We start from the raw sequence: 56,802 nt of genomic DNA on the forward strand, positions 1-56,802 counted from the left end.
ACGGGACCCGGCCGGCCGCTCAGGGCCGTGAAGATGGCATCGTCCACCACGCGGGCGGCGGAAGCGGCGTCGTCAAGCGTCACGACCTTCTTGGCGGTGCTGCGGAACCAGGCGTTGATGTCGAATTCCTGGAACGACTCCCGGCCGCGGTCCGCGACCGGGATGAGGCCCACGAACAGGATCAGCGGGGTGGCGTCCTGGTGTGCGGTGTGGATGGCGATGAAGGCGTTGGCGGCACCGGGACCACGGGTCACCATGGCCACGCCCGGCAGCTCTGTCAGCCGGCCTTCGGCGAGGGCCATGAAGCCGGCGCCGCCTTCGTGGCGGGTCACCACGGTTTCAATGGCGGATCCGTGCAGGCCGTCCAGCACGTCCAGGAAGCTCTCGCCGGGGACGCCGTAGACGCGTTGGATGCCGGCACGTTCGAGCTGGGCAACAATCAGGTGCCCGGCGGTGGTTGAGGTGCTCAATGCTTCATACCTTTTTCTTCGATGCTGAGGGCCGGCAGGGCAATCCCCGAGAGTGCGGTCAGAACCGACACGACCAGCAGGATGATGGCCCCGGGCCAGAATGAATTGCCGCTGGCAGCCACGAGGGCTGTGGCGATAAGTGGGATAAAGCCGGAAATAACGCCGGCGCTGTTGGAGGTGATGGCTACGCCGGTGTAGCGGACACGGGTGGCGAACAGTGCAGTGAGGGCGGTACCCGAGACGGCGTAGGGAACAGACAGGGTGGCCACGCCGACGATCATGGCCAGGATGACCAGCACGGGGTTGGCGGTGTCGATGGCCAGGAAGACGGGTACGGCCACAACGGCGGAGACCACGCCGCCCCACAGAATGACCCGGCTGGCGCCGAATTTCTCCCCCATGCGGCCAGCCCAGATGAGGACAAAGATCTCGAGCGTCGCCGCGAGCAGTGAGCCCAAGAGCAGGGTTTCGTAGGGCATCTTGAGGATCTTGGTGCCGTAGAAGACCACAAAGCTGGTGATGAGGTAGAAGCCGCCGATGCCCAGCAAAGCGGAGCACATGCCGACCAGGATCTGGCGCCAGCTGTTTCGCAGGACGCCGCGGATGGGCGCGTGCTCGGTCTCACCCGACTCCATAAGGGCCTCGAACTCGGGGGATTCACTGAGCCTGCTGCGGATCCACATCGAGATGGCCAGCAGCGGGATCGCCGCGATAAACGGGATGCGCCAGCCCCACGCGTCAAAGTTCGTCTGGCCCACCAGGTAGAGCATGCCGAAGAACCCGCCGGAGGACAGGATGGTGCCGATCGGCGAACCGATCTGGGGCAGCGCAGCGTAGCGGGCACGCTTGGCCACGGGTGCGTTTTCGACTGCGATGATCACCGCACCGCTCCACTCGCCGCCCACCGCGAGTCCTTGGATGATCCGCAGGGCCACCAGGATAATAGGGGCCGCAATGCCGATCGTCATGTAGTTCGGCAGCAGGCCGATCAGGCCTGTCACGACGCCGATGCCCACGATGGTGACCATCAGGACTTTCTTCCGTCCCACCTTGTCCCCCAGGGAGCCGAAGATGAAGCCGCCGATCGGGCGGGCAACGAAGCCGACAGCCAGGGTGGCGAAGGAGCTCATCGCGGAGACGAAGGGGTCCTGGGACACGAAGTACTGGGCGTTGAACACCAGCGCCGCGGCAGTGGTGAAGAGGAAGAAGTCGTACCACTCCAGCGCCGTGCCCACGAGGGCTGCCAGGGCCACCTTGCGGGTGACACTCTCATCCACCGTCCGTAGGACCGGGCGCTCCGCCCCCGCGACCGCCGTGCTGTCGTTGCTTGCCATGAATTACTCCAAATTGCTAGGGACCGGATACCCCGGACGGGCGGCGGTTTTCGCCGCTTGCCCCGTGATGTGGCTCACCCTTGGGTCTGACTCCATTCTTCCAGTAGGTTCATCCAAAATAACTAGCATTGCGTCACGGGATTCCGGTTCTAGAATGTGTAAATGCACAACGTTCAGGACAACGCCGCACGCTGGGGAGAACTCGTGGAGCGGCTACACGGGCGGCTCGACGAACTCGTGGACCTCTTCATGGCCCGGGTTCAGGAGATCCCCGAGTACGCCGGCAACAGGGTTGGCCTCCCGGAACTTCGGGATACTGCCCGCGAGACGTTCCGCCGCCTCGTGGACGGACTGCGGGACAAGGAGTTGCAGCAGTCGGGCCGCAACGGCGACCGCGATTCACTGACGCAGTTCTCCTCGGAGCTGGGCGCCAAAAGGGCCAGGGCCGGGATCTCTCCCGAGGCCCTGATTTCGGCCGTCCGGCTGGATTTCAGCATCCTGTGGGCTGACCTGCTGCAGATCTCCGATCCCAAGGACGCCATGCTGCTGACGTCCAGGGTGGACAGGGTGTGGCGGGTTGTGGATGAATTTGCCACCCAAACGCACTCGAGCTACTCGGCGGAGCGGGTGCGCATGGCTCAGGAGGAATCAAATATCCGCCGCGAGTTCATCGCACGGCTCTTCAGCAAGTCTGAACTCTCCGCAGACACCATCAGCCAGGCATCCGCAGCCCTCGTTACCGATCCTGACGCCCGATTCTCCATCGTTGCCGCCAGCGGGGAGGCGGCGTCGAAACTGCGCGCCATCGCAGCTCAGGGCCCGCTGTCCTCGCAGAGGCTCTTTGTGCACGAATTCGGCGGCAGCACCTATGTTTTCTGGGCCCTCGGCCGCCGCGCCGCCTCAGGGGCGCCACCGGAGGGATCCGCGTATCTCCCGGCTGGTATCGCCGGGATCCCCTGCGGCTATGTGGAAGGCTTTGCAGGCTTGCGCGCCCTCCCGTCTGCGGCCCGGACTGCGGAGCGGCTGGCTCTGCTCCTCCACCCTTCAGACAAGGGCCCCCTGACTGCCGCCGGCGCCTGGGCCAGGCTCGCGAAGCAGCAACTCCAGGACGCCGGCCTGGACCTGTGGGCGGACCTGGACTCGGCGCTGTCGCCGTGCCGCGGCGGGGAGCGCGAACGCCTGGAGGAAACGGTGCGCCATTTCCTGTCCACAGGCAATATCACCACCACAGCGCAGGCCCTTTTCTGCCACCGGAACACGATACTCAACCGGCTTCACCGCTTCCAGGACCTCACCGGGATCGACCTCGCTGTTCCCTCCCAAGCGGCCAGGCTGGTGGTGGCGTGGGCCTGATCGCGCCTCAGCAAGCCTCAGTAGGCCTCAACAAGCCTTAGTACGCCTCAGTAGGACTCAGCACTGTGTGAACACACAATCTCGCTGGATTTTTGGTGGATTTTTTGCCATTGAACTGTGATGGCTGACACAGGATAGTTGGTGACCACCTGCACCGGACAATCGTCCCCGCACCCCCATCTGGAGAACTGATGGCTCATATGGTAAATGCCACCACCGCCGCCGCTACGGCACGGCTGGACCTCGCAAAAATGCGCAAGATCGCCCTCGCCAGCGTCATCGGTACCACCGTCGAGTGGTACGACCTCTTTGTCTTCGGCACAGCGTCCGCGCTGGTGTTCAACAAGATCTTCTTCCCCAGCTTCGACCCCGTTGTGGGCACCATGCTCGCGTTCGGAACCTTCGCCTCCGCTTACATTGCACGCATGGTGGGCGCCATCATCTTCGGCCACTTCGGGGACCGCATGGGCCGGAAGTCCATGCTCCTGATTTCACTGCTGACCATGGGCGCCGCCACCTTCGCCATCGGCCTGCTGCCGGACTACAACAGCATCGGCATCATGGCGCCGCTGCTGCTGCTCTTCCTGCGCGTCATCCAGGGCCTGGCCCTGGGCGGCGAATGGGGCGGCGCCGTCCTGATGACGGTGGAACACGCTCCCGCGTCCCAGCGCGGGTTCTACGGCTCGCTGGTCCAGGTGGGCGTGCCCGCCGGAACCCTGATCGCCAACGTCGCGTTCCTCATTGTCGCCTCGAGCGTCAGCACGGAAGCCCTCCTCGCCTGGGGCTGGCGTATCCCGTTCATGGCCTCCGCGCTGCTCGTTGCTGTGGGCATCTACATCCGGCTGCACATCGAAGAAACCCCGTCCTTCCAGGCAGTCAAGGATGCCGGCGCCAAGGCCAAGATGCCCTTCGCGGCCCTCATGGCCAAGTACTGGAAGCAGGTCATCCTCGGCGGCGTCGCCACCCTGTCCACCGGCAGCACCTTCACCCTGCTCGTCGCCTCCGGCGTGTCGTACGGCAAGAAGGAACTGGGCCACTCGGAAACCCTGATGCTGTGGGTTGTGCTGGCCTCCTGCGCCCTGTGCTTTGTCCTGATCCCCTTCTTCGGCCGGCTCTCTGACAAGTACGGCCGCAAGCCGATCATCTACGTGGGTGTAGCCGCCGAGGCAGCCCTGGCCTTCCCGATGTTCTGGCTCATGGACACCAAGTCCGTGCCGCTGCTCTTCGTTGCCTACCTGGCCATGATGACGGCCTTCGCCGCGAACTACGGCCCGATCGCCACGTTCCTCGCCGAGCTCTTCGGTTCCAAGGTCCGCTACTCGGGACTGTCCGTGGCCTACATGCTCTCCGGGCTCCTCGGTAGCGCCATGACGCCGTTCATCACCACGTGGCTGCTGGGCATGACCCACCAGAGCTCCTCCATCGCGTGGTACATCATGGCCGCCGCCCTCATCTCGCTCGGTGCCTTGTTTGTCCTGACCGAGACCCGGCACGGCAACATCGACGCCGTCGACTCCGCCCCCACCGACGCGGTCACTGACGCGGCTACCTACGCGAGCACTGACCCGTCCGCCGAGGCGGTGGCCGTCAAGTGACAGTTCCGCAGGCCGTGCTTCCAGCTGTTCATCCCACTGTTCCTCCCGTCAACGGGACTGTCCGCCGGATCGCCCAGATCCCGGGCGGCGCGGCCGCCGTCGGCCCCTTCTCCCAGGCCGTCGTTGCCAACGGGTTTGTGTTCACCGCGGCCCAGATCCCCGCGATCAGCGGGCTGGACCACCAGCCGGACACCTTCGAGGACCAGGTGCGCCAGACCATCATCAACCTCCGGTCAGTGCTTGAGGCGGCCGGGTCCGGCCTGGAGCACGTGGTCAAGGTCAACGCCTACCTCACTGATCCCGACCGGCTCGAGGACTACAACCGGGTCTACTCCGAGTTCTTCGGGGCGGCCCGGCCCGCGCGGACCACCGTCTGCGTGAGCCTGTGGGGCGTCGCGCTGGAAATCGACTGCGTGGCCGTGGTTGCCGGCCCGACGGCGCCGGAAGCCCCGTGAGCGGCGTGACCGCGGTGAGCGCTGGGCCCAGCGAGGGACTCGCCGCCGTCAGCTACCCCACGATCGGGCACTTCCTGGAGGACGGATTCGTGGATCCAGCCATCCGGTCGCTGCTCGACGGCGTCAAGGTGGCCGGCCCCGCGGTCACGGTGCGCATCGCGGACAATGACGCCTACGCCATGAACCGTGCCCTGCTGGAGCTCTACCCCGGCGCGGTGCTGGTGGTGGACATGTCCGGTGACCACCGGCACGCGCCGGTGGGGGCGGTCACCGCGGCAGCGGCCACCGCGCAAGGCGCCGCCGGCGTCGTCGTCGACGGCGTGGCCACCGACATCCTGGAGCTCCGCGCCACCGGCCTGCCGGTCTTCGCCCGCGGGACCTCGTGCCTGACCACCAAACGGGTCCGGAGCGGCGGCTCCGCGGTGAATGTCCCGGTGCGGTGCGGCGGGATCCAGGTCAATCCGGGCGACTGGGTGCTCGGGGACGACAACGGCGTGATCGTCCTGTCCCCGGAGGCGGCAGCCGGCGTCCTGGGCCAGGCACTGGCCTCCGACGCCTCCGAACCGGCGCTGCTGGCACGGATCGCCGCCGGCGAGCCGCTGGAATCGGTCCTGGCGTTCTGAGCGACGGCGCTGGGTTCGGGTCAGGGATGGGGTAGAACTTAACCATGAATGTGCGCACCCCTGACCCGAATCCCGGCTGGCTCTCCGACGACGACCTGTTCGAAGCGCGGGGCAGGCTGCCGATGGTCTATGTCGAGGCCGTTCCGGTCCGGCTGGACCCCCTCGGGTTCGTGAACGAGGTCGGCACCCTGCTGCAGGCTGACGAGGACGGGACCATGGTCCGGTCCCTGGTGTCCGGCCGCGTTCTCTACCGCGAGACCATCCGCGCCGCGCTGCTCCGCCACATGGAGAAGGACCTGGGCCCGCTCGCCTTCCCGCAGCTTCCGGTCAGTCCGGTGCCGTTCACCGTGGCGGAGTACTTCCCGTCTCCGTCCCATACCGGCTTCACGGACGACCGCCAGCACGCCGTTGCCCTGGCTTACGTCATTCCTGTAACCGGCGAATGCTCCCCGCGGCAGGACGCCCTGGAGCTGACCTGGATGACCCCGCAGGAGGTCATGAGCTCGGACGTGCAGCTGGAATTCAGCGGCGGCCGAGGGGCCCTGATCCGGCAGGCACTGGCCTTCGCGGGAGTCGGCAACTAGCCGGCTCCCGTGGGACCGGCTCCGGCAGGGGACTCTCGGGGCGTCCCCGGCGTCCCCGACTTCACGCAGCCAATTTTGTAGACTGTTGGGCGGACCGCAAGAGAACTTTAAGGACTCCCGATGACCCACCCCCCAGCCTCCCGGAACTACAGTGAGCAGCAGGCTGGATCTCTGCGGGCCGGGGACCACCTGATTCTGCCCGATGGAAACCGCTCCGCCGAGATCCATCGCGTGGATGTCGAAACCGACGATTTTGGCACTCCGGCCTTGGTTTTGGCGACCCTCAGCGGGGGCGGCGTGCTGCGGATCGCGGCGGGATCACTGGTGCGGGTCACCGACGACGCCGAGCCCGGCATTCCAGCTTCCGACGGCGGCGCGCCAAGTCCTTCCGGGGCCGTCGCCCCCGATGCCCCAACTCCTTCCGGGGAAGCGTCCGGCGCGCCTGAACTTCCGGCGTCCGGCCCGTCCCCCGAACCGGAAGAAGCTGCGCCCGACGCCACTGGGTCCGAGAATGCAGCTGAGTCCGACGATGCAACCGGGTCCGACGCAACTGAGTCCGACAACACGGCGGCCGCCGTCGTCGTCCCTCCCCAGCCTGTTGCACCGCCCGCGGTGAGCGGACCCAGCGAAGCGGACCTGGCGCTCATCCCGGCCCCCGACGGCACGCCGGAGTCTGTGGTGGAAGCCGCGGCCGAGGCCCATCCGGGCGCCGTCGGGGTGCTCCTGCTCAGCGAACGGCTCGCCAAGGGCATCAACACCAAGTCCGGGAGCTGCCTCAAGGATCTCAGCGACCTCGCGCACGAGCTCTTCGTCACCCTCAAGGACGCCGACAACGCCCTGGCGGTCGCGGACCTGCTCAACGTCCTGCCGTTCGACGGCAACCCCGACCGCTGGGCCTCCGTGGAGTCATCCCTGGCGCTCTCCAGCTACATGTGCCGCCAGCTGGGGCAGGACCAGCGCGCCGGGATCTACGAGAAAATGCTCCGCGCGCCGGAGGCCATGGAAACGGACCCGTTCAAGGCCAGGATCAACGCCAAGGTGCGTCAGCGCTCGCTCAACGAGCCCAACCTGTACGACAAGGAAATCTTCCGCTCCATCGACAACGCGAACCCTGACGCGGAACGCGACTGGCGCCTGCTGCGGCTCGAGGCGCTCCTGTTCCTGCGCGCGCATGGCGGCTCGGAAACGATTGGCACCGCCGAGCTCGAACGCCGGATCGGCAACGAACTCGAATCAGTCCGCGCCTGAGGTCCGGGTGTCCCATCCTGTCGGGCGTTAGCGTTGGGCCCTACCCGTCGCGGGCACGGAGTTGTAGATTCACCCCATGACGAACAATCTGAGCGTTGTGATCAATTCCGACGCGCAGCAAGTTTGGACCATGCTGCGCGAACCCGCCAAGATCGCCCAATGGCACGGCTGGGTGGCCGATGACCAAGAGGCCGAAATCAACGAAATCTACTTCGGCCCCAATGTGGTCGAAGGCGCCGACCACACCTCCCTGGTGGTCGACGGCGGCGACGTCTTCACCTTGAAACCTGTCCCCACGGGCACGGAAGTCAGCGTCACCCGGGCGGCAATCGACCACAATTCCGAGTGGGCGGCCTGGGACGAGGACATCACCCAGGGCTGGCTGACGTTCCTCCACCAGTTGCGCTTCGCCCTGGAACGGCACCCGCACGGCAAGCGCCGGACCTTTTTCTTCTCCGTGCCCGGTACCGGCGGGTCCGCAATAGAGAAACTTGGGCTCAGCGACGTCCCGGCGCCCGGGGACCCGTATTCGCTTACCCTGCCCACAGGAGAGGAGCTCGCCGGCAAGGTATGGTTCCGCAGCAACCATCAGGTTGGCCTGACGGTCCATCACTACGCCGAGCACGGGGAAGGCCTGCTGATCGTGGCGGACCAGCCCGCCATCGCTGATGTCCGGCCCGACGGCGGATCCCTCGCGATCGTCTCCACCTACGACCTCGGGGCCCACCAGCTGGACGCGGTCCGCAATTACTGGGACAAGTGGCGGGCTGAGAACTACCCCACATCGGATCCCGTCCACTGAGTCTTGGGCTGCGTTAGCTGGCACACTTGAACCGTGCCAGCCAATCCTGACTTCGCGTCTTTGCCCCCCGCGCCTGCCCAACAGTCCGAGTTCTCCTTCCGTGTGGGCAAACGCCTGCGCGAGGCGTGCCCGCCGTCGGCCGCGCAGATTGCCGCCAACGGCGGCGAGTTCCTGGGCCGGACCGGCACCATCGCCACCCCGCACGGGGAGATCCAGACCCCGGCGTTCATCGCCGTCGGCACCAAGGCCACGGTCAAATCCGTGCTGCCGGAATCCATTGCCGGTCTCGGCGCGCAGGCGGTGCTGGCCAACGCCTACCACCTGTATCTGCAGCCTGGTGCGGACATCCTGGACGAGGCCGGGGGCCTTGGTGCGTTCATGAACTGGCGCGGTCCCACGTTCACAGATTCCGGCGGTTTCCAGGTGATGAGCCTGGGCTCGGGGTTCAAGAAGGTCATCGACATGAAGTCGGTCGACAATTCGGGGCCGGACGACGCCGTCGCCCCCGGCAAAGAACGCCTGGCCCACGTGGACGAGGAAGGCGTGTGGTTCAAAAGCCACCTCAACGGCGACCGGCACCGCTTCAGCCCCGAGATCTCCATGAACGTCCAGCACCAGATCGGCGCGGACATCATGTTCGCGTTCGACGAACTCACCACGCTGCAGAACTCCCGCGGCTACCAGGAGGAGTCCCTGGAGCGGACCCGGCGCTGGGCCGAACGGTGCATCACCGAGCACTTCCGGCTCACGGACGAGCGCGCCGGCAAGCCCTACCAGGCCCTGTTCGGGGTGATCCAGGGCGCCCAGTACGAGGACCTGCGCCGCAAGGCCTGCCGCGACTTGGGCGCCATGAACTTCGACGGCTTCGGCATCGGCGGGGCGCTGGAGAAAGAGAACCTCGGCACGATCGTGCGCTGGTGCAACGAGGAGCTGCCGGAGAACAAGCCGCGGCACCTGCTGGGCATCTCCGAGCCGGACGACATCTTCACGGCCATTGAGAACGGCGCGGACACCTTCGACTGCGTCTCCCCCACCCGGGTGGCCCGCAATTCGGCGTTCTACCACCCCACCGGCCGTTACAACCTCTCTGGCGCCAAGTACAAGCGCGACTTCGGCCCGCTGCAGGAAGGCTGCGACTGCTACGCCTGCCTGAACTACTCGCGGGCCTACATCCACCACCTGTTCAAGGCCAAGGAGATGGTCTCGGCCACCCTGATCTCGATCCACAACGAGCGCTTCGTGGTGAAGATGGTCGACGACGCCCGGCTGGCCATCGAGGCCGGCAACTTCTTCGAGTTCAAGGCCGAGACCCTGGCGAACTACTACTCGTAGCGGCGTCCGTCCAGCTCCACAACCCTGTTCTCCAGGGCGCTGCGCCGGGCGGCATCGAGCACCTCCAGGGTCCGCACGCCCTCGGCGGCAGGCACCGGTCCGGGTCCTCCGTCCTGGACGGCGCGGGCAAACTCGGTGTAGAACCCGGCATAGCTGCCCTGCTCCGAGGCGATCTGGGAGCGGCCGCCGGCTACTGCGAGGGTCCCCCAGTTTTCCGGAACATCGATCCCCCATGTGGCAGGCTCCCGGGCCGGGCGGCGGCCCGCGGCCAGCGCGTCGGCCTGAACGTCCGCGCCCGAGGCAATGTAGCTGCCTTCGCTGCCGTAGGCCCGCAGTTCACGCGTGGTGGAATGGTTGAGTTTGCTGGCCGAGACCGTGGAGACGGCTCCGGACGCGTGCGTCAGTGTCACGAAGAAGCCGCAGTCGGTTCTCTCGCCGAAGCGGTCGGTCCAGTCGAGGGTGCCGTAGACACGGGTGGCCGGGCCCAGCAGCCACAGCATCTGGTCCACGAGGTGGCTGCCCAGATCGCGCAGGAGCCCGCCCGTGGCGCCGGTCTCGAGGGTGGCGGCACCGTCCTGATCCATGATCGAGTGGACCCGCCACACGTCCCCGAGTTTTCCCGAGGCGATGACTCCGGCCAGCGTGAGGATATCCGCGTCGCGGCGGCGGTTGTGATAGACGTTCAGCACCACGCCGGCCCGCTCGGCCGCCCCGGCAAGCTCCCGCGCAGAGGCCGCGTCGGGGGCGAATGGTTTGTCCGCCACGACGTGGACGCCGGCCGCGATGGCCTCCAACACCAGTTCGCGGCGCGTGTGCGGAGGCGTCGTGATGGTCACGGCGTCCACCCCGGCGTCGAGCATCTCAGCAAGGCTCCTGTACACGGGAAGCCCCGGGAAATCCGCGGCGACGTCGGCACGTTTCTCCGGCGTGCGCGCCACCACTCCGGCGAGTTCGACGCCGTCGGCCGCCTCTATGAAGGGGGCGTGGAAGTACCTGCCGCCGCCGGCTCCGTAGCCGACAAGTCCGATGCGCATGTGCGGTGGTCCTTTTGTCCGGGTTGTTTTGGGCTGGTCGGGCTGACAAGGGGCGCTCCGCCGTCGAAGTCGCCGGAACCGTGCCATATCGCCGGAAGTTTCCGGCGATCCCGCAGCGTTCCGGCGACTTCGTGGGTTGCCAGGCCGTCGGGGCGTCAGGCAGTCAGCTGGTGAGGTGCAGCGACGCCGAGAGCGCCGCGTCAGCGTCCCGCAGGACCTTGGCCGCCACCTGCAGGCCCTCGATCCGGCCGAGGGAGACGTCCTCGTGCTCGATGTTGACGAGCAAGTCCGGGTCCACCTCGTAGAGCGCCCGCAGGAACTCGGTCCAGTACGCCGTGTCGTGCCCGCGGCCCAAGGCCACGAAGTCCCAGGCGGAGTTCTTGGGCCACTCGTTGGCCCACTCGTCGCCGCCGAGGTTGGTGCGGTTTTCCTCCGGGGAGAGCCTGCGGAAGCTGTTGTCGAGGACACCGTAGAGCGCGGCGTTCGCGGTGTTGACCCGGACGTCCTTCGCGGCCGCCTGGAAGACCAGTGGGCCGAGTTCGCGGACCACAGCGACCGGATCCATCTGCTGCCAGAACAGGTGCGAGGCGTCCAGCTCGACGCCGACGTGGGTCGCGCCGGTGAGCTCGATGAGCTTGTGGACATCGGCGGTGTTGAACACGATGTTCTGCGGGTGCAGCTCGAGGGCAACCTTCACGCCGTGGTCGGCGGCGAGGCGGTCGGTTTCCTTCCAGAAGTCGGCCGCGACGCCCCACTGGTAGTCGAGCACGTCCAGGGCGGCCGAGTTCCAGGCGTTGACCACCCAGTTGACAGTGGTGGCCCCGGGTTCGCCGCCGGGCAGGCCGGACATGGTGACCACGCGGTCCTGTCCCAGCCGCTGCGCCAGCCGGATGGAGCGGCGGATGTCCTCGGCATGCTTCTCGCCGATTTCACGCTTGGGGTGCAGCGGGTTGCCGTTGCAGTTCAGGCCTGCGATCGCGACGCCGGTGCCCTCGAAAATCGCGAGGTAGTCATCGCGGGCCGCGTCGCTTTCCAGGATCTGGTCCATGGTGGGGACGTGGACGGCCGGCAGGAACCCGCCCGTGTTGATTTCGATGCCGGTCAGTCCGAGGCCGGCGATGACCTTGAGCGCCTCGGGAAGGGGCCGGTCGTGCAGGATTGCGTTGTAGACGCCGAGTTTCATAGCGTGATTTTCTTTCCGTTGTTGAGGGCGGATTCGGTGACCGCGCCGAGCAGTTCCATGTTGCGCACGCCCTCGTCGAAGGTGGCGCAGCGGGGCAGGGAGTCCGCCTCGCTGAGGCCGGCGACTTCCTCGAGGAAGGCCCGGGACTGGTACGCGAAGGCGTCGTTCTGGCCGAATCCGACGCTGGGCGCGTCCATGGCCAGGCCACCGGCGATATAGGGGTGCCCGGGGCCGAGGATGACCTGGCGGTAGCCGTTTTCGTTGGCCGGCCCGTCGTTGAGGAACAGTTCGATCTCCGCAGGGCGGCGCTGGTCGAACCGGGCGGCGCCGTTCTCGCAAAAGACCTCGAAGATGAGGCTGTTCGCGTGGCCGGCCGCGACCCGCGAGACCTCGAAGCCGCCGGCGCCGTTCTCGAATTCGGCGGAGAACACCGCGTAGTCGTCGTTGTCGACCGGCTCGAACGTGTCACTGACCGCGGCGTGGTCGTGGCCCATGACCGCGCCGAGCGGCAGCGGGCGCTTGTCGATCACGGTGCTGAGGCGGCCGCCGCTGATGGATTTGATGTCGCCGCAGAGGAACTCGGCGACGTACGTCAGGTGGCTGCCGACGTCGGCCAGTGCGCCGGAACCCGGGCCGCCTTTGTAGCGCCAGCTCATCGGCGCCGACGGGCTGAAACCGTAGTCGGTCCAGTAGCGGCCGCTGAAGTGCAGGACGTTGCCCAGGACCCCGGTGCGGATGAGGTCGCGGATGTAGGCGATGCCCGGCGTGCGGCGGAAGGTGAATCCGATGCGGGCAATCGAGCTGGCGTTGCGGGCCGCCTCGGCCATGGCGCGGGCGTCCTCAAGGGAGTCGCTCAGCGGCTTCTCGCACAGCACGTGCTTGCCGGCGGCCAGCAGGCCTTCCACGACTTCGCGGTGGAGGGAGTTCGCGATCACGACGCTCACGACGTCGATGTCATCGGCCTCGGCGATCGCCTGCCACGACGTGTCATTGCGTTCGTAGCCAAAACGCTTCGCGGCCAAGGAACCGAACTCGGCGTTGACGTCGCCGATCGAGACGAGCCGTATAGGAGGGAGGACCGGGCTGTAAAGCGCAGAGGCCGTCCGGTACGCGGCTGCGTGAGCCTTCCCTGCCATTCCGGCGCCAATTACGGCAACTCCCAAACTGTCAGCCATCGATTTCTCCTTTGAAATTCGGCCAGGCCGACGGCCCGACGCTAGAAAATTGGAGCGCTACAAAAACTGGCGCTGAACAAAAGCGTAGCTATGTGCATATGTCCTGTCAATGGTTGACCGGCTATCCTCGAATGAGACGTGAAAGGCTCTGCAGATGTCGTTGAATACCCCTCGAACCCGCCGCCCGACGATCTACGATGTCGCCAAGAGCGCCGGAGTTTCGCCGTCGCTGGTGTCGCTCGTGCTTCAAAACCCGTCGAAGGTCAGCGAGAAGCGCCGCGAGGCGGTCCGGGCGGCCATGTCGGAGCTGGGGTACCGGCCCAGCCGGGCGGCGACCACGCTCGCCAGCAGCCAGACGAAAAGCATCGGACTGATCATTGACGACTTCCGGAACCCCTGGTTCGTGGACCTCCTGCGGGGCATGGAATCTGCCCTCTCGCCCCACGGCTACCAGGTCACCCTCGCCGATTCCCGCCCGGGCGAGAACCGCATCACGGAGGCCGTGGACGGCCTGCTGTCCATGCATGTGGAGGGCCTGGTCATCGCCGCCGAGCCGAGTGAGTCCATGATGGCCGGGACCTGGGTTCCCGCCGTCGTCGCCGGCTGGCGGAACGGGGTTCCCGCCGGCGCCGGGCTCATCACGAACGACGACGACGGCGGCGGCCGGATGGCGGCGGAGCACCTGCTGGGGCTCGGCCACACGCGGATCGGACACCTCTCGGGCTCCGGCGGCGCCGCAGCCCACCGGAGGGAGGGTTTCCGCAGCGGCATCGTTGAGGCCGGCGCAGAGGTCCGGATCGCCGGTGAATCCCAGGGGACCTCGGAGGAGGATGGCTACGCCGCCGCCTGCTGGCTACTCGACCACCACCCCGACACGACCGCCCTGTTCACCGCCAACGACACCATGGCCCTGGGCGCACTCGCCGCGGCCAAGACCCGCGGCCTGTCCGTCCCGGCAGAGCTCTCCGTGATCGGCTACGACAACTCCCCGCTGGCCAAGTCGCGGTACCTGGACATGACCTCCGTGGACAACCGAAGCGACATTGTCGGGTCCGACGTCGCAAACGCCCTGCTGGCACGGATCCAGGACCCCACCCTCGAGCCTGAGCGCAAGCTGATCGCGCCGGATCTCATCGTCCGCGGCACCACGGCCCGCGTTTCCGGCTGACACAGCCTGGCCTCCCGCCGTCGCCTGCCAGCTGTCCTCCCGCCGTCGAATTCGCGGGAGACGCCCGAGCTCGCCGTAAATTTCCGGCGGCCGACGGCAGACTTCTAGGCCCCGTAGCTCGGTTCGCCCTTCTTGACCCAGCCGATGGCGAGCGCGGTCAGCGGCACGAAGGCGAACTCCACGAGGGTCTTGTAAAGGAAGCCCACGAGGACGTAGTTCACGAACATCGCGGCGTCGGTAATGCCGATCACGGACGCGGCGATACTGCAGAAGATCAGAGTGTCCACGAATTCGCCTGCCACGGAGGAGCCCATGATGCGTGCCCACAGGGACCTTTCCCCGGTCCGCGCCTTCATCTTCACGAGGATCCAGGAGTTGATGGTCTGGCCGGCAAGGAAGGCCAAAAGCGATGCCAGCACAATCTGCGGGACCGGTCCCAGGGCACCCTCCAGAGCTGCCTGCTTGGAGGAACCGTACTCGTCCCCGAACCCTGGAAGGGCGATGATGATCCAGTAGCAAAGGGACGCGAAGATGGACAGCGCAAAGCTGGTGACGATGGCCTTGCGCGCCACCTTGAAACCGTAGACCTCGCTGATGACATCGCCCAGGATGTACGCCAGCGGGAAGAGGAAGAAGCCGCCGTCCGTGATGACCGGGCCGATCGCCACGCCCTTGGACGCCCCGATGTTGGACAGGATCAGCACTACGGCCATGACGGCCAGCATGATGCCGAAATACGGGGAGCCGATCGAGGCGAACCTCGGCGCGGCTGACGCCGGGAAAGTCTTGGCGGAAGTCATGGGCATTCCATTCGTAGTGGTTCGCTCGGCGGCCCATGCCCGCAAGGGGAACACGCTGGGCGGCCGGCTTTATTAGCACTGGACGGCTCCGGTTGCACAAGCCGCCGGAACCGCCTCCATTCTCGCACCCGGCGGCGCGGGCAGTCTGGGCACGGCGGCGCGGGCACGGCCTGTAGCCGCGAGTTCGCCGGAAACGCCCGAGGTCGACCCGGCGCGCTCCCGGCGATTTCGATGCCGCCGGGCCACATGCCGGCGGCCCCCGCACTGCCTCTCCTCACGCGGCTTGCCCTCACCCTGTGAACGCTCCGGGCGTGGTGGCAGGATGGGGCCATGGACGAGACCCATGCCTGACACCGCGCTTTCGACGCGCGCCCTCGTCAAGCGCTACCGCGACGTCACCGCCGTCGACTCGCTCAACCTCGACGTCCGCCGCGGCGAAATCTACGGGTTCCTCGGCAGGAACGGGGCGGGTAAAACGACGACAATCCGCATGTTGCTCGGCCTGATCCGACCGACCAGTGGGGAGGTGAGCGTCCTCGGCCGGCGCATCATGCCTGGCGAGACGAGCGTGTTCGCGCGCGTCGGCTTCCTCGTCGAGACCGCGACCGCCTACCCCAACCTCACGGTGCGCGAGAACCTCGATATCCAGTGCCGCCTCACCGGCTCGCCGGCACGATCCGTTGCCGATTCGATCGCGCTGCTGCGCCTGAAGCCGTACGAAGACCGGCGCGCCGGGCAGCTCTCGCTCGGCAACAAGCAGCGCCTCGCCCTCGCCCGCGCTCTGCTGCACTCCCCCGAGCTGCTGGTGCTCGACGAGCCGGCCAACGGCCTCGATCCGGCCGGTATCGTCGAGATCCGTGAGCTGCTCCGCTCGCTCGCCGACGGGCGCGGCGTCACCGTCTTCATGTCCAGTCACATCCTCGCGGAGGTCGCTCACCTGGCCGACCGTATCGGCATCGTCCACGACGGCCGCCTCATCGAGGAGTCGTCGCGCGAAGAACTCGCCGCGAAGGCACGCGCCTTCGCGACCGACGCCTACACTCAGGAAGAGCGCGAGCAGTCGCTGCTCACACTGGATCTGGAGCGCTACTTCCTCGCGCGCACGGGCGACGGCCCAAAGAGTGGGGTTACCTGATGTTCGGACGGGTGCTCTCCACCGAGTTCATGAAGCTTCGCCGCGCCAAAGCGACGTGGGCCACGCTGGCGGTGCTGGCGCTAATGCCGCTCGGCATCGCGCTGTTCATGTGGATCGTGCGCGAACCGGGGCGGGCGGCCCAGCTGGGGCTTCTGGGCACCAAAGCGAGCCTCGCCGGGCTTGAGGCGACGTGGCCTGAATACTTCTACATGCTCACGCTGGTCTTCGGTGTCGGCGGGATGCTGCTGCTGGCATTCATCGTCGCCTACCTGTTTGGGCGGGAATACCGTGATGCCACCGCCAAGAACATGCTCGCGCTACCCGTGGCCCGTCACTGGTTCGCCGCGGCCAAGCTGGCTGTCGCGGCGGTGTGGTGGATGGCGCTCGTCGTCATTGTCCTCGTCGAGGCGATGGGGATCGGACTGGCGATGGGGTTGCCGGGGTTCTCGGCGCGGCTGGCCGGGACCGGAATCGCAAACGTGCTCCTAGCCGCGGCGATCTCGTTCCTGCTCGCGCCGGTGATCGCCTGGATCGCCGTCTGGAGCCGCGGCGAAGTGGCCCCCATCGCCTTCTCGCTCGTGATGTTGGCCCTAGGCAATCTGTTCGGCAAGACCGGCTGGGCGGAGTGGTTCCCCTACTCGATCGTCCCGCTGCTGATCGGCATGGTGGCCGACCCGGTCGGTTCGCTCCCAGCGGGCAGCTACGTGGTGCTCGCGGCGACATTCATAGCAGGCATCGCCGCCACAGTCCTGCAACTGCGGTTTGCAGACAACGCCCAGTAAGGCCTGGGGCCGGGCGGTCGCCGCCCAGAGCCGACACCCGACCGGCGCCAGCATCAACGACGACGGCGGGCCGCCAGCTCCCGGAACCTACGTTCCCTAGCCGCCGACCCGCCGTCGTTCTCCCCCGAAGCACTCTCAGTGTTGTGGCGCCTAGCGGCGCGAGGCGTCGATGAGGTCCTTGTTCTCGTCCGTTCCCGTGCCCTTGCCCTTGTCCGCGCCCGCGTCGACAGCCGCCGGCGCCCAGGCGTGGCCCTGCTCGTCGTCCAGGTGCGTGGACTTCTTGTTCTTCAGGGCGAAGATGTAGACCAGCAGGGAGATACCGATGGCCACGGTGACGTAGGTGAAGAACAGTTCTTCCTGGCCGGCCTTCTGCAATGCCGCCCCGATGAGCGGGACGGTGCCGCCGAAGAGCGAGTTGGCGATCGCGTAGCCCAGACCGACGCCGAGGGCACGGATGGACGCAGGGAACAGTTCGGCCTTCACGAGGGCGTTGATCGACGTGTAGCCGCCCACGATCAGCAGGCCGCCCATCATGAGCAGGAACGCGGTCATCGGATCCTTGGTGCCGGCGAGCGCGGACAAGAGCGGCCAGGTGAACAGGACGCCGGTGATGCCGAACCACAGCAGCAGCGGCTTGCGGCCCACCTTGTCCGAAATGATGCCGTACACCGGCTGGAGCAGCATGAAGATGAAAAGCGCCCAGAAGTTGATGACCGAGGTGTCCGTCTTGGCGATGCCGGACGTATCGTTCATGAACTTCAGGATGAAGTTGGTGTACGTGTAGAACGCCACCGTGCCGCCAAGGGTGATCCCGATGCAGATCATGAGCGGCTTCCAGTAGCTGATGAACAGCAGCTTCATGGTTCCGGGCTGCGCCTGGCCCGCCACTGAAGGGGCCTTTGCTGCCTCGATCTGTTCGGCCGAGACGGTCTCCTCCATGGAGCGCCGCAGCCACAGGACCACCAGGGCGGCCACGCCGCCGATCGCGAACGGGATGCGCCAGCCCCAGTCGGTCAGCTCGGCCTTGGGCATGGCGTTCTGCAGGACCACGAGGACCAGCAGGGCCAGCATCTGTCCGCCGATCAGCGTGACGTACTGGAAGCTGGAGAAGAAGCCGCGGCGCTTGGAGGTGGCAGCCTCGGACATGTACGTGGCGCTGGTGCCGTACTCACCGCCCACGGAGAAGCCCTGGATCACGCGGATCAGGACCAGCAGGATAAGGGCCCACAGGCCGATCACGTCCTGGGTGGGCAGCACGGCGATGGCGAAGGAGCCCGCGGACATCATGGTCACGCTCAGCGTCAGCGCGGCCTTGCGGCCCTTGCGGTCGGCGTACCGGCCGAAGAACCAGGCACCGATCGGGCGCATCAGGAACGAGGTCGAGAAGACGGCCATCGCCTCCAGACCTGCCTGGAGCTCGTCCGTGGAGTTGAAGAAGTGCGCCTGGAAGTAGGCCGCGAAGACGGTGTAGACGTAGAGGTCGTACCACTCGACAAGGTTGCCGGCCGAGCCCTTGAGGATGTTGCCGACGGCTTTCCGGGTCTGGGCCGCTTCGGACAGTGGGGTGCTCATCAATGAACCTTCCTGGATCCGGCGCCGCTAGTAAGCAACACCGTCCGCCACCCTAGTCCGCGTGATTCGGAACACTAAAGTTTTGTTCATACTGTTCATGGAATGCCTGTTCATGAGCACAATGCGGGTGGTTTTGGCGGGATGGCAGGATGGGACCATGACTTCTACCGCATTCGATTCCGCTGCCCTGGCAGTTGCCGATACCGCCGCCGACGCCTTCTCCTCCCCCGCCGTCGCGCTGACCATCGCAGGCTCCGAAGCGACCGGCGGCGCCGGCGCGCAGGCTGACCTGAAGACGTTCCAGGAACTCGGCGTCTTCGGGATCGCCAATCTGACCTGCATCGTGTCCTTCGACCCCAAGGACAACTGGAACCACCGCTTCGTCCCGGTGGACCAGCAGGTCATCGCGGACCAGCTGGAAGCGACGACGGCGGCCTACGGTGCCGCGTCCGGCGCACCGGCCGTGTTGGACACCGTCAAGATCGGCATGCTGGGCAGCCCGGCGACGATTTCGACCGTGGCCGCGGCGCTGGCCGGCGGGCAGTTCGCCAACGTGGTGCTGGATCCGGTGCTGATCTGCAAGGGCCAGGAACCGGGGCACGCCCTGGATACCGACCAGGCGCTCAAGTCCCACATCCTACCGCTGGCCACCTTCGTCACGCCGAACCACTTCGAGGCCGAGTCGCTCTCCGGGCTGGAAATCACCGACGTCGAGTCCCTCAAGGCCGCCGCGGTCCGCATCCATGAGCTCAGCGGCGCCGCGGTGCTCGCCAAGGGCGGCGTGCGGCTGGAAGGCCCCGACGCCGTCGACGTCTACTACGACGGCGAAACACTGGAAGTCCTGTCCGCCCCGAAGGTGGGCGAGGTGGCCGTGTCGGGCGCCGGGTGCTCGCTGGCCGCTGCCGTGACGGCCGAGCTCGCCAAGGGTGCGACGCCGCTGGCCGCCGCCCGCACGGCGAAGTTGTTTGTGACCGCCGGAATCCGGAACCGGGTGGCCTCGGGTGCCCCGTTCGATGCCTTGTGGCAGGGCGGGCCGCGCTAACTCGTTGCAGGGGATCGTCGGAGGGAACGGCAATGGCACAGCATTTTGAGTCCGTGGAGGAGTACATCGCCTCGTTTCCTGCCGAAGTGCAGGACGTGCTGCAGGAGATCCGGCGGCGCTGCCATGCCGCGGTACCAGGATCAGGAGAGATGATCAGTTACGGCATCCCGACGATCACGCTCGACGACAAATACGTGGTGTATTTCGCGGGCTGGGCGCACCACATCTCCGTCTACCCCGCGCCCGACGGCGACCACTCGTTGAGCGCGGAAATCGCGCCGTACCGCGCCGCGAAGGGCACGCTCAAGTTCCCGCTGCGCAAGCCTGTCCCGTACGAGCTGATCGGAAAAGTCGCCGCGGCCCTGGCCCGGGAACGCAGGGGTTCCTGACCTCAAGGTCGCCGGAGCGACACGCCAAGCCGCCGAGTTCGCCGGTGCCCCTCCAGTTCGCCGGAAGTTTACAGCGGACTGGAGAGCTTCCGGCGATTTGGATCCCGGTGGCTACCCGTCAGCGCGGGTCCGAAACCGTCCCCATGAAGAGCGGGAGCCCGGTCTCGGTGTGCACGATCTGGTAGTGGAACGGCCGGTCGAAGTCGATGGTCTGGTCCGGGAGGGGCTGCACACCGGTCACGGCACCGTTAATCTGCGTCACCGCCGCGGCCACCGTTCCCTTCTCCGCAACGGTGATGTTGGCGGCCTGCGCGGCCTGCGTGATGGTGAGCCTGCTCTGGATGGCGTCGAAGTCTTCGGTGGTGACCAAGGTCTTGGCCAGCCCCAGCGATTCGAATACCTTCCGAAGCTCGAAGCTGCTCTTGTGGTCCCACTTGGGCAGGGAGATCTGCACGGAGACTTCCGGGGCCGTGTCCAGGGCCGCCGCAATCTCCGCCAGCTTGGCGACTGTGAGGGTCTCCGGTCCTAAGCCGGGACCGGGCAGCACCAGCCGCATGGCAAAACCTTCTGCATACGGCAGCTCCACCGCCCGCCAGCCAGCACCCTCCGCATAGGCCAGCTCCAGCTCGTTGTGCATCGTTGGCACGCTGATTTCCTCGCCACCTGACTTGGTGAAGGGTCCGTCCGAGGTGTCGTTGGGGTCGAAAGGCGACTGCCATGCCGCGGCGAAGTACAGGGCGTTGAGCAGGCTGAAAGTGTTGTCGCGATCGTACTCCGCGGGTGCCTTCTTGATTCGGCCGCCCGTGTTCTTGTCTACCCAGGCATCCAGTGCAGGCTTGGTGGCGCCCTCATCCCGGAAGGCCACGGGGTACACCCCGGTGCCATAGTGCCTGGCGAGGGTTTCCAGGTAGTTCTTTCCGGTCGGTACATCCTTGTCCACAAAGAAGCCATTGGCCGCATGCATGACCGGCTTCCGGGGCGGGTCCTTTTCGTCCACCGTGCCGGGATCGCCGTCGTACGCCGCCAGCGACCCGAGCAGGGCGTTCATGGCCTCATCCCGGTTGGCGTCCGGGAGCCCAAGCACCTTGTCCATTTCGACGGCGGTGTCCCCGGAGGCCCCTGCCCTCAGCATTGCGAGGGCTATGAGCAGGCTGCCCGGGGACGACACCACGTTGCCTTCGGACCCTTCACCGCCGTCGGCCAGGAGGGCGGCTCCCAACGTCAGGGCGGATGCCCGGAATGCCTGAAGTTCGGCAGCGTACGCGGCGCGGTCCACCGCAACCCGCTCAACGCCGTCGGCCTTCAACAGCGCCGGCGGCGGGGGCGAACACGCTGTGAGCGCCACGATGGTCCCCGCCGCCACAATTCTTGCCATGCGGTGACTCTTCATGACCACTCCCCTCGCCTCATTGGTGCTCAGTTCGCCGGAATGTCTCCAGCTACTTGGATATTGGTTCAGCGCCGCGGGATGTTCCGCAGGTTACTCCGTGCCATGCTGACGGCCTCGCCGGCGCCCCGGTTGAGGACCACCTTGGACATGGCCGTGGCGAAGCCCAGGATCTGCGCGCCCTTGATCTTCGGCGGGAGGGACAGCGCCTTGGGATCCGTGATGAGCTCCACGAGCGACGGGCCGGGGTGGGCGAAAGCTTCCCGGTACGCGGCCTCGACGCGGGACGGGTCCGTGACCCGGACGGCGTGGAAACCCAGGGCCCGGGCCACGTCCGCATAGTTGGCGTCCGGGACGTCGACGCCGAAGTCGGGCAGCCCGTCCACCAGCATTTCGAGTTTCACCATGCCCAGGGTGGAGTTGTTGAAGACCACCACATTGACCGGCAGCCGGTGCGCGGCGACCGTGATGAGCTCGCCCAGGAGCATGGACAGGCCGCCGTCGCCCGAGACCGAGACCACCTGCCGGCCGGGGTAGGCCAGTTGGGCGCCAATCGCGTGCGGCAGCGCGTTGGCCATGGACCCGTGCAGGTAGGAGCCGATCAGCCGGCGGGTGCCCAGCGGGTTGATGTACCGGGCGGTCCAGACATTGCACATGCCGGTGTCAGCCGTGAAGATCGCGTCCGCCGCCGCCACCTGGTCCAGCAGCGAGGCCGCGTATTCCGGGTGGATCGGCTGTTTTGTCCCTACGTTCCGGGTGTACGCGCCCACGGCCTTGTTCATCAGCCGGTCGTGCTTCTTCAGCATGGAGTCGAGGAAACGCCGGCTCTTCTTGGCCTTGAGCAACGGCATGAGGGCAGCGAGCGTGGGGAGCACGTCGCCGTGCACGGCGACGTCGACGTCGGTCCGCCTCCCCAGTTTGTGCGCGGCCCGGTCCACCTGCGCTGTCCGGGTGCCGGGGAGGAACTGGTCGTAGGGGAAGTCGGTACCCAGCAGGATCAGCAGGTCCGCATCCTCGATGCCCTCGGCCGCGGCACCGTAGCCCAGAAGTCCCGTCATGCCGATGTCATACGCGTTGTCGTACTGCATGAAGTCCTTGCCGCGGAGGCTGTGGCCGATCGGCGCCGCAATCAGCCCGGCGAGCGCCACCACCTCGTCGTGCGCGCCCTCGACGCCGGCCCCGGCAAAGATCGCGACCTTTTCGGCGGCGTTGATGGCGTCGGCCAGTTCCTGAACGCTGGCGGGGTCCGGCGTCAGCGTCGCCGGCCGGAACGCGGCAGCGGCCGGGGTTGGAGCTGTCGCCTCCAGCCCGGCGATATCACCGGGCAGGGTCACGACCGCGACGCCCCGGAGCCCGACGGCGTGCTGGATGGCGCTGTGCATGACCCGCGGCGCCTGCTCCGCGGTACTAATGAGCTCGGAGTAGACCGAGCATTCATTGAAGAGCCGGTCCGGATGGGTTTCCTGGAAGAAACTGCTGCCGATCTGCTTGCTGGGAATGTGCGAGGCGATGGCCAGCACGGGCGCCCCGGAGCGGTTGGCGTCATACAGTCCGTTGATCAGGTGCAGGTTGCCGGGCCCGCAGGAGCCTGCGCACACCGCGAGCCGGCCGGTCAGCTGGGCTTCCGCCGCCGCGGCGAACGCAGCCGCCTCCTCATGCCGGACATGGATCCAGTCAATGCCGCCCTGCTGCGAGCCGCCGGTCTTGCGGACGGCGTCGACAATCGGGTTGAGACTGTCCCCCACGATCCCGTAGATCCGCTGCACACCGGCAGCCTGGAGTTGTTCGATGAGCTGGGTGGCAAGTTCCTTGGCCATGGGTGCACGCTCCCGCGAGGTGGATCGATGAGCTGACACAGGCCAATATAGTCCGCGCTGCTGACAGCCACCCCCAAGGGAGGCTCAGTTCCCCGAGTGCGCCTGCAGGAAGGTGTAGACCTCGGTCTCGTCCACGCCCGGGAAAGCACCAGGGGGCATCGCGGCCAGCAGGTGGGAGTGGGCCCGGGCCGAGGGCCACGCGTTGCCGGCCCATTCGGCGGTCAGCGACGCGGGCGGGCGGCGGCAGCAGCTTTCGTCCGGGCAGGTGGACTTGGACCGCTCCGTGGTGTCGCGGCCGCGGAACCACTTGACATGCGCATACGGGACACCCACGGACAGGGAGAATTCCCCGTTCGCGGAGCGTTCCGTCCGGGCCGTGCACCAGTAGGTCCCGGCCGGGGTATCGGTGTACTGGTTGTACGCGCTGAACTTGTCCGGGACGTCGAACACCACCCTGGAGGTCCAGTTCCGGCACGAGAACTGGCCCTCGATGGCGCCGGTGTGGTCCTGCGGGAACGTTACGCCGTCGTTCTCGTAGGCCTTGTAGATGATGCCGCTCTTGTGCGTCTTCTGGAAGTGGGTGCGGATGTCCAGGTGCTGGGTGGCCAGGTTGGTGAAGCGGTGCGCGGCGGTCTCGTAGGACACGGCAAAGGCGTCCCGGATGTCCTCGACCGCGATTTCCTTCGCCTGCTTGGCCCGCTGCAGGAACTCCACGGTGGCCTGCTCGGGCAGCAGGAGCGCGGCGGCGAAGTAGTTCGTGGCCACGCGCTGCATGAGGAAGTCGCCGTAGTTGTTGGGCGTCTGGTGGCCCAGGACGTAGTGGCCCAGCGCCTGCAGCAGCACCGAACGGGGGTCGTGATCGCTGCGGCCGTTCTGCGTGAGGTAAATTCGGCGGTTCTTAAGATCGGTCACCGAACGCGTGGAATGGGGCAGATCCCCCACGTGGTGGAGGCTGAACCCGAGGTGCCCGGCGATGTCCGCAATGACGTGGTGGGACAGCGGTCCGCTCGTGTGGCCCACCGAGGCCAGGACCTTCTGCGCCTCAGCCTCGTACTCGGGGAAGTAGTTGTTCCGCTCCCGCATCATCGCCCGCAGTTCACCGTTCGCGCGGCGGGCCTCCTCCGGCGTCGCCACCTGCTCGTTGAGGCGGCGTTCCAGCTCGTGCTGCAAGCCCACCATCGACTCCAGCACATCCATCGGAAGCCGCGAGCTGATGCGGATCTTCGGCAGGTTCAAGGACTCGTAGATGGGGCTGCGCTGGTACCGTTCCAGCTCGATCTCCAGGGCCGCGCGGCGGTTGGGCGGCTCCGCCCCGAGCAGTTCATCGATGCTCACCCCGAGCGCGGCCGCAAGCTGCTGGAGCAGGCCAAGCTTGGGCTCGCGCTTGCCGTTTTCAATCAGGCTCAGCTGGCTTGGGGCGGTCCCGACGGCGGCACTCAGGTCATCGAGCGTGAGCCCGGCGGCCTTGCGCAGATGGCGCACGCGGCGGCCCATGCTGATGACGTCCACCTCCGGCGCGGCGGGCGACGGCACGGACGAAGCTTGGCGGTTCCAGCTGGTTGAGTGCATTTCTTGAGAATATGCGAAGAAGTGCATTTCTTTCCAGTGCTGTGGTCTAGAAACCCCTTGGAAAGTGAAGAAAAGTAGATCTCACGGAAAGATTCACCATCCGGAACAACCAGCCAGGATCTGCAGAGACGCAGACTGGCCGGCCCCGGACCCACCAAGGAGACAAAGATGACTGCAGCATTTGAGCCCACCCAGCAGACGCCCGAGCAGCAGGCCGCCGCACTGGAGCTCGAGTGGGCCGCCAACCCCCGCTGGGAAGGTGTGACCCGTGACTACAAGGCAACGGACGTCGTCCGCCTCCGCGGCCGCGTCTCCGAGGAACACACACTGGCCCGCCGCGGCTCCGAAAAGCTGTGGAAGCAGCTCACGGAGGAGCACGGCACCGGCAAGTACACGAACGCCCTGGGCGCGCTGACCGGCAACCAGGCGGTCCAGCAGGTCAAGGCCGGGCTGCGCGCCATCTACCTCTCCGGCTGGCAGGTCGCCGCGGACGCCAACAACTCCGGCCACACCTACCCCGACCAGTCGCTCTACCCCGCCAACTCGGTCCCCACGGTGGTCCGGCGCATCAACAACGCGCTGCTCCGCGCCGACCAGATCGAGTTCTCCGAAGGCATCCAGACGGTCGAGGACTGGATGGTCCCGATCGTGGCCGACGCCGAGGCCGGCTTCGGCGGCCCGCTGAACGCCTACGAGCTCATGAAGTCCATGATCCAGGCCGGCGCCGCGGGCGTGCACTGGGAAGACCAGCTCGCCTCGGAGAAGAAGTGCGGCCACCTCGGCGGCAAGGTCCTGATCCCCACCCAGCAGCACGTCCGGACGCTGAACGCGGCCCGGCTCGCCGCCGACGTCGCCGGCACGCCGTCGGTCATCATCGCCCGCACCGACGCCGAGGCGGCCACCCTGATCACCTCCGACGTCGACGAGCGTGACAAGGAATTCGTTACCGGCGAGCGGACCCCGGAAGGCTTCTACAAGGTCCGCAACGGGATCGAACCCTGCATCGCCCGCGCCAAGGCCTATGCCCCGTACTCGGACCTCATCTGGATGGAGACCGGCACCCCGGACCTGGAGCTTGCCCGCAAGTTCGCCGAATCCGTCAAGGCCGAGTTCCCCGACCAGATGCTCTCCTACAACTGCTCCCCTTCGTTCAACTGGCGCAAGCACCTCGACGACGCCACGATCGCGAAGTTCCAGCGCGAACTCGGCGCCATGGGCTTCACCTTCCAGTTCATCACCCTGGCCGGCTTCCACGCCCTGAACTACTCGATGTTCGACCTCGCCCACGGCTACGCCCGGGAAGGCATGAGCGCCTACGTCGAGCTGCAGGAGAAGGAATTCGCCTCCGAGTCCCGCGGCTACACCGCCACCAAGCACCAGCGCGAAGTCGGCACGGGTTACTTCGACGACATCGCCACCGCGCTCAACCCGAACGCATCCACCCTGGCCCTCGTGGGATCCACCGAAGAAGGCCAGTTCCACTAATCCCCAGCCGCCCCCTCCGCTCGCAAGCTCGCGAGGGAACCCGACGGCAGTGGGCCCACTCCCGCCCAAGGTGAGCCGTTGATTCCGCTCACCCGAAGGCATGACGGCGGCAGGCACCCATGGTGCCGATGCCACCGGGGGCCGGGAAAGGTGATCCGGAAGCGTGCGTAAAAGGGGCCCTGTCCCCGCCCGGCCGAGCTCTGCGAGGCCCGCGGCGGGGACGGGGAGCACGCGGAGGATTGCCTTTTTCGGCCCCAAACCGCACCCCGCCGTCGAACTTTTGCTTCTCCAAGGAGAGATTGAGATGAACAGCTTCACTGACAACTTCACCATCAACGGGATCACGCTGACCGCGCAGCCGATTTGCCGGCAGAGCGAGGTTCTTACCCCGGACGCTTTGGCGTTTGTGGCCAAGCTGCACCGGGCCACGGCCGGGCGTCGGCAGGAGCTGCTGCAGGCCCGGCAGGAACGCCGCCAGCAGATCTCCAAAGGCCAGGACCCGCGGTTCCTGCGCGAGACCGAGGCCGTCCGGAACGACCCGAACTGGCGCGTCGCTCCCCCGGCCCCGGGACTGGAAGACCGCCGCGTGGAAATCACCGGGCCGGTCGATAAGAAGATGACCATCAACGCGCTGAACTCCGGCGCCAAGGTGTGGCTCGCGGACATGGAGGACTCCTCCACCCCGTCCTGGCGCAACGTGATCCAGGGCCAACTGAACCTCACGGATGCGCTGGAGCGCCGGATCGACTTCACTTCGCCCGAGGGCAAGGAGTACAAGCTGCGCCCGGCCGGGGAACTGACCACAGTTGTGGTCCGTCCCCGCGGCTGGCACCTGCCGGAAAAGCACATGCTCATCGACGGCACGCCGGTTGCCGGCGGGATCGTGGACTTCGGCCTGTACTTCTTCCACAACGCCCGGCGCCTGATCGCCCAGGGCAAGGGACCGTACTTCTACCTTCCGAAGATCGAGAACCACCTCGAAGCCCGGCTGTGGAACGACATCTTCATCCTGGCCCAGGACCTGCTGGGCATCCCGCAAGGGACCATCCGCGCCACCGTGCTGATCGAGACCATCACCGCGGCGTTCGAAATGGAGGAGATCCTCTACGAACTCCGCGACCACGCCGCGGGCCTGAACGCCGGCCGCTGGGACTACATCTTCTCCCTGATCAAGAACTTCCGCACCCGGGGCCCCCGCTTCGTGCTGCCGGACCGCAGCCAGGTCACCATGACCCAGCCGTTCATGCGGGCCTACACCGAACAGCTCGTGCGCGCCTGCCACAAGCGCGGCGCCATGGCGATCGGCGGCATGGCCGCGGCTGTCCCCAACCGCAAAGACCAGGAGGCCAACACGATCGCCTTCGAGAAGGTCCGCGCGGACAAGACCCGTGAGGCCGGAGACGGCTTCGACGGCTCGTGGGTGGCGCACCCGGACCTGGTGCCGGTCTGCCGCGAGGTGTTCGACGGCGTCCTCGGCGACCGCCCGAACCAGCTCGGGCGCCTCCGCGAAGACGTCACCCCGGACGACCGCGCCCTCCTGGACGTCTCCGCGACCACCGGAACCATCACCGAGCAGGGCATCCGGAACAACATTGAAGTGGGGATCCGTTACATCGAGTCATGGCTGCGCGGCAACGGCGCGGTGGCCATCCACAACCTGATGGAGGACGCCGCCACCGCGGAGATCTCCCGCTCGCAGCTGTGGCAGTGGATCTTCTCCCGGGCCATCACCGACCACGGCGAGGTCATCACCCGGGAATGGGTCGAGGACATGCTGGACGAGGAATTCGCCAAGCTGGAGCGCTTCGAGGGGGACCGTTTCGCCGACTCGCGGGACATCTTCGAGGAAGTCACCCTCAGCACCGAGTTCCCGGCCTTCCTGACGCTGCCGGCCTATGACCGCTTCCTGCATGAAGCGCGCGACGGCGCCGGCCCCAGCCGCGGGAAGGCAGCCTTGGTCCCGGCGTAGGACCCAAAGGCCCCGGGCGGCCGGGTCCGCAAAGAATTCCGTTTGCTGGGGTGCCCGCCCCTCGCAACAGGCAGCCCGAAATCCGGGTGGCAGCCCAGCAACGGAACACCTCTGCAGCTCGACAACGGCGTCGAGTTGTCAGCTAAGGCCCATGTTCCTCGCGGACATGGGCCTTAGCTCCTGTTGGGAGACCGCGCTAGCCCTCCTAAACGATGGCCGACATGTCGCCGACGCCAGGCGTGCCATCGGCGAGCGCGTAGCGCTGCAGCACCGCGCCCTTCGGTGAGGCGACCACGGGCTCGATGAGTGTGAGGTTCGTCGGAACCACCCCGTCGGCGAAGACCTTCTTTCCACCGCCGAGGAGGATCGGATAGACCCAGAGCGTGAGTCGATCGAAGAGCCGCTCGGCGAACAGGGTCTGCACGAAGTCGAGACTGCCGATGACGTGGATGTTCGCGTGCCGGTCGCGCAGTTCGCGCACGGCGGCGAGGACATCAGGACCGAGCAGTGTGGAGCCGGCCCACTCGAGGGTCGGCGTCTGGCGCGAGGCCACGTATTTCGGGAGACGGTTGAACAGCCTCGCAATGTCTCCCTCCGCGTGCGGCCAGTACGCGGCGAAAATGTCGTAGGTCCGGCGCCCAAGCAGCAGCGCGTCCATCCCCGCCATCCCGGAGTCGATCTGCTCGCCGACGACCTCGTCGAAGAGGGGCGCCTGCCAGCCACCAAACGCGAAACCGTCCTCAGCGTCCTCGTCCGGGCCGCCGGGCGCCTGCGCGACGCCGTCGAGTGTGGTGAACAGGTCGATATGGATGAGTCCCATGCCGTGCTCCTTCTCTGTCGCCCGTCGTCGCCCCGGCGACGGGATCACTTCGAGGCTGGCACACGAGCCCGCTGCAACGCAACGATTATCAACGGCTCGACACGAGCCCACTGCGCATCCGACAACACCTCAGCCGAGCCACACCATCAGCGCGCCACGAACACTGGGCGAAGGTCAGGCGACACGCGCTAGTGCGGTTTCGGCACTCGGCGCAGGGACAGTGCGGTGCCCAGGATGAACGCGCACACGGAACACAGGATCAGCAGCAGCGGTCCGGTCCAGGCGCCGGTGACCCCGTGGACGTAGCCCAGCAGGGTTGGCGCCACGGCCCCGAAGGAGTATCCCGTCCCCTGGACGACGGCGGACATCCGGGCCGCCGAGGCCTGGTCCCGGGCCAGCCGGATAATGGCCAGGAAGATCAGCGTGATGCCGCCGCCCTGGGCCACCCCTCCGAAGGAACACCACAGCCACCACAGCTCCGGAGCGAGCAACAGGCCCACCGGTACAGTGAGCCACAGCAGCCCAAGGGCGAGGCCCACCGCCGTCGTGCTGGCGAAACGGGCCGCCAGCGGCACGCCCAGTCCGCCCACAATGGCCAGGATCTGGAACAGCGAGGACCCTGCCCCGGCGGCCGCGGGGGCCATGCCGAGTTCGTCCGTCAGCAGGCTCGGCAGCCAGGCAGTCACGCCGTAGTAGGAGAACGCCTGCCCGGCGAACCCGAAGGTCAGTGCTGCCGTGATCCACCGGGACGTGAGCTTGCCGGATCGGCGCGGGTCCGTCGCGGGGACGGCGACAGGAATGAACGCCCGCCGGCCAACCGCGATCACCCAGACGGCGGCCGCCGCCACCGCGAAGAGGCCGCTCGCGGCAATCGCGGGCCGCCAGCCCAGGAGTTCAGCCAGCGGCGCCGACACCATGGAGGTCAGGAACGAGCCGATATTCAGCGCCGCGGTGTACGTGCCCATCGCCGCGCCCTGCCGGGCAGGGGTAAAGTCACGCCGGATGATCAGCGGGACCACGATGTTGCCGATCGTGATGGCAACGCCGAGGATCACGGTGCCCAGCATGACCAGGGCGCCCCCGCCGGCCGAGCGGACCACGACGCCGAAGAGCACGCCGAGCAGGGTCAGGGTGATGGCGAACTCGGGACCCAGCTTGCGCCCGGCCAGCGAGGCCAGCGGCGCGGCCAGGGCAAAGCACAGCACCGGGATCCCGGTCAGGAATCCCAATTCCACCGGGGTGAACCCGAGATCGTCCTCCAACTGGGCGATCACCGGGGCAACAGCCACCAACGGGCCGCGCATGTTCAGCGCGATGAGCCCGATCGCGAGCATGAGGAGCCAGCCGCGCGGCGCCCTGGTCCCGCTCACGGGGTGGGCCGCTGCCCGGCGGGCGGGCAGAAATATGCTTTCATCAGTCCCATTGCTATCACGGGCCCCCGCCGCGGCTGCGGTATGTGACGCTTCCGGAGGCACTGCTTCCGGGCGCACCGCTTCCCGGGACACCCCTAGCCCGTGGCCTGCAGGGTCGCCTCAATGATGGCGGGTGAGAGCACGTGCTGCGTGACCATCTGGCTGGCGCCGAGGATCGCGGCCTGGTCCCCGGCCCTGGACACACCGATCCGCAGGTGCGTCGTGGCCAGGGGCAGCGAGCGCCGGTAGACCACCTCGCGGACCCCCGCCATGAGGTGCTCGCCGGCTTGACCGAGGCTTCCGCCGATCACAATCACCGAGGGGTTCAGCAGGTTCACCACCGTGGAGAGGACGTCGCCGAGGTCCCTGCCGGCCTGCCGCAGCGCCTGGATGGCCTGCAGGTTCCCCTCCGCGACGAGCCGCAGCACATCGCCGCCGTCGTGCGCCGGCAGGCCCTGCTGCGTCAGCGCCTTGGCGACGGCGGGGCCGGAGGCCAGGGCTTCGAGGCACCCGTAGTTGCCGCAACGGCACAGCACGTCATCGCCGCGCGGAACCCGGACGTGCCCGAGGTCGCCGGCGGTTCCGTTGGCCCCGCGCTGAAGCTGGCCGCTGCTGATGATGCCCGCACCGATGCCGGTGGCCACCTTGATGAACAGGAAGTTTTCGTCCTCGGGCCAGTGCGCCGTGCGCTCCCCCAGCGCCATGATGTTCACGTCGTTGTCCACCAGGACCGGGACCGGAAGGGACCGCTGGACATGGCGGACGACGTCGAACCCGTCCCAGCCGGGCATGATTGGCGGCTTTACCGGCATGCCGGTGGCGTGTTCCACCGGCCCCGGGAGCCCGATCCCGGCGCCGGCCAGATCCGCAATGCCCCGGCCGGCCTCGCCGAGCAGCCGCAGCCCTTCCTCGATCACGCGGTCCAGGACAACCACCGGCCCCTCGGCGACATCCTGCGCCAGCCGGCGCTCCGCGAGCACTTTACCGCTGAGGTCCGTGACGGCAATGATCACGTGTGTGGCCCCGACATCCACCGCCAGCACGACGCGGGCGGCCGGGTTGAAGGCAAAGCGCGACGGCGGGCGGCCGCCGCTGGAGCTCGCCTCCCCGGCGGGGCCAACAAGCCCCGAGACCATCAGCGCGTCGATGCGGGAAGCGACGGTGGAGCGGGCCAGCCCGGTGGTCAGGGCCAGTTCTGCGCGGGTCCGGGCCTTGCCGTCACGCAGGAGCTGGAAGAGGTCGCCGGCGCGGGACAGGCTGCCGCCGGCCTCAGAGGCTGCGGACTCGGTACCGGTGGGCGTGCTCATGAGTAAGTGATAGCACGAAGATCTTCTGCATGTCACGCCGGAAAAGATTGACACGTAGTTTTCAACTTTTGCTTGACGCCCGTCAAAAGTATCTCTAGCTTTGGCTGTGAGCCAGATCACCGGCCCAAGCAGCCTCGCTGCCGGCGGACAGTGAAGGTACTACGAAGGGGTATGGAACTTGTCGAGCCAAGAGCACGCGGCACCGGCGCCGCTAGGTGTGGGGATCCTCGGGGCCGGACCCGTCACACAGGCGATCCACCTGCCGTCCCTCGCCAGGCTGCGGGACATCCTGGAAGTCCGCCACATCATGGACGTCGACCCGGCAGTAGCCGAGTCCGTGGCCGCACGGGTCGGGGCACGGTTCAGTACCAGCATGGAGGGGTTGCTGGCCGATCCCGCGGTTGAGATCGTCGCCATCTGCAGCCCGCACCAGTTCCACGCCGTCCAGGTGATCGCTGCCTGCCGCGCCGGCAAGAAAGCCGTCCTGTGCGAGAAGCCCTTCGCCATGAACGGCGCGGAAGCCGCGGCCATCGCCGCCGTGTCCGCCGAAACCGGAGTGCCGATCGTCGTCGGCGCCATGCATACCTTCGACCCGGGTTGGCTGGCCGCGGAGTCCGCCTGGGGCGGCCTGCCGGACCAGGTCCACACCGTCCGGTCCTCGATCGTCCTGCCGCCCAACCCCCGCTTCGAGGACTTTGCGACCGAGATCGTGGGCCGCACTCCCCCGCTGGCAGCCGCAACCGCTGCGTCGAGCGCTGACGCCGCCGACGCTGCCGCCGCCGTGAAAGCCAAACTGACCGGCGGCATTATGGGCCTGGCAATCCATGACCTTCCCCTGGTCCGCAGGTTTGCCCCGGACTTCCGGTCCGTCGAGGTCCTCCACGCCCAAACCATCCTGCCGTTCGGCTATGTCATCTCCCTCCGGGCGGGCAACGTGGGCATCGAACTGCGCGCCGCCATGAACGGAACCTGGGAGCCGTCCTGGACCTTCGAGGCCATCGGCGACGACGCGTCGCTGTCCATCGACTTCACCCCGTCCTACGTCCACGCGGGATCGGCGACCGCCCGGATCCGGACCGCTGCAGGCACCACCGTGCTCGGGCCTTTCGGCCACAACGGTTACGAGGGTGAATGGCGCAAACTCGCCGAACTCGCCCGCGGCACCGGAGTGGCCCCCCACCCGGAGACGCTCATCCACGATCTGGAATTCGCCCTCGCGATCGCCGACGCCGCCGCCGCCCGCGTCGATGCCGGCACCGCCGCCTTCGAGGGGGCCCGCGCATGACAACCCCACTTTTGGTCCAGGCCGGCCCGGACGCCGAACGGGCCGGCGCCGTCGGCGCCGTCGTCGCTTCCCTCCCAGTTTCCTTCGCCCCGGCAGGAAGCCAGCCCGACGTCGTCGCACTCGCCGGCACTCCCGGCTGGACCGCCCGGGCAACAGAGGCGGTCCGCGCGGGTGCCCGGGGCGTCGTCGTCGTTGATCCCGTGGCCGAAGACCCCGCGGCACTGGCCGCGGCAGCAGCCGAGGCGGGCACCGCGGTGGTTCTTGACCAGGCCTGGGCCGGAAACCCCGTCCTCGCGGAGTCCGCGGGCGCGGTCCGGAACGCCATCGCGGACGCACTGGCCGACGCTGTGCTGCTGGACTCCGTGGCGTGGGGTGCTCCCGGGACCGACCCGGAGATGCTGCTCACGCGGCATCTTGCAGCGGTACTGGCCTGCGGTGTCAAAATGTCCGGCCTGCGCGTCATCCAGCGCAACGCCAACGGCTACACCGTGATCGGCAGCCTCCCGGGCGGCGCACCGGCGGCCCTGCAGGGGATCACCACGTCCTCGGTCCCTGCCACGGCCACCGTTTCCGTCCTGACTTCCTCCGGACGGGCAGACATTACCTTGCCCGATGCCTCCGCAGGCTGGCCGGCGGAGGTCCGGTCGGTCACTGCCGCCGGGGCCACCACGTTCCCCACCCTCTACGAGTCGGCCCACCGGCACAGCTGGAGGCGGCTCCGCGCCGCCATCGACTCCGGCGTCCCGGAGGCCGATCTGGAACGGTTCGCCGTCCTGACCGCACTCGTCCGGCAGCTCCACGACTAAAACCGCACCAACTGCCCTAACTAACTGCACTAACTCACTGCACTGCCAGCAACATCTTCCGCATCAACTCACTGTCGAGAAGATCGGCCCGCGGCTCCGCCGGCCGATCATGAAAGGAAATCATCGTGACGATCAAGTCCTCTGTTACCTCCACCGCCTTCTCCCGCCGGGGATTCCTGGGCTTCGCCGCAGCCGCGGCCAGCGCACCGGTCCTGGCCGCGTGCGGCGGCGGCTCGGCGTCCCAGTCCGGGGGCGGCAGCGGCGTCATCAAGTTCTGGGATATGCCGTGGGCCACGCCGGCCTACAACGACGCCGCCAAGAAGATCGCAGAGGGCTACGCGCCGGCCTCGGGCAACCTCAAGGCCAGCTACCAGACCATCCAGTGGAACAACTTCTACCAGACGTTCTCCTCGGCCATCGCCTCCAAGACCGGACCCGCGGTGTCCACCGGCGGCGGCTTCCAGGCCTTCCAGTTCGCGCAGCAGGGCCAGATCGCCTACGCGGACAAGGTGGTGGAGGACCTAAAGACGAACGGCATGTATGACGACTTCCTGCCGGGCGTCCTGGAGCCGTTCAAGTCCGACAAGGGCTACGTGGCGGTGCCGTGGCAGCTGGACATGCGCGTGTTCTGGTACCGGAAGTCGCTGTTCGAGAAGGCCGGCGTGGCACTCCCCAGCGACTGGCCGACCCTGCTGGAGGCGGGCAAGGCACTGAAGAAGATCGGCGCCTTCGGTTTCACCACCGGGTCCGGTGCGGGCAACAACTACGGCAACCACTCCATGATCATGATGATGGTGAACAACGGTGGCGGCGTGTTCACGAAGGACGGCGAGCTGGACGTCATGAATGACCGCAACGTCGAGGCCATCGAGTTCATCTTGGAACTGGTCTCCAACGGCATCGTGGACCCCGCCGCGGTCAGCTACACCACCGACAACATGTCCGCACAGTGGAAGGACAAAAAGGCAGGTTTCGGCCTGTTCCAGGTCAACGTTCCGCAACGCGTCGGCGACACCTCGGGAGACCTTCTTGTCGCGGACCCCATCACCGGCCCCCACGGGGACAAAGCCACAATTGTCTTCCCCAACAACATCATGATGTACACGAACACGCCGTCGCAGGCATCGTCCGAGGCCTTCCTGATCTCCTACATGGGGCAGTTGAAGGAGCTGTGGCGCCAGAAGCTGATGTCTGCGCTGCCTGTCTTCAAATCGATCACCGAACTTCCCGAGTTTGCCAGCGACCCCAACAACGTCAAGATCGTCAAGGAATGGCAGCCCATCGCCAAGACCTTCGCGTCCCAGGGCAATACGCTCAACGCCAACCTTGCCGTGCTCGACGGCGGCCAGGCCCTCAACCAGTTCACCCAGACCATCCTCACGGGCAAGACTGACGCCAAGTCTGCGCTGCAGACGTTCCAGTCCGGACTGCAATCCGTCCTGAAGAAGTAAGCGCACCTTCCATGGCACTGACCACAGCCCAGACCGGCCTGAGCCGGGCCCACCGGGGCGTTGCCCCCGGCGGGCCCGGCAAGCCCGCCAAACCTGCCAACCGCAAGAGCAAGCTCAGCTCGCAGACCCGCAAGACGTTCTTCTGGCTCCTGCTGCCCTCCGTCGTCCTGCTCGTCCTGATCCATGGCTACCCCCTCGTCTACGCCGGGGTGCAGGCCACCCATGACGGCTCCCTGATCGAGACCGGCGACTTCGTCGGCCTAGACAACTTCGCCAATGTCCTGGCGTCCGAGGCCTTCTGGAAGGCGGCCCGCTTCACCCTGCTGTTCACGATCGTGGGTGTCTTCGGTTCGTGGCTGCTCGGGCTGGGCCTGGCCCTGCTGCTGCGCACCAAGATCCCGGCCGGCGGACTCTTCAAAGTTCTCCTGCTGCTGCCGTGGGTGGTCCCCATCGTGGTGTCCTCGACCGCCTGGAACTGGCTGGTGGGCACCCCGGACAGCCTCATCCCGAGCATGTTCCGGAACCTCGGATTGGGCACGCCGCTCTTCCTGGCGGACCCGACCCTCGCGGCCATCACCGTCATGGTGTTCAAGGTGTGGATCAGCTTCCCGTTCATGATGATGATGACCTCGGCGGCCCTGGCTTCCGTGGACACCACCGTCTATGAGGCCGCCAGCATGGACGGCGCGAGCCGCTGGCAGCAGTTCAGCCAGATCACGCTGCCGCTGATCGCCCGGTCCACCTACATCAGCTGGATCCTCATGACGATCTTCTGCGTGAACGACTTCCCCACCATCTACCTACTCACCGGCGGCGGACCCGTGGATGCCACCACTTCCCTCGTGGTGCTGGCCTACCGGACCGTCTTCCAGGACTTCCAGACCGGACCGGGCGTCGCGATCGCCTTCCTCATGACCATTACCCTCGTGGTGATCTCGGTCATCCTGTACCGCCAGATCCGAAAGTCGAGCGTCGAATAATGAGCGCAGTAGTCCACGCCCACCCCCAGTCCGGCCCGATCCTCGGAATCGCCGACGCCGGCAAGCCCAACCGTGCCCTGTCCGACGCGGGCCTGCGCGGCCGCTGGTGGCGGTTCGCCTTGATCCTGGCCATCACCGCCGTCGTGCTCGTGCCCATCATGGTCACCGTCGTTCTCGCCTTCACCCCCGGTCCCACCAGCACAGCCACGGGCTTCACGCTGGAGAACTTCGGCTCCGTCTTCTCGGAGACGCTCGCGTCGACCTGGCTGCAAAACAGCCTCATCACCACGCTCAGCACGGTGGTGGTCGCGGTGGCCGTCGCCGCACCGGCGGGGTACGTCCTCTCCCGCGGCCGCAGCAAGGCAGTCTCCGGCTACTCGCTGCTCCTGTTCGTCATGCAGTCGCTGCCCATCATCACCTCGGTGGTGCCGCTGTTCATCCTGTTCGCCGGGATGGGCCTCGTGGACAACCTGATGGGCCTGACAATCATCTACGTCGGCTCGACCATGACCGTGGCCACCTGGATGATGGCCGCCTACTTCGATTCCATCCCCATCAGCCTGGAAGAAGCATCTTGGATCGACGGCTGCTCTGTCTTTGGCAGCTTCACCAAAGTGGTGCTGCGCAACTCCCTCCCGGGTGTCCTCTCCACCGCCATCTTCGCCTTCCTGCTGGCCTGGAACGACTACCTGGTGGCCATCGTGTTCCTGCGCTCCACGGAAATCTTCACGCTGCCCATGGGCGTGCAGTCCTTTTTCCAGCAGAATCAGACGGACTGGACATCCGTCATGGCCTTGGCCGTGATCATGATGCTCCCGCCCATCATCGTCTTCGCCGCCCTCAACAAGTACTTCAGCGTTGGCGGCATCGGCGGCTCCCTCGCCGGCCGCTAGCCCTGTCCCCCACCTCGCCGGCCGCAAGGCTCGTCCCCCACACCTTCGAATCCGAACTCCCGCAAAGGAATCCCGTGTCTTATTCAATCCAGCTGTACACCCTCCGCAACGCCCTGCAGGAAGACCTGCCCGGCACCATCAAGAAGGTGGCCGAGCTCGGCTTCACCCAGGTTGAGCCGTACAACTTCGTGGCGACGGCCACTGAGCTCGGCACTGCCCTGAAGGAAAACGGCCTGACCGCCCCGTCCGGGCACGCCCCGCTGCTGAGCCAGGACCAGGATGAGATCTTCGCCGCGGCCAAGGGGCTGGGCATCAGCACGGTGATCGATCCCTATCTGCCGGCCGAGCACTGGCAGTCCGCCGAAGACATCCAGGCCACCGCAGCGAAGCTCAACGCCGCCGCCAAGAAGGGCGCCGGGTACGGCATCCGCGTGGGCTACCACAACCACGCCTGGGAGCTGGAGTCCAGCATCGAGGGCCAGACCGCCCTGGAGTACTTCGCCGGGCTCCTCGACCCGGAACTCGTCCTGGAAGTGGACACCTACTGGGCAGCCGTCGGCGGCCAGGACCCTGCCCAGCTGCTGCAGCGCCTCGGCGACCGGGTGAAGTTCATCCACATCAAGGACGGCCCCCTCACCACAGACACCAAGGCGCAGCAGCCGGCCGGCCAGGGCAAGATCGCCGTCTGGGATGTCATCAACGCGGCACAGTCCCTCGAAGTCGGCGTCGTGGAATTCGACGACTACTCCGGCGACATCTTCGACGGCATCGCCCAGAGCCTCGATTACCTGCAGAGCGGTTCTGCCGGCGCGCAGGGCGTGAACGCATGAGCGCCGCACCGAACCAGGCAACCGTGAACCGGGCCACCGGACGCGGCCCGGTGGGCGTCGCGGTCATTGGCGCCGGCAACATCAGCAAGCAATACCTGGACAACCTGACGGTCTTCCCCGACCTCAAGGTCCACGTCATCGCCGACCTCTTCGAGGACGCCGCCGCGGCGCGCGCCAAGGAGTACGGGATCGCCGAGTCCGGCGGCGTGGACGCCGCCCTGAACCACCCCGACGTCGAGATCATCGTGAACCTGACCATCCCGGCGGCACACGTCGAAGTCGCCACGGCCGCCGTCAATGCCGGCAAACACGTCTGGACGGAAAAGCCGTTCTCGCTGGACCGCGAATCCGGCCTCGGCCTGCTGAAAACGGCCGACGCCGCGGGGCTGCGGCTCGGCTGCGCCCCGGACACGATCCTGGGGGCCGGGCTGCAGACTGCGCGGCGGCTGATCGAACGTGGCGACATCGGCACGCCGCTGACGGCCATGACCACGTTCCAGACCCCCGGGCCGGAATCCTGGCACCCGAACCCGGCGTTCCTGTTCCAGTACGGCGCCGGCCCCCTGTTCGACATGGGTCCCTACTATCTCACCGCGCTGGTGCAGACGTTCGGCTCCGTGCGCCGCGTGGCCGCGACCGGGTCCAAGGCCAAACAGGTCCGGGTCATCGGCTCCGGGCCCAAGGCCGGCGAGGAATTCACGGTCGAGGTCCCCACCCACGTGTCCGCCATGGCCCAGTTCGAGTCCGGCGCGTCCTCCCACAGTGTCTTTTCGTTCGAGTCCCCGCGCCTTCGGATGGGTTTCGTGGAGATCACCGGGACCGAGGCAACCATCTCCCTGCCGGATCCGAACTACTTCGACGGGGACGTCAGGCTCTGGCGCGCCGGCGACGAGGAATGGACCGTCATCCCGGCCACCGGCCCCAGCCACGGCCGCGGCATGGGCGTGCTGGACATGGCTCGCTCCATCCGCGCCGGCGTCCCCCACCGCGCCACCGGCAACCTCGCCTACCACGTCCTGGACACCATGGTCTCGATCTCGGAATCGATCGACTCGGGCACCTTCATCGACGTGGAAAGCTCCGCCCCCGCCTCCGCAGCCCTCCCCGAGGACTGGGACCCCACCGCTTCCACACTCTAGGAACCAGCTATGAACTCCCAAGAAACCAGTCCCGGCCCTCCCCCATTGGGGGTGGCCATGATCGGGTACGCGTTCATGGGCAAAGCCCACTCGAACGCCTGGCGGAACGTGGCCAGCTACTTCGACGTCCCGGCCTTCGAACGGCGCGTCCTGGTCGGACGCGACCCGGAGGGGGTCGCCGAGGCGGCCGCCCGGTACGGCTGGGCCGAGTCCGCCACGGACTGGCGTGAGGTGATCGCCCGCGATGACGTCCAGATCGTCGACATCTGCGCGCCGGGGTTCATGCACGCCGAAATCGCCATCGCCGCGCTGGCCGCCGGCAAGCACGTCCTCGTCGAAAAGCCGCTGGCCAACACGCTGGCCGAGGCCGAGGCCATGGCGGCAGCGGCCCGGAGCGCCCAGGACAACGGGGTGCAGTCCATGATCGGCTTCAACTACCGCCGGGTCCCGGCCCTGGCGCTGGCCCGGGAGCTGATCGCGGAGGGCCGGCTCGGCACCGTCCGGCACGTCCGCGCGGCGTACCTGCAGGACTGGCTCGTGGACCCGGACTCGCCCATGACCTGGCGGCTGAACAGGGAAACCGCCGGGTCCGGGGCGCTGGGCGACATCGCCTCCCATGCCTTTGACCAGGTGCTGTTCCTCCTGGGCGAGCAGGTCACCGAAGTCGCCGGCCGGCTGCACACCTTCACGCCCACCCGGCCCGGCCCCAACGGTCCAGAACAGGTGACGGTCGACGACGCCGCCTGGGCCACGCTGACCCTCGCCTCCGGGGCCATCGCCTCGGTGGAAGTCTCCCGGGTAGCCACCGGGCAGAAGAACTCCCTCAAGCTGGAGATCTATGGCGACAAGGGAGCCCTGCTGTTCGACCTGGAGGACCTGAACGAGCTCGGCTTCCTGGACGCCAYGCTGCCCGCTCGCGAACAGGGCTTCCGCCGCATCCTCGTCAGCGAACCCGAGCACCCGTATCTTGAAGCATGGTGGCCGCAGGGCCACGTGATCGGCTGGGAACACACGTTCACGCACGAGATCCGCGATTTCCTCCTGGCGGTCGGCAACGGCACCCAGCCCTCGCCGTCGTTCGAGGACGGCTTGGCCGTCCAGCGGATCCTCACGGCCGTGGAAGAAAGCGCCGCGGCCAAAAGTTCGCTCATCCCGCTCACCCCGTCCGCCCGGACCCCCCAAACGATTACCGAAGGAGCCTGACATGCCCCGCCCGTACACCCTGTTCACCGGCCAGTGGGCCGATCTGCCCTTCGAGGAAGTCGCCCGCCTGGCCTCCGGCTGGGGCTACGACGGCCTGGAAATCGCCGTCTCCGGCGACCACCTCGACGCCTGGCGCTGGGACGAGCCCGGCTACGTCGTGTCCAAGCTCGCCGTGCTGGACAAGTACAACCTCAAGGTCTGGGCCATCTCCAACCACCTCAAAGGCCAGGCCGTGTGCGATGACCCGATCGACTTCCGGCACGAGGCCATCGTCGGGGCCAAGGTATGGGGCGACGGCGACCCCGAGGGCGTCCGCACCCGCGCCGCCGAGGAAATGAAACACACCGCCCGGCTCGCCAAAGCCCTCGGCGTGGACACCGTGGTCGGGTTCACAGGATCCTCCATCTGGCAGTACGTCGCGATGTTCCCGCCCGTGCCGGAGAAGGTSATCGAGGCCGGCTACCAGGACTTCGCCGACCGCTGGAACCCCATCCTGGACGTCTTCGACGAATGCGGGGTCCGYTTCGCCCACGAGGTCCACCCCTCCGAGATCGCCTACGACTACTGGACCACCGTCCGCACCCTAGAGGCGATCGGGCACCGGGAAGCGTTCGGCCTGAACTGGGACCCGTCCCATTTCATGTGGCAGGGCATCGACCCGGTCTCGTTCATCTGGGATTTCAAGGACCGGATCTACCACGTGGACTGCAAGGACACCAAGCTCCGGCCCACCGGCCGGAACACCGTGATGGGCTCGCACCTGCCCTGGGGCGACCCGCGCCGGGGCTGGGACTTCGTCTCCGCCGGCCGCGGGGACGTGCCGTGGGAATCGTCGTTCCGCGCCCTGACGGCGATCGGCTACGACGGCCCCATCTCCATCGAGTGGGAGGACGCCGGCATGGACCGGCTCCACGGCGCCCCCGAGGCCCTCGCCGCGCTCAAGAAGTTCGACTTTCCGCCGTCGAACACCTCCTTCGACGCCGCCTTCAAGCAGTAAGGGACTGGCCGAAAAGCGGCAATAGTGAACGCTCGCTTATTCCTTGACGGAACAGAACCGGTGCTGTAACAGTTAGCTCGTGGAGGGCGCATCGATGGAGAACCACAACGAAACTGATGCCGTGAATTCTTCCGAGGCGCTCCATTCCGGCTCTCCGGCACCACCGCCAATCCTGGAAGTCCGCGGACTGACCAAGAGTTTTTTCGGCGTACCCGTACTGGAAGATGCCCATCTCAGCCTTCACCGGGGCCAGGTGCACGGGCTCGTGGGAGAAAACGGCGCGGGTAAGTCCACCCTGATGAAGGTGCTGGCCGGGGTGTACCAGCCCGACGCCGGAACCGTACTCCTGGACGGCCAGGAAGTGACCTTCAGCCATCCCACGAAGGCACACGAAGCGGGGCTGTCATCGGTTTTCCAAGAGTTCAACCTCCTCCCCGACCGAACGGTGGCCGAGAACATCTACCTTGGCCGGGAGCCGCGCCGCGGACTACTCGTGAACAAGACCCTGATGAATTCGCAAACCGCGGAGTTGCTTGACTCTCTGGGGATCGCCGCCATCCGGCCCACCACTCAGGTGCGGAGCCTGACGGTGGCTGAGCAGCAGGTAGTGGAAATCGCGAAGGCGGTCAGCTACGACGCTCGGATCATCTCCATGGACGAACCCACTGCGGCCCTGGCCGGCGCCGAGGTCGAACTTCTCTACGAGATCGTGGCACGCCTCCGTGAACGTGGAACGGCCATCCTCTACGTCTCCCACCGTCTCCGCGAAGTGTTCGACCTCTGCGACGTCATCACCGTCCTGAAAGACGGCAAGGTGGTCAGCACCCTACCCGCCTCCGAACTCGACGACGCCCAGCTGGTCCGGCTGATGGTGGGCCGGCCCATCTCGGCGTTCTTCCCGGACAAGTTACCCCGGGAGGACCTGAAGCCAGACGGTCCCGAGGAGAAGCCGATCCTCGAGCTGCAAGGCGCCGGAAACGGCCAGCTGGACGGGATCAGCCTCAGTATCCAGCCCGGCGAGATTGTCGGCCTGGCAGGGCTTCAAGGGTCTGGCCGCACGGAATTGCTTCATGGCATCTTTGGCGCGGCACCCTTCACCCGCGGAACGATGAAAATGGCCGGCGGGAACCTGATGCCCAGATCGCCCCGCCAAGGCGTGCGGGCACGGATGGCCCTGATCACAGAGGACCGTAAGGCTGAGGGCCTGAGCCTGAACCAGTCCATCCTGGACAACGCACTCAGTGTGATCAGGTCGGTTTTCCCGCGCCGCACAGGAGCCGTCAAGACAGAAATTCCGGGCGTATTCTCCTCCCTCGAGGTTATCGCCCGGGACTTGGACCAGGAGGTGCAGTACCTGTCGGGCGGCAACCAGCAAAAAGTGGTCCTCGCCAAGTGGCTGGCTATCCGCCCCCGGCTCGTCCTGCTGGATGAACCAACCCGTGGCATTGACGTGGGAGCCAAGGTGGCGGTCTACCGGCTGATGCGCCAGCTCGCGGCGGAGGGCAAAGCGATTCTGATGGTGTCCAGCGAGCTTCCTGAAGTTATCGGCATGTCGGACCGGATCCTTGTCCTGCGTGATGGCCGGCTCGTCGGTGAACTGCCTGCCGGAACGTCAGAAGAAGCCGTCCTGCAGCTGGGAACCGGTGCCAGGACGGCACCCGAAGGAGAGGCATGAATCAGCGAGCGGGCTTCTTCCAGAGACTGTCCTCCACCCAGATCGTCTACCTCGTGGCGCTGGTGACACTCATCCTGGGTGCGTTGCTGGTGAACTCCATCGGGCGGAGTTTTTTCAGCCCAGGAAATATCTCGAGCATCCTCACCGGAACCAGCGTTCTGGGCTTCATCGCGATCGGCCAGACGCTGGTCATCCTCGCAGGCAGCCTGGATCTGTCAGTTCCCTACGTCACCAGCCTGGCCAGCCTCATCGCCGCCGGCGTGATGGCCAACAACCCAAACAACGTCCTGTCCGCAGTCCTGCTGACGCTGGGGACGGCAGCAGTCATCGGACTCGCAAACGGACTCATCGTGGCCCGCCTGAACGTGCACGGATTCATCGCCACGCTTGGCGTGGGCCTGATTATCAGCGGCTACCTCGCAACCAATTTCAAGGGCAGCTTCGGTGAGGCGCCGCTTGCATTCCGCCTGGTGGGGGCCACGGGGCTCGGCCCGGTTCCGATCTCCACGATCATCATGCTGGCCTGCGCTGGCTTGGCCGGGCTGCTCCTGCACCGCACCCGCGTTGGGCACCACCTGTACGCTGTCGGCGGCGACATTGCCGTCGCCCGGACGTCCGGGATCCGCGTCGACGTGCCGGTCATTACGGCGCACGTCATCTGTTCAGTACTGGCAGGGATGGCAGGGCTGCTCCTGGCCAGCAGGCTGGGCGTGGGCAGTCCCACTGTAGGTTCCCAGGGCGGCTACGATCTGCTTTCCATCGCCGCAGTTGTGCTCGGCGGCACGTTGCTCTCCGGGGGCAAGGGAACTATCACCGGCACCCTCGGCGGCGTGCTGATCTTTGCAATGCTGGACAACATCATGTCCGTCATGCAGGTCAACCCGTTCCTGAAGGATGTGGTCAGGGGCGTAGTCATCGTAGTCGCCGTCGCCGTCTATGCCCGTCGCCGGATCATCAGCAGACCGGAACGGTTCCCGGCGAAAGGTTCCGCGGAAACGCCCGCGGCCCAGCCTGTGCCCGTGGAGGGGGCATGAGTACGGCACTGAACTCCGAGCGCAGCGCGATTCTCAAGCAGAACCGTGCCAGCCGTTCCGAGCGGCTCCTGCGCGCCGTGCGCACCCCCGGCGGCGCCGTCTTCGTCCTGCTGATAGGCCTCCTGGCGGCCATCATCGTCTTAAACCCGTCCTTCGGGGAGCCGAGTTCCTTCATCCGGTTCGTCGGCAGGACTGCCCCCATTGCCATCGCCGCCATCGGCCAGTACTTCGTCATTGTCGGCGGGGAATTCGACCTGTCGATGGGATCGGTCGTGACGATGCAGGTCATCGTTGCCGGCAACCTGATACGGCAGGACGATTCCAAGGTGATCCCCGTGCTGGTCCTGATGCTGGTGCTGGGCGCCTTCATCGGACTGGTGAACGGATTGATCACAACCTTGCTAAAAGTCCCGAGTTTCATTGTCACGCTGGGCATGATGCTGGCGCTTCTCGGCCTGGTCCTCTACTGGACGGGCGGCGCGGCCCAGGGGAACCCTGCGGACAGCTTCCGGCAGATCGGGCGCGGCGGCATCCAGGACGTTCCGGTCCTGGACATCATTCCCTACCCGGTCATTATCCTGACAGCGGTGGCGGTCGCGGGGTTCGGCCTGATGCGCCGCCCCTACGGCCGCATGCTTATCGCGGTCGGGGACAATCCTTCGGCGGCCGCCCTCGCAGGCTCGCGCGTCTGGTGGGTGCGGACGCGGGCCTTCATGATGTCGTCGCTGTCGGCCACCGTGGCCGGCATCCTGCTCGTGGGTTACGCGGGCGTGCATCCGTCGGTGGGGCGGGGGTACGAGTTCACGGCGATTACCGCCGTCGTCCTCGGGGGCGTTGTGCTGGGCGGGGGGCGCGGCTGGGTCCTGTCCGCCGCCGCCGGGGCGTTCGCCCTCGAGTCGTTGTTCACCCTCTTGAACTTCATGGGTCTCCAGGCGACGTGGCGGGACACGGTCCAAGGAGCAATCATCATCATCGCCGTGGCCGCAGCATCCAGATCGTGGCAGCGCAAGCGCAAGGGAGCCAGTTCCGCTGCCCATGACGAACAGCACCAGTTGGCCGCAGCACCCACGCCCGCCGAGGGCACCGAACAAGGAGGAGAAAGAGTCTGATGCGCAATAACTCTGTCCGCGCGATCGCCCTTGCCGCAGCATTGCCGCTGGTGGCCCTGACCGCATGTACCACCGAACCATCCGTCACCCAAACGACAGGGACCGGCACCGGCTCTGCGGCGGCCTCCACTCCGGCAAGCAAAGACTGGTTTGACCAGGCTCTCTACGACACACAGAACCAGCAGCGCTCGGCAACCTTTGAAGGGAACCCGGAGCAGCCCTACCTGCAATACATCGCGGGCCCGATGACGGACACGTCCAAGTTCAAGGCCCCGGGAGCGCACAAGGTCTGCTTCGCCAACGCCTCCATCTCCAACCCCTGGCGCCAAACCGGCTGGATCACCATGAACCAGCAGCTCAAGGCACTCCAGGGCACCGGCGTCATTTCTGAAATGGAGACCCGGGACGCCAAGGACAATGACAACACCCAAATTGCGGACATCGACTATTTCATCGCCGAGGGCAAATGCGATGCGTTCGTCATTTCACCCAATTCCACGGCCGCCCTCACCCAGGCCGTCGAACGTGCCTGCCAGACAGGCAAGCCCGTGGTGGTGTTTGACCGCGGTGTGGAGACCGACTGCGCCACCACGTTCATCCACCCGATCGGCGGGTTCGCCTGGGGCATCGACACCGCCACTTTCCTGAGCGAAAGGCTTCAGTCCGGGGACAAGGTCGTTGCCCTTCGCATCCTCCCGGGCGTGGATGTCCTGGAGCACCGCTGGGCAGCGGCCAAGAAGATCTTCGAGGAAAAGGGAATCCAGGCCAAGGACTACTTCACCGGCGCCGACCCCACCAAGATCAAGAACATCATCTCCGATGAATTGGCCACAGGTGACGTCAAGGGCGTTTGGATGGACGCCGGAGACGGTGCGGTGGCTGCCCTCGAGGCCTTCGAGGATGCCGGCAAGAAGCTGCCCGTGATGACCGGCGAAGATGAGATGAGCTTCCTGACCAAGTGGAAGCAAACCGGGATCGACGCCATGGCCCCGGTCTATTCCAACTTCCAGTGGCGAACCCCGCTGCTGGCTTTGGAAAAGGTCTTTAAGGGCGAGCCGATTCCGGCCGAATGGGTTCTGCCGCAGAAGCCCATCCTCGCGGACGAACTGGACCAGTGGCTACAGCGTAACCAGGGCATGCCCAGCGGGCACTACGCCAAGTTCGGCGGCGAGGACCTGGCCGGCTACCCGGAGGTCTGGCAGAAACGGCAGATGCCCTGACGCGGCCCCAAGGACCCGCGGAGTTCCCCACGGGACCGCTGGCGCTGGAACCAGGCGGCAGGACAAACTGAGGAAAGGAGACACCTTGCAGCGTCTGACCGGAATCAGCACTTGGGTCTGGGAATCCCCCTTGACCGATTCCAACCTTCCCGGACTGTTGGCGAAAATCGCCGCCATGGGGTTTGACGCCGTCGAACTCCCGCTCGAAAACGAGGGCGACTTCACGTCGGCAACGGTGCTGGAATCCCTCGCCGGAAACGGGCTGAAACCGTTTCTGGTGGGGGCCATGGCACCGGGCCGGGACCTGGTAGCGGCGGATCCGGCCTCCGTGGAACAAACGCAGGCCTACCTGTCAGCCTGCATCACCATGGCCAGCAGCATCGGCTCGCCCACGGTCTGCGGACCCTTCTACGCCCAAACCGGCCGGGTCTGGCGGATGTCAAGGGAGCAGCGACGGGACGCCTACGCGGAGCTGCGCCGAAACCTCCAGCCGGTCGCGGCCCAGGCCCAGAAGGCGGGCGTGGTGCTTGGCATCGAACCGCTGAACAGGTATGAAACATCGCTGATTAACACGGTGGACCAGGCGCTTGAGGCGCTCGGGCCGCTGCTCGGGGACGGCGTCGGCCTCGCGCTGGACAGCTACCACCTTCACATCGAGGAGCGTTCGGTGGCCGCGGCGGTCCGGGCCGCCGGAGAACATCTGGTGCACGTGCAAGTCTGCGGCAACGACCGCGGCGCCCCTGGCGGGGACCAGACCGATTGGAAAGGCTTCCTGCAGGTCCTGAATGAAGTGGGCTACACGGGGCCCCTCAACATTGAAAGTTTCACGGTCGACAATGCCGCCATTGCCGTCGCGGCGTCGATCTGGCGACCGCTGGCTCCGAGCCAGGACGAGTTGGCTGAAAGTGGACTGGCTTTCCTGCGCAGCCTGTGAGTGCGCTGCAGGGCATGGCGACCACCACCCACTAGAGTCTTCTGGACAGCTAGCGCCGGCGGAGGCGCCGATTGACGGCGTTAGCCGGCGAAGAATTTCAGCGCTTGCCAGGAGTCCACTATGACGCACCAGATCCGGACAGCAACCGCTGACGACGCCGGGAGGCTGGCCGCGCTCGCGGCCGTCACCTTCCCGCTCGCGTGCCCGCCGGAATCCCGGCCCGAGGACATCGCGGCACACGTGGCCAATACCCTGAGCGAGACCAATTTCCGGGCCTATCTGGCCGATCCCGCGGTAACGGTGCTGGTAATCGACGCCGACGGCGACCTACGCGGCTACAGCCTGCTGGTGGCCCGCCCCACCCGGGACCCGGAGGTAGCCGCAGTCCTCAGCGAATTCCCGTGCACCGAGCTCAGCAAGTGCTACGTCCACCCGGACCACCATGGACTCGGCGCCTCGGCCGAACTGATGCACTCCAGCATCGGCGCGGCCGCGGCGGCCGGCGCCCGCGGGCTCTGGCTCGGCGTGAACAGCCAGAACGCCCGGGCCATCCGGTTCTACGAAAAGTCCGGCTTCCGCAAGGTCGGCACCAAGTCCTTCCAGCTGGGCACCACCGTGGAACACGACTTCGTGATGGAGCGCCCGGTCTCGCCGTGACGAACCCGACAGGCCGCGGGGGAATGGACCCGGCGCCGCCGCGGTTGATGCCGGCATGAAGATAGAGATCTGGTCCGACGTCGCCTGCCCCTGGTGCTACATCGGCAAACGCCGTTTCGAAACCGCCCTCGCGGCCTTCCCGCACCGCGAATCCGTGGAGGTGCAGTGGCGCAGCTACCAGCTGGACCCCACGCTCCCGGAGCACTACGACGGCACCGAACTGGACTACCTGAGCACGCGCAAGGGCATGGCTCCGGCGCAGGTATCCCAGATGTTCGAGCACGTCGCGGCCCAGGCCAAGGGCGAGGGGCTGAATTACAGTTTCGACGCCGTCGTGGTGGCCAACAGCTTCACCGCCCACCGGCTGATCCACCTCGCTGCCGCCCACGGCAAGCAGGACGCCGCCAAGGAACGCCTGCTCAGCGACCACTTCGAGCACGGCAAAGACATCGGCAGCCAGGAGTACCTGACCGCCCTGGGCCTTGACCTCGGACTCGACGCCGGCGATCTGGCGGAACTGTTCAGCACGGACGCCTACGCCGACGCTGTCCGCAACGACTTTGCGGAGGCGCGCGCCCTGGGCATTAGCGGCGTCCCGTTCTTCGTGATTGACCGGAAGTTCGGGCTATCCGGCGCCCAGCCCGCGGAAACCTTCAGCGCGGCCCTCGAGCAGGCGTGGCAGGAAAGCCACCCGCTGGTCATGGTGGGCGCCGCCGGGGACCCCGCCGGGGAGAGTGCCGCGGCCGGAACTGCCGCGGATAGTGCTGCGGCTGCGTGCGGCCCCGACGGTTGCGCCGTCTGAGTCCGCCCTAGCCATCCACCTGGCCGGTTCGCCGGTTCGCCGCGGCGGCCTTTCCACCCGGCCAGGCGGAGGGCGGATCCCCGGCCTAGAGTGGAGCATGGACACTTCGGCCGGCCCGGGCGGACGCCGGACCTCCCTGTTTACCGACCACTATGAGCTGACGATGTTCCAGGCGGCTCTGCACTCCGGGGCGGCACACCGCCGGTCCGTCTTCCAGGCCTTTGCCCGGGGGCTGCCGGCCGGGCGACGGTACGGCATCGTGGCCGGCACCGGCCGGCTCCTGGAGGGCATCGCGGACTTCCGCTTCGACCAGGACGACCTCGATTTTCTGGCCGGCACCGGCGTGGTCCATCAGGACACGCTGGACCATCTGGCCGCCTTCCGGTTCTCCGGCGACATCTGGGGCTACCCGGAGGGTGAAGCGTATTTCCCGCACTCCCCCGTCCTGATCGTCGAATCGACGTTCGCCGAGGCCTGCGTCCTGGAGACGTACGTTCTGTCGGTGCTGAATCATGACAGCGCCATCGCGTCGGCAGCGTCCCGGATGATCAGTGCCGCCGGCGGCAGACCCTGCATTGAGATGGGATCCCGCCGCACGCACGAGGAAGCGGCAGCCGCAGCGGCCCGCGCGGCCGTGATCGCCGGCTTTTCCGGCACGTCCAACCTGGCCGCCGGACGGCGTTACGGCCTCCGGACCATCGGCACCGCGGCGCACTCCTTCACCCTGGTCCACGACTCCGAGCGCGACGCCTTCGCCGCGCAGCTGGCCTCGCTCGGGCCCGGCACCACGCTGCTCGTGGACACGTACGACGTCGAAGCGGCCGTCCGCACCGCCGTCGGCCTCGCCGGAGACAGGCTCGGGGCTATCCGGCTGGACTCCGGAGACCTCGTGGCCCAGGCGCGCTGGGTCCGCCAACTCCTGGACAGCCTCGGCAATACCCACACCAGGATCGTGGTTACCTCGGACCTGGACGAATTCTCCGTCGCCGCGCTCCGGTCTGCGCCGGCCGATTCTTATGGCATCGGCACGTCGCTGGTGACCGGATCCGGGGCGCCCACAGCCGGCATGGTCTACAAGCTGGTGAGCCGGGCCGGCGACTCCGGTGAGCTGACTGCCGTGGCGAAGACCTCGAAGGACAAGATCAACATGGGCGGGCGCAAGTTCGCCATGCGCCGCTTCGATGACCGCGGCACCGCCACCCATGAGGTCCTCGGCGTGGGCCACCCGCCGGCCGCCGGCCAGAACGGGCGCCCCCTCCTGCAGCAATTCATGAAAGACGGCGAAATCCTGCCCGGCTGGACCGGCCCGGACGCGGTGGGGCGGGCGCGGGACCGGCACACGGCCTCCATGGCGGAGCTGCCCCGGGTGGTGGACAGGCTGCAGCCCGGCGAGCCGGCCATCCCCACGATCTATGAATAGGCTCGCTTGGGCGACGCAAACCCGAACCGCAGACGCGGGAGGCGGTCAAGCTGATGATCGCGTCGGTGGTCGCCGCCATCGAGAGGTTGTCACACCCGGCGATGCGGCCGCCGCCGGGGCAATGTCACACCCGGCGATGCCGCCGCCGCCGGGGCAAAGTCACTCCCGCGGGTCAGCAGCCACGCGTGGGCGGCCTGCGCGGGGGTCGCGTCGATCTCGGCGCTCATGGCCGGTCTCGCGAGTCGCCTTCGGGTGGCGGGGTCGTTGCGGTGTGAGCGTTGGCGGGAGCCGGTTCGGCCGGGCGCTTTCCGGATGTACTCCAGCTGGTGAGGAAGTCGAGTTGTTCCTGGGCGTGGCTTCCGGGTTCCGCGGTGTACGCGATGAGGGTCAGGCCTTCTCCAGGGAGTTCGAGCGCGTCGCCTGTGAGTTCGATGTCGCCGACGAGCGGGTTGTGCAGTGTCTTGGTGGCTGAGCGGTGGAAGCGGACGTGGTGCCGTGCCCAGCGTGTCGAGAATTCGACGCTTCCCGTGGCGAGGTCGCCGATGAGGCTGTTCAGTGCCCTGTCGTGCGGGTTGCGTCCCGCTTCGGTGCGGAGCGCGGCGGCGAGGTCGTCTGCGATCGTGTCCCATTCGAGAAAGAAGTCCCGGGAGCGTGGGTCGAGGAACATGAACCGCGCGAGGTTGAGCGGCAGGGTGTCGGGGCTGAGAATGTCCGCGTAGAGGGTGAAGCAGAGGCTGTTGGCGGACACGATGTCCATGCGTGAATTGCGGACGTAGGCGGGCGTGCCGGTCATCCCGGCCAGGATCCGTTGAACGCTGGGGCGCACTTCTGCCCGTACCCGTCGCGTACCTGAGGCGCGCGACGGCGCGGCGGCCTTGGCGAGGTCGAGCAGGTGGGCCCGTTCAGCTTCATCGAGTTTGAGGGCTGCGGCGAGGGATTCGAGGACGCTCTCGGAGACTCCCCGGAGGTTCCCCCGTTCGAGCCGGGCATAGTATTCGGTGCTGACGCCGGTAAGCATGGCCACTTCCTCGCGTTTGAGGCCGGTTACCCTCCTCGTCCCGCCGTAGGCGGGAAGCCCGGCCTGGGCGGGAGTGATACGCGACCGCCGGCTCATGAGGAACTCGCGGACGTCTTTGTTGTTGTCCATGGCTCAAGGCTACGTGGGGCCAAGTCTGCCTAACAGGAACTGCCAGTACACCGCACAGCAGGCACTCCCGCGCATGGGAATTCGCTGGTTTTCTTGAATGAGTCCAGATTCCCCATCCTGCAAGGACATCATGTCTGTATCCACGCTCAGCCCTTCGAAAACAGTGGCCCGGCCGCGCGCTTCGCTGGCGGTAGCCATGCTCGGGTTCTTCGTTGTTGCCCTGGATGCCCAGATCGTCAACGTCGCGCTACCCGAGATCCGGAATGACCTCGGGGGTGGCTTGTCCGGCCTGCAGTGGATAGTGACCGGCTACACCCTGATGTTTTCCGCCTTACAGCTCTTCTCGGGGACCTTCTCAGACCGTGTAGGGGCCCGTCGCGCCTATGGCCTCGGCATGATCCTGTTCACCGTTGCGTCTCTGGCGTGCGGGTTCAGCCCGAGTCTGCCGGCGCTCATCGCGGGCCGCATCCTGCAGGGCATCGGCGCGGCGATGATCACTCCCAGCTCTCTGGCGCTCATCCGGGAGGCATACCATGACGCGGTGCAGCGCGGCCGGGCCATCGTGTACTGGGGCTTGGGCGGCTCCGTCGCCGCGGCGGCAGGTCCGGTGCTCGGGGGCGTCCTCACCCACGTCGACTGGCGGCTGATCTTCTTCGCCAACCTACCGGTCGGTGCGGCAGCACTCATGGTGCTCTCCCGCGTCGCCCCGTCGCCACGGCGGCCGATGCCCTTTGACTGGCTCGGGCAGATCACCGCCGTGCTGGCCTTGGCCAGCCTGACTTACGGCATCATCGAAGGCGCGGAGGTCGGCTATTGGAGCCCCGAAATCCTCACCCTGTTCGCTGTGTGCGCGGCGTCGGCGGCCATCTTCGTGCTGGCGCAGGCCCGGGGACGGCATCCCATGGTCCCGCTTGACCTGTTCCGGTCGCGTACGGTCTCCACTGCCCTGGCCATAGCCGTTGTCACGATGGCGGCCTTTTACGGCGTCGTCTTCCTCCAGAGCCTGTACTTTCAGCAGCAACGCGGCGCCACCGCGCTGGAGACTGGACTGCTGTTCCTGCCGATGACCGGCCTCGTTGCCCTCCTCAACCCCCTCGCGGCCCGGCTGATGGTCCGCTTCGGGAACGTGGCCATGATCGCCGCGGGCCAACTGCTCATGGCCCTGGGCCTGGCCGGCCTGTGGCGGCTCCCCGCCGACGCGCCGGTCGTACTCGTGGCGCTGGTCATGGTGCCCGTCGGTGTCGGCGGATCCTTCACCGTCCCCCCGATCATCGCCCTCGTCATGGACAACGTGCCCGCCCATCGCGCAGGCACGGTCAGCGGCGTGGTCAACACCGCACGGCAGGTGGGCGGGTCCTTCGGCGTCGCGATATTCGGTGCCGCCCTCGCAAGTGGAGGGTTCATGGACGGGCTGCGCACCAGCCTCGGTTGGACCGCCGTCGTCCTCGTCATTCTCCTCATAGCCTCCCTGAGGCTGCGCCACGGACAAGGGAGAACCGCATGAAACTCATCAACCCCGTCCCAACGGTGAAAGCACCCCAGGAAAGATTCACCGGCGACGCCTACCTCAGCCCGCTCCACACCGGCGAGGCACCCTCGCAACTGACGGCCGCCCTGGTGCACTTCACGCCCGGTGCCCGCACCAACTGGCATTCCCACCCCCTCGGACAGACCCTGCACTGCACCGAGGGCGCCGGACTCGTGGTGACGCGGGACGGCACCGTGATCGTCATGCGCCCCGGAGATACAGTCCATACCCCGCCAGGTGAAGAACACTGGCACGGAGCGACATCGGAGAGCATGATGTGCCATCTGGCCATGGTCGAACGCCTCAACGGGGAAAGCGCCACCTGGCTTGAACCCGTCCATGACGCCGACTACCAAACCGCACATAGCCGTCAAACCAACTGATAACCACACCAACGCAAAAGGAAAAACCATGCACAACGTGACCCTTAACAACGGCGTCCAGATGCCGATCCTCGGCTTCGGCGTCTTCCAGATCCCGGACGATGAAACCCAAGCCGCGGTCGAAGCCGCAATCGCAGCCGGCTACCGTCACCTGGATACGGCAGCGTCCTACGGCAACGAAGAGGCCGTAGGCGCCGCAATCAAAGCAAGTGGCGTGGCCCGCAAGGACCTCTTCGTCACCACCAAGCTCTGGATCCAGCACGCCCCCACCGGCAACGTCCAGGACGACAGCAAGCGCGCCTTCGAGAATTCCCTGACCCGCCTCGGCCTGGACTACCTGGACCTGTTCCTGATCCACCAGCCTCTCGGTGACTACTACAGCGAATGGCGGGCCATGCAGGAAATCAACAAAGAAGGCCGCGCCCGCGCCATCGGCGTCTCAAACTTCCACCCGGACCGACTCGTGGACCTCATCGACCACAACGAGATCACCCCCGCCGTGAACCAGATTGAAACGCACCCCTTCCACCAGCGGGCAGCGGACCAGGCACTCATGATCGAACGAGGCGTGCAGATCGAATCGTGGGGCCCCTTCGCCGAAGGCAAGAACGGCCTCTTCACGAACGAGACCCTCGCCGCGATCGGGGAATCCCACGGCAAATCCGTCGCCCAGGTCGTGTTGCGCTGGCTCATCCAGCGCAACGTCGTGGTGATCCCCAAGTCCGTACGACCCGAGCGCATGGCGCAGAACCTCGATGTCTTCGACTTCACCCTGACAGAAGAACAAATGGGCGCCATCGCGGGCTTGGATACCGGCGACAGCCAGTTCTTCGACCACCGCGACCCGGCCATGGTGGGCTGGCTGGGCGGACGCCGGTACAGCTGATCCGTCCAGCCATGAACACGTCACGGGACGCTGGCCGGCGCTCAGTGCTTCGCTTCGGAGTCGGAGCGCTGGCTGGCGTGCTGGTGGGCGCAGCGACAACCGGCTGCACCCCAGGAGTAAGCACCATGCCTTCACAAGAACCGTCTTCGCAGAACCCACCATCCCGCCAAAGCCGTGGCCGGGTGCTGCTGGCCTACTTCTCCCGCGCCGGCGAGAACTATTACTACGGAGGCCGGACGGACCTGACAGTGGGCAACACTGAAGTCCTTGCCGGCATGATCAAGGACCGCTTCAACTGCGAGGTTCACCGCATCGAGGCCGCTGACCCTTATCCCGATAGCTACGATGCCACTGTCGCCCGCAACGTCCGCGAGCAAAACGGCAACGCCCGTCCGGCCATCGCCAACCCCCTGCCGGCCATCGACCAGTACGACACCGTTCTGCTGGCCAGCGGCATCTGGAACGTCCGCGCACCCATGATCATGACCACGTTTGCCGAGAGCTATGACTTCACCGGCAAAACGATTCACCCAATCACCACCCACGCCATGAGCGGGCTCGGCAACACCGAACGCGACTACGCCAAATCCTGTCCAGACGCGGTCATCGGCCAAGGACTGGGGGTGAAAGGCGAGGAAGTCAGGGACGCCGGTCCGAGCATCGACTCTTGGCTACAACGCACCGGACTCCTCGAAAACTAGCACCCAGACAATCCCCGCTTATGCCCAACCAACCAATCGGAAGGACCAGCCATGAACGAACCAACCCAAACCCGCGCCCAGCAACTCATCGGTGACTTCGCCCCCAAACTCGTCGACCTCACCGATAACGTACTCTTCGGAGACGTGTGGGAGCGTGCCGAACTGTCCCCGCGCGACCGCAGCCTGGTCACCGTTGCCAGTTTGGTCACCAGCGGCAGCACCGAACAGCTCCGTGGACATCTCATTCGGGCCAAGGACAATGGCCTGACAGAAACGGAACTCAAAGAAGCCATCATCCATCTGGCCTTCTACGCAGGATGGCCCAAAGCTATGTCCGCCATCACGGTAGCCAAGGAAATCTTCACCCCCTGAAGCCGGACAAGGCGCGGGACAGACGACAAAGTAGTTCGGTTCTGGACCCCGCCGTTGCCTGCAGACCGGTATCGGACCATAGTTGACCGTCAGCCCCCGGCGGGGCGGGGTGCTACTGACGAGTGGGACCGTCTTAGAAAACAACAGCTTTCCGAGACATTGATCCCGTATCGGAGAAGGTCGACGGGATCGACATCGGGACGGGCGTCTCCTTGTCTTGGAAAGTTGTCTCACCGTGAATTGTCTTAGACGAGTGCGGGTGAGCCTGGCAGGGATTGCCAACGCGCTTTTCTTCGCGGCAACACTCGCCGCGCGCAGTGAATACGCACCCATCGAGGCTCGCGGCCAAGTCTTCATCTGGGAAGGCGCACTCAAGATCGCTGCGGGATCGGCCGGAACAGCCGTCGCGGGTGCAACCATCTCACCAACGCTCTGGGCCCCGCTTGTGCTGGCGACAGCCCTCACGGCAGCAGCTGCCACGTCCAGCATCATCGAGCGATCCCGTCCACGCTGGTCCAAGCGCTAACCGGCCCGATTTCAACAACACCCCCGCCCCGACATACCCGCAGCCCGACGGGGGTCTGCACCAGGACCACCCCAAAAGCGCCGCCAAAACCACGCCAAATAGCTCTGCAAGTCACACTCTTAGGCGAACTGACGCACCTGCTTCCACCCGGGGTCAGCATCGTGTCGGGTGGCCGCGCCGACCAAACGCGCGGCGGTCTCGATCGCGTCGCGCCCGTTTTGGTCTTCTGAATCTGAGTAGTAGTGCAGCAGTCTCGTGCCAGCTGCTGTCTCGTGGGCAACCAAGATCCCTCGGATTCCGAGCGCCGCCGAGATGTCATCCTCGATTCCGCGGAGCAAATCAACCGAGGTCACTGTGGGCAGGCCGTCGTCCCGCTTGTCCTTATAAGCGATCCGTACCTCCGTGTGGAGGTCGAAGATCGGGTGGTCGATCCAGCGCAGCGGTCGACGGGCGGTTACAACGATCCTCTCGCCACGGCGAGTCGCTCCCTCCATCAGGACCCATTTCTCAGGCTGGGCCTGAGCGGCCATTGCATTCACCGCAGCCGCGAGATCTGACGCGGTAGTCATTGCCGTCTCGCCGATGTCGGTTGTGCTGACGGCACCGACCCATCGTTCGACCCCGTCCTCACCCAGGACCCAGTCGAGCAGCAGGAACGACACCCGGAGGGGTCCTTTGTCGGGCATTTGAGCAAAGAGCGGGTGATGAACCGCGACGTCGAGGCGTTCTCTTGCGGAATCCTCCGTGATGCGGAAGCGGGCGTCGCCCAGATGGAGACGGTGGCCGTCGATCTCGATTTCTTTGCCGGCCACACCGGAGATCGGCTGCCGGGCGGCGGCGAACTCCCACGCATCGTCCGCGGGAGGGGCCGCCCGGAGCCATTGTTCCGCGATCCGCCGCAGGGCGGCATCGCCCTCGGAGCTGACAGCGAGAAGACTGCGGGCCGTGCCCCCGGGCCCCGTATCCCAGGCCAGGCCGGGGT

At 66.6% G+C, this 56,802-nt stretch carries 53 protein-coding genes (1 of these 53 only partly in view); 38 read left to right on the top strand and 15 right to left on the bottom strand.

The window, feature by feature from the left end; genetic code table 11:
• Positions 1-470: thiamine pyrophosphate-binding protein (locus AC1DZQ_RS17650; protein ID WP_476964712.1), on the bottom strand; the 470-nt coding region annotated here is incomplete at its 3' end.
• Positions 467-1,804, bottom strand: a complete 1,338-nt coding sequence (locus tag AC1DZQ_RS17655; RefSeq protein WP_476964713.1) for an MFS transporter — start codon at positions 1,802-1,804, stop codon at positions 467-469. The genes AC1DZQ_RS17655 and AC1DZQ_RS17650, both read right to left, overlap by 4 nt.
• A 162-nt stretch (positions 1,805-1,966) precedes the next feature.
• Here AC1DZQ_RS17655 and AC1DZQ_RS17660 point away from each other — a divergent pair, with 162 nt between their 5' ends.
• The 8 genes from AC1DZQ_RS17660 to tgt all read left to right on the top strand — a co-directional run bounded on the left by AC1DZQ_RS17660 (position 1,967) and on the right by tgt (position 9,796).
• Positions 1,967-3,157, top strand: a complete 1,191-nt coding sequence (locus tag AC1DZQ_RS17660; protein ID WP_476964714.1) for an RsbRD N-terminal domain-containing protein — start codon at positions 1,967-1,969, stop codon at positions 3,155-3,157.
• Positions 3,158-3,348: 191 nt separating this feature from the next.
• Positions 3,349-4,752, top strand: a complete 1,404-nt coding sequence (locus AC1DZQ_RS17665; protein WP_476964715.1) for an MFS transporter — start codon at positions 3,349-3,351, stop codon at positions 4,750-4,752.
• Entirely contained in the window at positions 4,749-5,207 is a 459-nt protein-coding gene (locus tag AC1DZQ_RS17670) for a RidA family protein (RefSeq protein ID WP_476964716.1), read from the top strand. The genes AC1DZQ_RS17665 and AC1DZQ_RS17670 overlap by 4 nt, the downstream gene beginning before the upstream one ends.
• Positions 5,204-5,830: an RraA family protein gene (locus tag AC1DZQ_RS17675; protein WP_476964717.1), complete on the top strand. Its 627-nt coding sequence runs from the start codon at positions 5,204-5,206 to the stop codon at positions 5,828-5,830. The genes AC1DZQ_RS17670 and AC1DZQ_RS17675 overlap by 4 nt, the downstream gene beginning before the upstream one ends.
• Positions 5,831-5,874: 44 nt before the next feature.
• Entirely contained in the window at positions 5,875-6,414 is a 540-nt protein-coding gene (locus AC1DZQ_RS17680; RefSeq protein ID WP_390266207.1) for an NUDIX hydrolase family protein, read from the top strand.
• Between the two features lie 120 nt (positions 6,415-6,534).
• Entirely contained in the window at positions 6,535-7,662 is a 1,128-nt protein-coding gene (locus tag AC1DZQ_RS17685) for a DUF6707 family protein (RefSeq protein ID WP_476964718.1), read from the top strand.
• Positions 7,663-7,738: 76 nt separating this feature from the next.
• Positions 7,739-8,464, top strand: coding sequence for an SRPBCC family protein (locus tag AC1DZQ_RS17690; protein WP_476964719.1), 726 nt, complete (start codon positions 7,739-7,741; stop codon positions 8,462-8,464).
• A gap of 33 nt (positions 8,465-8,497) precedes the next feature.
• Positions 8,498-9,796 carry a tRNA guanosine(34) transglycosylase Tgt gene (gene tgt, locus AC1DZQ_RS17695; protein WP_476964720.1) on the top strand — a complete coding sequence of 433 codons (1,299 nt, stop codon included), beginning with the start codon at positions 8,498-8,500 and terminating at the stop codon, positions 9,794-9,796.
• Here tgt and AC1DZQ_RS17700 read toward each other — a convergent pair.
• The 3 genes from AC1DZQ_RS17700 to AC1DZQ_RS17710 form a co-directional block, all read right to left on the bottom strand.
• Positions 9,787-10,830 carry a Gfo/Idh/MocA family protein gene (locus AC1DZQ_RS17700; RefSeq protein ID WP_476964721.1) on the bottom strand — a complete coding sequence of 348 codons (1,044 nt, stop codon included), beginning with the start codon at positions 10,828-10,830 and terminating at the stop codon, positions 9,787-9,789. The two genes, tgt and AC1DZQ_RS17700, sit on opposite strands and share 10 nt — an antisense overlap.
• A 163-nt stretch (positions 10,831-10,993) precedes the next feature.
• Positions 10,994-12,013 (bottom strand): sugar phosphate isomerase/epimerase family protein, encoded by a 1,020-nt coding sequence (locus AC1DZQ_RS17705; RefSeq protein WP_476964722.1) that lies wholly within the window; start codon positions 12,011-12,013, stop codon positions 10,994-10,996.
• The gene (locus AC1DZQ_RS17710) at positions 12,010-13,188 is read right to left on the bottom strand and encodes a Gfo/Idh/MocA family protein (RefSeq protein ID WP_476964723.1); all 1,179 of its coding nucleotides are present in this window, start codon (positions 13,186-13,188) and stop codon (positions 12,010-12,012) included. Before AC1DZQ_RS17710 ends, AC1DZQ_RS17705 begins: the two co-directional genes overlap by 4 nt.
• A 154-nt stretch (positions 13,189-13,342) precedes the next feature.
• Between AC1DZQ_RS17710 and AC1DZQ_RS17715 the strand changes: the two genes are divergently transcribed.
• Positions 13,343-14,356: a LacI family DNA-binding transcriptional regulator gene (locus AC1DZQ_RS17715; RefSeq protein WP_476964724.1), complete on the top strand. Its 1,014-nt coding sequence runs from the start codon at positions 13,343-13,345 to the stop codon at positions 14,354-14,356.
• Between the two features lie 104 nt (positions 14,357-14,460).
• On the opposite strand, the gene AC1DZQ_RS17720 is transcribed toward AC1DZQ_RS17715, so the two are convergent.
• Positions 14,461-15,156, bottom strand: coding sequence for a queuosine precursor transporter (locus AC1DZQ_RS17720; RefSeq protein ID WP_476964725.1), 696 nt, complete (start codon positions 15,154-15,156; stop codon positions 14,461-14,463).
• Positions 15,157-15,499: 343 nt separating this feature from the next.
• Between AC1DZQ_RS17720 and AC1DZQ_RS17725 the strand changes: the two genes are divergently transcribed.
• Together AC1DZQ_RS17725 and AC1DZQ_RS17730 are read left to right on the top strand one after the other, a co-directional pair.
• Positions 15,500-16,291: an ABC transporter ATP-binding protein gene (locus AC1DZQ_RS17725; RefSeq protein ID WP_476964726.1), complete on the top strand. Its 792-nt coding sequence runs from the start codon at positions 15,500-15,502 to the stop codon at positions 16,289-16,291.
• A gap of 11 nt (positions 16,292-16,302) precedes the next feature.
• The gene (locus tag AC1DZQ_RS17730) at positions 16,303-17,073 is read left to right on the top strand and encodes an ABC transporter permease (RefSeq protein ID WP_476964727.1); all 771 of its coding nucleotides are present in this window, start codon (positions 16,303-16,305) and stop codon (positions 17,071-17,073) included.
• 150 nt (positions 17,074-17,223) lie between these two features.
• On the opposite strand, the gene AC1DZQ_RS17735 is transcribed toward AC1DZQ_RS17730, so the two are convergent.
• Positions 17,224-18,645: an MFS transporter gene (locus AC1DZQ_RS17735; protein ID WP_476964728.1), complete on the bottom strand. Its 1,422-nt coding sequence runs from the start codon at positions 18,643-18,645 to the stop codon at positions 17,224-17,226.
• Positions 18,646-18,802: 157 nt separating this feature from the next.
• Here AC1DZQ_RS17735 and AC1DZQ_RS17740 point away from each other — a divergent pair, with 157 nt between their 5' ends.
• Together AC1DZQ_RS17740 and AC1DZQ_RS17745 are read left to right on the top strand one after the other, a co-directional pair.
• The gene (locus tag AC1DZQ_RS17740; protein WP_476964729.1) at positions 18,803-19,687 is read left to right on the top strand and encodes a hydroxymethylpyrimidine/phosphomethylpyrimidine kinase; all 885 of its coding nucleotides are present in this window, start codon (positions 18,803-18,805) and stop codon (positions 19,685-19,687) included.
• Positions 19,688-19,719: 32 nt separating this feature from the next.
• Complete coding sequence (locus tag AC1DZQ_RS17745; protein ID WP_476964730.1) at positions 19,720-20,076, top strand: iron chaperone; 357 nt, start codon at positions 19,720-19,722, stop codon at positions 20,074-20,076.
• Between the two features lie 118 nt (positions 20,077-20,194).
• Here the strand turns inward: AC1DZQ_RS17745 and AC1DZQ_RS17750 are convergent, their stop codons facing one another.
• The 3 genes from AC1DZQ_RS17750 to AC1DZQ_RS17760 form a co-directional block, all read right to left on the bottom strand.
• Entirely contained in the window at positions 20,195-21,451 is a 1,257-nt protein-coding gene (locus AC1DZQ_RS17750; RefSeq protein WP_476964731.1) for a serpin family protein, read from the bottom strand.
• An 80-nt stretch (positions 21,452-21,531) separates the two neighbouring features.
• Positions 21,532-23,280, bottom strand: a complete 1,749-nt coding sequence (locus AC1DZQ_RS17755) for a pyruvate dehydrogenase (protein WP_476964732.1) — start codon at positions 23,278-23,280, stop codon at positions 21,532-21,534.
• A gap of 84 nt (positions 23,281-23,364) precedes the next feature.
• Positions 23,365-24,876: a helix-turn-helix domain-containing protein gene (locus AC1DZQ_RS17760; RefSeq protein ID WP_476964733.1), complete on the bottom strand. Its 1,512-nt coding sequence runs from the start codon at positions 24,874-24,876 to the stop codon at positions 23,365-23,367.
• Between the two features lie 141 nt (positions 24,877-25,017).
• On the opposite strand from AC1DZQ_RS17760, the gene aceA reads away from it, so the two are divergent.
• Both aceA and aceB read left to right on the top strand, forming a co-directional pair.
• Positions 25,018-26,334, top strand: coding sequence for an isocitrate lyase (aceA, locus tag AC1DZQ_RS17765; RefSeq protein WP_476964734.1), 1,317 nt, complete (start codon positions 25,018-25,020; stop codon positions 26,332-26,334).
• 304 nt (positions 26,335-26,638) lie between these two features.
• A complete protein-coding gene (gene aceB / locus AC1DZQ_RS17770; RefSeq protein ID WP_476964735.1) occupies positions 26,639-28,303 on the top strand; it encodes a malate synthase A in 1,665 nt (554 codons plus the stop codon).
• Between the two features lie 205 nt (positions 28,304-28,508).
• Here aceB and AC1DZQ_RS17775 read toward each other — a convergent pair whose 3' ends face one another.
• The 3 genes from AC1DZQ_RS17775 to AC1DZQ_RS17785 all read right to left on the bottom strand — a co-directional run bounded on the left by AC1DZQ_RS17775 (position 28,509) and on the right by AC1DZQ_RS17785 (position 31,842).
• Positions 28,509-29,123, bottom strand: a complete 615-nt coding sequence (locus AC1DZQ_RS17775; RefSeq protein ID WP_476964736.1) for a dihydrofolate reductase family protein — start codon at positions 29,121-29,123, stop codon at positions 28,509-28,511.
• A 188-nt stretch (positions 29,124-29,311) separates the two neighbouring features.
• Complete coding sequence (locus AC1DZQ_RS17780) at positions 29,312-30,457, bottom strand: MFS transporter (RefSeq protein ID WP_476964797.1); 1,146 nt, start codon at positions 30,455-30,457, stop codon at positions 29,312-29,314.
• A gap of 173 nt (positions 30,458-30,630) precedes the next feature.
• On the bottom strand, positions 30,631-31,842 hold the full coding sequence (locus tag AC1DZQ_RS17785; RefSeq protein WP_476964737.1) for an ROK family protein: 1,212 nt from the start codon (positions 31,840-31,842) through the stop codon (positions 30,631-30,633).
• Between the two features lie 178 nt (positions 31,843-32,020).
• Between AC1DZQ_RS17785 and AC1DZQ_RS17790 the strand changes: the two genes are divergently transcribed.
• From AC1DZQ_RS17790 to AC1DZQ_RS17870, 17 genes are all read left to right on the top strand, one after another.
• Positions 32,021-33,127, top strand: coding sequence for a Gfo/Idh/MocA family protein (locus tag AC1DZQ_RS17790; protein WP_476964738.1), 1,107 nt, complete (start codon positions 32,021-32,023; stop codon positions 33,125-33,127).
• Entirely contained in the window at positions 33,124-33,933 is an 810-nt protein-coding gene (locus tag AC1DZQ_RS17795) for a hypothetical protein (RefSeq protein WP_476964739.1), read from the top strand. Before AC1DZQ_RS17790 ends, AC1DZQ_RS17795 begins: the two co-directional genes overlap by 4 nt.
• A gap of 125 nt (positions 33,934-34,058) precedes the next feature.
• Positions 34,059-35,384 (top strand): ABC transporter substrate-binding protein, encoded by a 1,326-nt coding sequence (locus tag AC1DZQ_RS17800; protein ID WP_476964740.1) that lies wholly within the window; start codon positions 34,059-34,061, stop codon positions 35,382-35,384.
• 11 nt (positions 35,385-35,395) lie between these two features.
• Positions 35,396-36,364: a carbohydrate ABC transporter permease gene (locus AC1DZQ_RS17805; protein WP_476964741.1), complete on the top strand. Its 969-nt coding sequence runs from the start codon at positions 35,396-35,398 to the stop codon at positions 36,362-36,364.
• On the top strand, positions 36,364-37,257 hold the full coding sequence (locus tag AC1DZQ_RS17810) for a carbohydrate ABC transporter permease (RefSeq protein WP_476964742.1): 894 nt from the start codon (positions 36,364-36,366) through the stop codon (positions 37,255-37,257). The genes AC1DZQ_RS17805 and AC1DZQ_RS17810 overlap by 1 nt, the downstream gene beginning before the upstream one ends.
• A gap of 74 nt (positions 37,258-37,331) precedes the next feature.
• The gene (locus AC1DZQ_RS17815) at positions 37,332-38,087 is read left to right on the top strand and encodes a sugar phosphate isomerase/epimerase family protein (protein ID WP_476964743.1); all 756 of its coding nucleotides are present in this window, start codon (positions 37,332-37,334) and stop codon (positions 38,085-38,087) included.
• A complete protein-coding gene (locus AC1DZQ_RS17820; protein ID WP_476964744.1) occupies positions 38,084-39,226 on the top strand; it encodes a Gfo/Idh/MocA family protein in 1,143 nt (380 codons plus the stop codon). The genes AC1DZQ_RS17815 and AC1DZQ_RS17820 overlap by 4 nt, the downstream gene beginning before the upstream one ends.
• A gap of 9 nt (positions 39,227-39,235) precedes the next feature.
• The gene (locus AC1DZQ_RS17825; RefSeq protein WP_476964745.1) at positions 39,236-40,429 is read left to right on the top strand and encodes a Gfo/Idh/MocA family protein; all 1,194 of its coding nucleotides are present in this window, start codon (positions 39,236-39,238) and stop codon (positions 40,427-40,429) included.
• 1 nt (position 40,430) lies between these two features.
• A complete protein-coding gene (locus tag AC1DZQ_RS17830) occupies positions 40,431-41,426 on the top strand; it encodes a sugar phosphate isomerase/epimerase family protein (protein ID WP_476964746.1) in 996 nt (331 codons plus the stop codon).
• A gap of 94 nt (positions 41,427-41,520) precedes the next feature.
• Positions 41,521-43,101, top strand: coding sequence for a sugar ABC transporter ATP-binding protein (locus AC1DZQ_RS17835; RefSeq protein WP_476964798.1), 1,581 nt, complete (start codon positions 41,521-41,523; stop codon positions 43,099-43,101).
• Positions 43,098-44,135 (top strand): ABC transporter permease, encoded by a 1,038-nt coding sequence (locus AC1DZQ_RS17840; RefSeq protein ID WP_476964747.1) that lies wholly within the window; start codon positions 43,098-43,100, stop codon positions 44,133-44,135. The genes AC1DZQ_RS17835 and AC1DZQ_RS17840 overlap by 4 nt, the downstream gene beginning before the upstream one ends.
• Positions 44,132-45,244, top strand: coding sequence for an ABC transporter permease (locus tag AC1DZQ_RS17845; protein ID WP_476964748.1), 1,113 nt, complete (start codon positions 44,132-44,134; stop codon positions 45,242-45,244). Before AC1DZQ_RS17840 ends, AC1DZQ_RS17845 begins: the two co-directional genes overlap by 4 nt.
• On the top strand, positions 45,244-46,464 hold the full coding sequence (locus tag AC1DZQ_RS17850; RefSeq protein ID WP_476964749.1) for a substrate-binding domain-containing protein: 1,221 nt from the start codon (positions 45,244-45,246) through the stop codon (positions 46,462-46,464). The genes AC1DZQ_RS17845 and AC1DZQ_RS17850 overlap by 1 nt, the downstream gene beginning before the upstream one ends.
• Positions 46,465-46,594: 130 nt before the next feature.
• Complete coding sequence (locus AC1DZQ_RS17855) at positions 46,595-47,398, top strand: sugar phosphate isomerase/epimerase family protein (protein ID WP_476964750.1); 804 nt, start codon at positions 46,595-46,597, stop codon at positions 47,396-47,398.
• 120 nt (positions 47,399-47,518) lie between these two features.
• Positions 47,519-48,055 carry an N-acetyltransferase family protein gene (locus tag AC1DZQ_RS17860; protein ID WP_476964751.1) on the top strand — a complete coding sequence of 179 codons (537 nt, stop codon included), beginning with the start codon at positions 47,519-47,521 and terminating at the stop codon, positions 48,053-48,055.
• A 55-nt stretch (positions 48,056-48,110) separates the two neighbouring features.
• Positions 48,111-48,857 (top strand): DsbA family oxidoreductase, encoded by a 747-nt coding sequence (locus tag AC1DZQ_RS17865; RefSeq protein ID WP_476964752.1) that lies wholly within the window; start codon positions 48,111-48,113, stop codon positions 48,855-48,857.
• Between the two features lie 97 nt (positions 48,858-48,954).
• Complete coding sequence (locus tag AC1DZQ_RS17870; protein WP_476964753.1) at positions 48,955-50,277, top strand: nicotinate phosphoribosyltransferase; 1,323 nt, start codon at positions 48,955-48,957, stop codon at positions 50,275-50,277.
• 223 nt (positions 50,278-50,500) lie between these two features.
• On the opposite strand, the gene AC1DZQ_RS17875 is transcribed toward AC1DZQ_RS17870, so the two are convergent.
• Positions 50,501-51,424, bottom strand: coding sequence for a helix-turn-helix transcriptional regulator (locus AC1DZQ_RS17875; protein ID WP_476964754.1), 924 nt, complete (start codon positions 51,422-51,424; stop codon positions 50,501-50,503).
• A 130-nt stretch (positions 51,425-51,554) separates the two neighbouring features.
• Between AC1DZQ_RS17875 and AC1DZQ_RS17880 the strand changes: the two genes are divergently transcribed.
• The 6 genes from AC1DZQ_RS17880 to AC1DZQ_RS17905 all read left to right on the top strand — a co-directional run bounded on the left by AC1DZQ_RS17880 (position 51,555) and on the right by AC1DZQ_RS17905 (position 55,820).
• Positions 51,555-52,928 (top strand): DHA2 family efflux MFS transporter permease subunit, encoded by a 1,374-nt coding sequence (locus AC1DZQ_RS17880; protein ID WP_476964755.1) that lies wholly within the window; start codon positions 51,555-51,557, stop codon positions 52,926-52,928.
• Positions 52,925-53,335, top strand: a complete 411-nt coding sequence (locus AC1DZQ_RS17885) for a (R)-mandelonitrile lyase (protein ID WP_476964756.1) — start codon at positions 52,925-52,927, stop codon at positions 53,333-53,335. The genes AC1DZQ_RS17880 and AC1DZQ_RS17885 overlap by 4 nt, the downstream gene beginning before the upstream one ends.
• Before the next feature lie 28 nt (positions 53,336-53,363).
• Positions 53,364-54,221, top strand: coding sequence for an aldo/keto reductase (locus tag AC1DZQ_RS17890; protein WP_476964757.1), 858 nt, complete (start codon positions 53,364-53,366; stop codon positions 54,219-54,221).
• Positions 54,222-54,346: 125 nt separating this feature from the next.
• On the top strand, positions 54,347-54,922 hold the full coding sequence (locus tag AC1DZQ_RS17895) for a flavodoxin (protein WP_476964758.1): 576 nt from the start codon (positions 54,347-54,349) through the stop codon (positions 54,920-54,922).
• Between the two features lie 51 nt (positions 54,923-54,973).
• Entirely contained in the window at positions 54,974-55,294 is a 321-nt protein-coding gene (locus AC1DZQ_RS17900) for a carboxymuconolactone decarboxylase family protein (RefSeq protein WP_476964759.1), read from the top strand.
• A 259-nt stretch (positions 55,295-55,553) separates the two neighbouring features.
• The gene (locus AC1DZQ_RS17905) at positions 55,554-55,820 is read left to right on the top strand and encodes a hypothetical protein (protein WP_476964760.1); all 267 of its coding nucleotides are present in this window, start codon (positions 55,554-55,556) and stop codon (positions 55,818-55,820) included.
• Positions 55,821-55,939: 119 nt separating this feature from the next.
• Here AC1DZQ_RS17905 and AC1DZQ_RS17910 read toward each other — a convergent pair whose 3' ends face one another.
• Positions 55,940-56,802: the 3' portion of a DUF695 domain-containing protein gene (locus tag AC1DZQ_RS17910; RefSeq protein WP_476964761.1), read on the bottom strand. Its footprint extends 163 nt past the window's final position; the window shows 863 of its 1,026 coding nt (coding positions 164-1,026); the start codon falls outside the window, past its right edge; it ends in the stop codon at positions 55,940-55,942.

This window comes from Arthrobacter sp. P1_C12_2 (genome assembly GCF_056406415.1).

Coding starts and splice junctions, on each gene's coding strand:
- AC1DZQ_RS17655 (WP_476964713.1), bottom strand. CDS start 1,804: ATGGCAAGCAACGACAGCACGGCGGTCGCGGGGGCGGAGCGCCCGGTC.
- AC1DZQ_RS17660 (WP_476964714.1), top strand. CDS start 1,967: ATGCACAACGTTCAGGACAACGCCGCACGCTGGGGAGAACTCGTGGAG.
- AC1DZQ_RS17665 (WP_476964715.1), top strand. CDS start 3,349: ATGGCTCATATGGTAAATGCCACCACCGCCGCCGCTACGGCACGGCTG.
- AC1DZQ_RS17680 (WP_390266207.1), top strand. CDS start 5,875: ATGAATGTGCGCACCCCTGACCCGAATCCCGGCTGGCTCTCCGACGAC.
- AC1DZQ_RS17685 (WP_476964718.1), top strand. CDS start 6,535: ATGACCCACCCCCCAGCCTCCCGGAACTACAGTGAGCAGCAGGCTGGA.
- AC1DZQ_RS17690 (WP_476964719.1), top strand. CDS start 7,739: ATGACGAACAATCTGAGCGTTGTGATCAATTCCGACGCGCAGCAAGTT.
- AC1DZQ_RS17700 (WP_476964721.1), bottom strand. CDS start 10,830: ATGCGCATCGGACTTGTCGGCTACGGAGCCGGCGGCGGCAGGTACTTC.
- AC1DZQ_RS17705 (WP_476964722.1), bottom strand. CDS start 12,013: ATGAAACTCGGCGTCTACAACGCAATCCTGCACGACCGGCCCCTTCCC.
- AC1DZQ_RS17710 (WP_476964723.1), bottom strand. CDS start 13,188: ATGGCTGACAGTTTGGGAGTTGCCGTAATTGGCGCCGGAATGGCAGGG.
- AC1DZQ_RS17715 (WP_476964724.1), top strand. CDS start 13,343: ATGTCGTTGAATACCCCTCGAACCCGCCGCCCGACGATCTACGATGTC.
- AC1DZQ_RS17720 (WP_476964725.1), bottom strand. CDS start 15,156: ATGACTTCCGCCAAGACTTTCCCGGCGTCAGCCGCGCCGAGGTTCGCC.
- AC1DZQ_RS17725 (WP_476964726.1), top strand. CDS start 15,500: ATGCCTGACACCGCGCTTTCGACGCGCGCCCTCGTCAAGCGCTACCGC.
- AC1DZQ_RS17735 (WP_476964728.1), bottom strand. CDS start 18,645: ATGAGCACCCCACTGTCCGAAGCGGCCCAGACCCGGAAAGCCGTCGGC.
- AC1DZQ_RS17740 (WP_476964729.1), top strand. CDS start 18,803: ATGACTTCTACCGCATTCGATTCCGCTGCCCTGGCAGTTGCCGATACC.
- AC1DZQ_RS17745 (WP_476964730.1), top strand. CDS start 19,720: ATGGCACAGCATTTTGAGTCCGTGGAGGAGTACATCGCCTCGTTTCCT.
- AC1DZQ_RS17750 (WP_476964731.1), bottom strand. CDS start 21,451: ATGGCAAGAATTGTGGCGGCGGGGACCATCGTGGCGCTCACAGCGTGT.
- AC1DZQ_RS17755 (WP_476964732.1), bottom strand. CDS start 23,280: ATGGCCAAGGAACTTGCCACCCAGCTCATCGAACAACTCCAGGCTGCC.
- AC1DZQ_RS17760 (WP_476964733.1), bottom strand. CDS start 24,876: ATGCACTTCTTCGCATATTCTCAAGAAATGCACTCAACCAGCTGGAAC.
- aceA (WP_476964734.1), top strand. CDS start 25,018: ATGACTGCAGCATTTGAGCCCACCCAGCAGACGCCCGAGCAGCAGGCC.
- aceB (WP_476964735.1), top strand. CDS start 26,639: ATGAACAGCTTCACTGACAACTTCACCATCAACGGGATCACGCTGACC.
- AC1DZQ_RS17775 (WP_476964736.1), bottom strand. CDS start 29,123: ATGGGACTCATCCATATCGACCTGTTCACCACACTCGACGGCGTCGCG.
- AC1DZQ_RS17780 (WP_476964797.1), bottom strand. CDS start 30,457: ATGCTCGCGATCGGGCTCATCGCGCTGAACATGCGCGGCCCGTTGGTG.
- AC1DZQ_RS17785 (WP_476964737.1), bottom strand. CDS start 31,842: ATGAGCACGCCCACCGGTACCGAGTCCGCAGCCTCTGAGGCCGGCGGC.
- AC1DZQ_RS17795 (WP_476964739.1), top strand. CDS start 33,124: ATGACAACCCCACTTTTGGTCCAGGCCGGCCCGGACGCCGAACGGGCC.
- AC1DZQ_RS17805 (WP_476964741.1), top strand. CDS start 35,396: ATGGCACTGACCACAGCCCAGACCGGCCTGAGCCGGGCCCACCGGGGC.
- AC1DZQ_RS17810 (WP_476964742.1), top strand. CDS start 36,364: ATGAGCGCAGTAGTCCACGCCCACCCCCAGTCCGGCCCGATCCTCGGA.
- AC1DZQ_RS17820 (WP_476964744.1), top strand. CDS start 38,084: ATGAGCGCCGCACCGAACCAGGCAACCGTGAACCGGGCCACCGGACGC.
- AC1DZQ_RS17835 (WP_476964798.1), top strand. CDS start 41,521: ATGGAGAACCACAACGAAACTGATGCCGTGAATTCTTCCGAGGCGCTC.
- AC1DZQ_RS17840 (WP_476964747.1), top strand. CDS start 43,098: ATGAATCAGCGAGCGGGCTTCTTCCAGAGACTGTCCTCCACCCAGATC.
- AC1DZQ_RS17845 (WP_476964748.1), top strand. CDS start 44,132: ATGAGTACGGCACTGAACTCCGAGCGCAGCGCGATTCTCAAGCAGAAC.
- AC1DZQ_RS17850 (WP_476964749.1), top strand. CDS start 45,244: ATGCGCAATAACTCTGTCCGCGCGATCGCCCTTGCCGCAGCATTGCCG.
- AC1DZQ_RS17860 (WP_476964751.1), top strand. CDS start 47,519: ATGACGCACCAGATCCGGACAGCAACCGCTGACGACGCCGGGAGGCTG.
- AC1DZQ_RS17865 (WP_476964752.1), top strand. CDS start 48,111: ATGAAGATAGAGATCTGGTCCGACGTCGCCTGCCCCTGGTGCTACATC.
- AC1DZQ_RS17870 (WP_476964753.1), top strand. CDS start 48,955: ATGGACACTTCGGCCGGCCCGGGCGGACGCCGGACCTCCCTGTTTACC.
- AC1DZQ_RS17875 (WP_476964754.1), bottom strand. CDS start 51,424: ATGGACAACAACAAAGACGTCCGCGAGTTCCTCATGAGCCGGCGGTCG.
- AC1DZQ_RS17880 (WP_476964755.1), top strand. CDS start 51,555: ATGTCTGTATCCACGCTCAGCCCTTCGAAAACAGTGGCCCGGCCGCGC.
- AC1DZQ_RS17885 (WP_476964756.1), top strand. CDS start 52,925: ATGAAACTCATCAACCCCGTCCCAACGGTGAAAGCACCCCAGGAAAGA.
- AC1DZQ_RS17890 (WP_476964757.1), top strand. CDS start 53,364: ATGCACAACGTGACCCTTAACAACGGCGTCCAGATGCCGATCCTCGGC.
- AC1DZQ_RS17895 (WP_476964758.1), top strand. CDS start 54,347: ATGCCTTCACAAGAACCGTCTTCGCAGAACCCACCATCCCGCCAAAGC.
- AC1DZQ_RS17900 (WP_476964759.1), top strand. CDS start 54,974: ATGAACGAACCAACCCAAACCCGCGCCCAGCAACTCATCGGTGACTTC.